Consider the following 57,032-nt stretch of genomic DNA (forward strand, 5'->3'; position numbering starts at 1 on the left):
GCATCGGCCCCGCCCAACCTGACTGAGCCATAGGGCAGAACCACCAGCGCTAAGCAGAACAGAATAAAGAAATCGACCAGAATCATGAAATACCAGTCCAACGTTCCCGTCGAGAAGGCAACAATGGACTGAAAAGCGCTCCCCGCTCGCTCTGGAAACAGCAGGGTGAGGACGATGAAAATGGCCGAGGCAAGCGCGGATACGACAAAGACGCGGTTATGGATGTCGAAACCGATGGGGCCAAGCTGCCCCTTTATATTGTCCTGACCGACGACATAGTCGGTCTGCATGTCGCTCGTTTCTGAAGGCGACTCAGGATCATTGGGATTGTTCATACGCTACTTCTCCTCATTGGAGGATGCTATATCAAACACCCATCATGAGGATAAATAGCGTTGAATCCCATCTTGTGGCCGAAAACAGGCCTGTTGTCGGTTACTTCATTGACGGCTCTGCGGCACCGTTTCTTTGTCGAGCCGCTTGATTTGCCGCCAAAGGTCTTGGCGTAGATCGGCGATTTTAGGCTGCTCATCGGCGGTGAAGGGCACCGGACGGCAGAGCCGCTGGGCACGTAACCCAAGGCGCGCGCTAAGCAGCCCGGTGGCGAGGCCTTGACCCGCACGGGCGGAGAGGCGGCTGGCTAAATCCAGCGAGAGCATATCCATGCTGGCGTCGGTAGCCAGTTCGCTGGCACCGGCAAAAGCCATGTTGTGCAGCACGTTACGAAACAGCCGCAGGCGGCTGGCGTAGCCCAGTTCAAGCCCATAAAGGCGGCAGAGTCGATCCACCATCGCCAGGCTGCGCCAGGCCACCAGCGCCATGTCCACCAGCGTTAGCGGGCTGATCGCGACCATGATGGCGGTTTCACCGGACATGCGGGTGATCAGGCGCTGGGCCTCGCGGTCACGCGGCGTTAGCAGATGGTAGCGCAGCAGTGTCTGGATCTCCTCGCCGCTATGGTGGGGTTGGCAAGCGCGTTGAAAGGCTAGCCAGTGCGGGTCATCGTCGGCGAGTTTGAGCTGACGCCTTAGCTGTTCGGCCATCGCCCGGGCCTGCTTGGGTGAGCGCAGCGGCAGTTCGGCAAGGTCGCCGCGCAGTTTGTCGTGACGCTTGAGACGGCGCAAACGCCCCAATTCTTTCAGCAATGAAACGCCTCCTAGGCCAATCAGGCTGATCCCGAACAGCTGCCAGGCAATGGCGAGCCACTGCGATTGAGCCATCGCATCAGGAATGCCGGTGACCAGCTCAGCGGTGCCTAGCCCGGCACCGCCCACCAGGGCAAATATCAACCCCCAGCGGCGTTTACGCGGCGCACCTAAACTGGCAGCAGGCAGCGCTTTATCTTCGGGAAGGGGCGCCAGTGGATGGTGCTCGCTGGTGCCAGCAAAGGCTTCGCGCTGGCGCAGGAGTGTCTCCGCATCTGCGGCCTCTCCTGGCGTGTCATCCAGCGTAAAGTGGCGCCGTGGCTGTGGGGTGGTCATGTCAGTTTATCTCCAATCAGCCAGTCGATGGCGGCGTCCATGCGAATATGATCCAGCGCTTCTGAACTGGTTGGCATCGGGCGAAAGCCAGGGAAGTCGAAGCCCTGCTGTTGCCAGAAATCGGCAGCGGGCAGCCGGGCGGGCACATCGCCGGGGTAAACCAGCACCTCTTCGCCCTCTAGTGTGGTGCCTCTCAGAGCAGGTGAACGCTTACCCTCATGGGTCACCTCGCGGGCTTCCGTGGCGCGAATCGCTGCCAACGAGAGCGCTTTGACCGGCACATTGGCAAAGCGTAGGTCTTTGAGAGGCTCTGCCAGCAGGGCCTCTAACAGCTGCACCAAGTGGCCGTGTTGATCGGGAGTGACGTGATCGGCTTTGGTGGCGGCAATCGCCAGGCGGTCTATTTTAGGCGCGAACAGGCGCGTAAGTAGACTGCGTTGGCCATAGTCAAAGCTGTGCATTAACTGGCGTAGCGCACTGGAAAGGTCTTCAAAACGCTCCGGCCCGGCATTGAGTGCGCCAAGCACGTCCACCAATACAATCTGGCGGTCAAAGCGGCGGAAGTGGTCGCGATAAAAGGGCTTGACCACCTGCTGCTGGTAGTAGCGAAAGCGCGCCGCCAGGGTGGCGTAAAGGCTATTGGCGGGTAATGCTTCTAGCGTTTCTCTTGAGGTGTTGAGTTGAGTAGCGTCGAGCTGGGGTAGCGGAAAAAACTGCAGCACCGGCGCGCCTTCCAGTTCGCCGGGCAGCAAAAAACGCCCGGGCTGCAGGTCGGAGAAGCCGGCCTTTTTGGCGCGGCGCAGGCCTTGAGCGTACTCCTCGGCAAGAGCCGCAAGCTGGGCTTCATCGGCCTCACCAGCGGGGTCCAGCTGCTCCACTGCAGTCAACCATTCGCTAAACAGGCCGCGGCGCTGTTCGCCCTCGTGTAACGCCTGGGCCTGGCTCCAGCTATAAAAGTCGTGCTGCAACAGCGGTAGGTCGAGCAACCACTCGCCGGGGTAGTCAAATAGATCCAGGGTAAGGTGGGCAATTTCAGGGGTTAACCAGCCGCTGCGGGCAGGGCGGTAGCGCAGTTGCAAGCGTAACTCGCTGATGCCGCGGGTAGGTTCCGGCCAGCGCGGTGGTGTATCGCGCAGGGCGGCCATGCCGGGGTCGTAGGGAAAACGCGGCACGCCTAAGTCGGGCTGGTTAAGCCGCTGGGCGCCGAGTAGGCGGCCTTCCCGGGCAGCGGGCAGCAAATCGAGCCGCGCCTCAACGCCAGCATGACGCAGTTGATTGACCAGCGACGTCAAAAACGCGGTTTTGCCTGCTTGGGAGAGGCCCGTTACCGCTAAGCGCAGCTGGCGATCCCGGCCCCGCTCTAACAAATTGCTCAGTTCGCGACTTAACGGCTGGCGCATCCTTTCGATCCCTTTGTGGCTCTTGCCTAGTCTTTATTGGCTAAACATTAATACCAGTTGTGAAAGCATCGGTAAGGTGGCGATCAAAAAACCAACCCCTGCCAGGGTGTAGCCTGGCCAGCGACGAGTCATCTTCTGCGCTAGAGTAAGGCCGACCAAGCACACCACCATACCGATTAAATTAAAGGCCAGAGTGGCTGCCTCTAGCCATTGTTGCGGATCCATCTAGTCTCCCTGCTCAAACGTTAGTGAGCACATAATAGCAAAGCATTGATGAACCGAAGATTAACCTCGGCTGAGGGTGGTGCCTAACAGGTGCTGTGCGCCGGGCACCAACCAGACCGGGTCTAGGCGTGTATTGGCCGCTTCAACGCAAATAAACTGGCGTGCTACCTCGGCGGGAGTGTCGCTGGGCAGGTCGTGGTTGGGGTGCCACACCACTGTGGAGTCGCTGGACTGTTTGCCGATCCGCAGGCTACGCTCGCCATCGTTGAGCAGCACGGCTTCATTGGTGTGATAAATGCGGTCAACGGCGCCCTGAACGGCCAGCGTGCCTTGCTGTTCGCTCTCCGCAAAGTCGCGCAGTTTGTCGAGATAGCGCGCGCCCGAAAGGCCTTCCAGGCGGCACTGATGGGTATCGGCTACGGCTAAATAGGTGTGCAGTGCACCGCTGGTTTTGATCGGCGTTTCGCCGATGTTTTCGCTAATCAGCTCAACGTTTAAGCGCTGTGCGTTGGCTTGTACCACCAGGCGCGCGGTGAGCATTGTATGTAGGGGCAGCACCGGGGAGAGGTGGAGTTCAATTCCCTCGGCGTGCTCATCAACGGCGTCCAAATGCCATTCAGCGTGGCGGGCAAGGCCATGGAAAGGGCCGTCGTGGTTGGGGCTCTCGTCGGCATAGCGCTCGTCGGCGAACCACGGCCAGCAGAGCGGAATACCTCCCCGGATAGCGCCTGGCAGCGCCTGGGGTGTAGGCGTCAGCCATAACCAGTCGGTGTCGCCTACAGGGCAAAAATGCAGCACTTGCGCGCCCTGGAGGCTAATCACCAACTCGCCCCACGACATATTGAAAAGCACCACGTCGCGGCCTTCCCACTGGGCCGTTTTTTGCCCTTGAGTGCTTTTAACCAGTTGATTGAGCGAGTCGGGAATCATGAATTTTCCTTTAAGAGTTGCCAAGCAGCTATACCGATAGGCGCCGAACACTAACGCTGTGTGCTATGGTAGAACAAGCGTGACTAGTAGGTAAAACGCCTACTAACATACGTAGTTGAAATACGTAGTTGAAATACGTAATTGAAACACGTAGTTGAAACCCGTCATTAAATAGTAAGGAGACTATATGGGCTTTATTGCATGGTTAATCATTGGTGGTTTAGCTGGTTGGATTGCTGGCAACATCATGCGCGGCGGCGGTTTCGGCATCCTGGGTAATATCGGTGTCGGTATCGTTGGTGCGGTCTTGGGTGGCTTTTTGTTCAGCCTTCTTGGCCTCTCGTCCGGTGGCTTTATCGGTTCGCTAGTCACCGCGACCGTGGGTGCTGTGGTACTGCTTTGGGTAATCAGTAAGGTTAAAAAAGCGTAGCGATTGGGTTGCTACCTGAAAAACACCGCCCGGCCTTGTGCCGGGCGGTGTCGTTTTATGGCTACCGATGCCTGGGCTATCGGTGTTCGCACCACTTTCCGTTACACTAGGCAGCTTTACTTCCGGCTATTGGCTGGTGTCATTGTGCTTTTTCGAGGTGCTTCTTGATCGACGCGTTAAATGCCTGGTGGGCCCAACAGCTGGTGCTGTGTGATTGGGCGTTTACTCCTCATCCGTTGGCGGTCGATGCAGGGGCGGCGGAGCAGCGCCTGTTACAACTGGGGATTACCAGCCGGGGTGAGCTGGCCGAACAGCTATTTCACGGGCTGGGTGCGCCCGCAGGCAGTGCTGACCGCCTGCTAGGCGCGCTTGAATGGGCCGCGCTGGCGGGGGCGGCGGGCTGGCTAGAAGCCGATCAGGCCCGCCATTGGGCGCACCATCTAACTCGTCGTATCACCAGCGATTACAGCGATCTGCGTGCCTGGCTGGCGGATCTACGCCGTGCGTTAGGCGCACGGGGCTGGGAAGTAGGGGCCGACGACCGTTTTATCGACGCTTGCCAGGCGTTGGCCAATCTTGAAACCGATGGCGAGGGCATTACCTGGGACGCGCTTGAAAACGCCCTGGCTGAACTGCCAGCTCCGGCGCCACTCTGGCCCCAGCAGCCCGAGGCACAGAGCTGGCGGCTATGCGCGCTGTTCCGGCCGATTATTACCTATCCCGCCAGTCAAACCGATTGGCCTGAAGCCACCGATTGGCTGGCCCACGTGTGGGATGTCCATGACCGTGACGCGCTTATTGGCGTGATGCTTTGGCTAGGCGCACAGGGCGAGCGCCAGCGCTGGGATATCGAAGCACGCGAATTGCTCAGTATGGATAATGCCCAACGCATGGAGTGGCAGCGTAGCGTGGTAGAAGAGTCGCCCTACGCGCCGGTGCTGAATAAGTTCGTCACCCAAGGTGAGCCTCTGGAGTGGGCGGCTTGGGATTGGCTGCGGCTTGTTGAGCTCGCCTGGGCCGGCGCCTGCTGTGGCTTGCTTAGCCAGGAAGAGGCCGATGACTTAGCGGGGCATGCCGCCGATTTGATGAGTCGCCGCTACCATGATTGGTACGCTGTGCTTAACGCCTACGGGCGTGGGCAAAGTCTGTTTGACGGCATCGACCGGCGGGGTAAAACACCCAGCGAGCGGCATCAGTTGTTGCTGCACAGCGCCCATAGCCCCTGGAAACGCCCCCCAGGGGAGCTATTGGATGAGCCCACGCGCAAGGCATCCCAAGCGCGCATTCGGCAATGGCGCAATACGCCTCATCACTGGCTGTTGGCCCTGGCCAGCGTACGCGAGCCGGATGCCATGCTGCGCCAGATAGACCCCTCTGCGGCGCTGCCGGAAGAGCAGCGTGCCGACGCGGCGCTCTATTTGCAGGAGTCACTTGGCTTACATGCCGATGAAGGCGCTCATGCGCTGGCGCGTTACTGGCTGCCCGCCCAGGCGCACCATCTTAATCAGTTGGCGGCCGACGCCGTGCACGGCGTTTTATCCCCCTCGCAAAGCTGGTTTGGTCAGCCGACCCCGGAAGAGCTTAAACAGCGTAATGCGGTTAAAGGGGTAAGTCGCCATGCGGCCACGATCCATATGGCCGAAAAATTCGCCTTTTATCTGCATATGTCCCTCGACAGCGGCTTATTCGATCGCGCGCCGTTAATGGAGTATGCCAGTGCACTACGCAGCTGCCTGTGCCGTTTTTATCCCAATGCCAAGCGCCTGTTAGAAGCGTGGTTTGCTTGGGAAAGCTGTTTGCCTGAGCCAGAGCACACCTCGCTGGTGAATGAAATTATTTGGCACATAGAAGATCCTGGCAGCCTGTTTCACTGGCTGGATTGGCGCCACGACGCCTGGTGCGAGCCGGGTAGTCGCCCCACTTTAAGTCACTTCACCGCCATGTCGTTGGTGGGCCCGCTGAACAGTGCGGTGTGGAGTGAGCCCCAGCCCGAGAGTGCCCGCGAGTGCGCCGAAATTCGCGAGTGGGTAGAGAGCCACTATCACTTGAGCAACGCAGGCGATATGCAGGAGTTTTTGACCTACATGCTCGAATCGGGGGATCGTCAGGAGTATCAGATTAACTATGCGCCCTATACCCTCAACACTGAGCGGTTAAGCGCTGAAATTGCCATTCTTGAATCCGGCGACTGTGCTGAAGATGAGCGCCACCATCTGCTTCGCTTACGCCGCGTGCGCGACAACGAAGATGGCTGTAATGAGTTGGATATGGCGGCTTGGGATATTGCCCAATTGGTCGACCTCGCCATTGCCGCGCGGCAGCTAGGCTGGCTAGATAGTGCTGCTTTCGCCAAGGTGTTGGATCGCGCTTACCAATTGGCAGCGGATCACTATGCCGGGTGGCAGGAGTTCGCCATGGGGATGTATGCAGGCTTCTCGTTTTTTATGGGCGAAACCCCGGAGCGTGAAAGCTTTTTAGCCGGTTTTCGGCAGGCGCTGGTGGCCTGGATATGCGGCGCACCGGTCTTGGCTGGCCCATGGGTAAGCTTGGATTTTCCTGGCAATAAACCACGCCATTTTGCGCCACTGCATATCGATACACTCCCGGGCGATCAGCGCACGTTACATTGATGCTCGCCAAACATATGATAACTAGCTTATAGTCGTGCGTAGAAAAATTAGTTTTGTCATACCGCCCTCTTATCAATGTCACGAGGTTAATCGCATGGTTGCGTTGCCACGCCCCGCTGTGACCGCTGTCCGTGTTGTAAGCGTGTGTTTTTTAGTTACATTGGTCGCTGGCTGCGCAGGTTCTGCGCGACAGAGTAATATGCAGGCCCCCGAGAATTACTTCTCGATGACGTTGCCGGGAATGGGGGCGAATCCGCAAATGTCCCCGGTTGATCCCATCGATGCGCACCTGCGCAGTTTGCAAGTACCGCCGCCAACAGTCATTCGCGAGGCGCTGCTGGCACAACACCAGCGCTGGGCAGGAACGCCGTACCGAATAGGCGGCACCTCAGAGAGAGGAATCGACTGTTCGGCCCTGGTTCGCAATGTTTACCGTGACACTTTCAATTTAGAACTCCCGCGCTCCACCCGTGGCCAAATACACGAGGGACGCTCGATCGACCGCCAAGAGCTGCAGGCGGGCGATCTGGTCTTCTTCCGCCCGCCGGGTCGCTATAACCATGTGGGTATCTACGTGGGCGATGGCTATTTTCTACACGCTTCGACCTCCAAAGGGGTAACCATATCCCGCTTGGACAATAGCTATTGGCAGCGTTACTACTGGCAGTCACGAAGGGCGCTGGAGCCAACGCATCTGGCCCAACTGGGTGGCAGTGTTTTCCAGTAGCCAGACCGACCACGTTTTAGGAACGGCATGATTGAAGCCAAATCGCGCGCCTGGTGGCGCGCCACCTTGGCGCTTTGCCTCGGCTCATTTCTTGTTTTTATCAATTTATACGCACCACAGCCGCTGCTGCCGGGGTTAAAGGAGACCTATCAGGTCTCTACCTTAGGCGTCAGCCTGCTCATGTCGGTGTCGACCCTCTCCCTTGCCATTGCGCTGCTGGTGTTCGGGCCTCTCTCGGATGCCATTGGTCGTGAAGGCATCATGCGCATCACGCTGCTATTAGCAGGCGGCTGTTCCATTGCCTTGGCATTTGCGCCCACCTTTGAAAGCTTGTTGCTGCTGCGCCTCGTGCAGGGCTTTGTGCTGGGCGGGCTGCCGGCGGTGGCGATCGCCTGGATGGGCGATGAGTTTGAGAAGCCTGCGCTGTTAAGCGCCGTAGGACTCTATATTGGTGCTAATTCACTCGGCGGAATCAGTGGGCGTATCGTCGGTGGCGGCGCCGCTGAAATCGGCGGTCCCACGGCGGCATTTTTAGCGGTCGGCATTATGACGCTAATCGGCTGCGTGGTGTTTTGGCGTCTGTTACCCAATAGTCGTGCCTTTACACCCCAGCGCTTCGAGCTGCGCAAAGCAGCAAGCGATTTAGCCAGTCATTTGCGCAACCCAGTGCTGCTCGCCGCTTACTGCCTGGGTGGTATTAACTTCCTGATCTTTATCAATCAATACAGCTATATCACTTTTCGGTTGGCTTCAGCGCCGTATCAATTAGCCGCCAGCGGTTTGGGGCTGATTTTTTTGACCTATCTCGGCGGTACCTTCGGTTCGATGATCTCTGGACGCTTGGCTGGGCGATTTTCTCCCGCGGCATGCATGATGGTGGGGGTAGTGATTTTAATGCTGGGCACGGCAATCACGTTAGCAGATTCGCTGTTGCTGATTATTGTCGGCTTAACCATCAATGCCTTCGGCTTTTTCTTGGCCCATTCGTTGGCCTCCAGTTGGGTAGGGCGCTATGCCCAGGGGGCGCGGGGCAGCGCTTCGGCGCTCTACTTGGTGTTTTACTACGTGGGGGCCAGTTTGGGCGGCTTCTGGCTGGAGCCGTTCTGGCAATGGGCCGGGTGGGCAGGGGTGAGCGTCGGTTCGTGGCTGCTGCTGAGTATCACGCTGATAATTGCCTTCGGCCTGTGGCGTTTTGAGCGTCGCCAAGCGGTTGGATAACTGGCATCAACTACCATGGCTTCAGCTGACCTTCGCTTAAGTGCAAGCGCTGTGGGCAGAGCCTTTCCAGTAGGGCGGTGTCGTGGCTAATCACCAGCACGCCAAGCTGGCGTTGTTCCGCCTCCCGTTTTAGCGCCTGCCAAAGCTCAAGTTGGGTAATCGGGTCGAGCATGGTGGAGATCTCATCGGCGACCAGAAAGCGAACCTCCGGCGCGAGCGCCCGCAATACGCATATCCGCTGCAGCTCCCCCCCTGATAACGATTGTGGAAAGCGTGAGAGCCATTTTGCTTGCACACCGAACGCTTGGCACTGTGCGTCAGAAGGCGTCCACGCTTCACGTAGTATCTTACCTACCCGCCAGCGTGGGTTCACCGCCAGCTCCGGCGACTGCGGTAGCCACTGCACGGGCTGCACGCCGCTTTTCGGTAGCGCCTCGCCATCCAGGGTGACATCACCCGCCTGGGGCGCTAAGTAGCCCGCCAGCAGTTGGCCCAGCGTTGATTTTCCTGCCCCCGAGTCGCCGCTTAACCCTAGCCACTGTCCCGCGCGCAACGTTAGCGAAACGTCCTGAAGTAGCGGTACGCTGGGGGAAAAGTGGAAGCTAAGCTGGCGTGCTTTAAGCAACGTTGACCTCCTGTTCTCGCCTGCTCATTCCGGCTGTTGCAAAAGCGTTGTCCGGCAGCGCTAGCCACAAGGCCTGTGAATAAGCGTTGGTAAGCGAAGCGCCGCTGCCTTGAAAAGCGCAGGCGGGCGCAGTTTCGACCCGCTTGCCGTCCCGCATAATAGTGACGCGGTCGGCAATCGGCAGCGCATGGCGCAGGTCGTGGGTAATCAGAATCACGCTTTTGCCTTGGTCGGCCAGTTCGCGCAGTGCGTTCAGCACCCGCTGACGCTGATGAGGGTCAAGGCCCACGCTGGGCTCGTCGGCAATCACCAGCTTGGCTTGGCTGACGTGGGCCATTGCCGTCAACACGCGGCGGGCCATGCCGCCGGAAAGCTCGTGGGCATAGGCCTGCTGTGCCCGGGCGTCTAGCTGATAGTGATCGAGGGCTTGTTGAGAGGCGTGCCAAGCGTGTGCGGATGCTTGGCCTGCGCGTTGGGCCGCCCAGGCCACCTGACGCTGAGTGCGCACCAGTGGGTCCAAAGCGCTTAGCGATTGGGGAATTAGCGCCAGCTCCTGGCCACGAAGCTGGCGTTGGCGTGACGCATTTAGCGGTTTTTCTTGATAGTACAGCTGCCCGTTTAAGCGTGCAGGTGCTGGCAGTAAACCCATAATCGCATAGGCCAAGAGACTTTTTCCGGCACCTGAGGCGCCTACCACTGCATGTACCTCGCCAGGCGAAACCGTTAGCGAAAATTTATCCAGGCAGGTGGCCCAGTCGCGCTTCCACCAGGAGGTATACAAAGGTAGCTGTAGCGATAACTGATCAATCGTCAACACGATAGGCTCTCCCAACGATAGTTTTTACAGCCAGTGGTTTTTTACAGCTAATGGCTTTCTGAAAAACGTTAAAGCGCACGGCGTAGGTGGCTGGAGAGGCGTTCGAACCCCAGCACCATGAGTAACAGCCCCAAGCCTGGAAATACCCCCAGCCACCAGTAGCCGCCGCTTAAGTAGCGCATGGCGTCGGCCAGTAACACGCCAATAGCGGGCTGGCTGGGGCTTAAGCCAAAGCCCAAAAAGGTCAACGCAGCTTCGTGGAGAATCGCGTGGGGGAACAGCAGTAGGGCGCCAACCAGGCAGTGGGGAATAAGATGGGGAAGCAGGTGGCCGTGGAGCACAAACCAGCGCGATTTACCCAGAGCGCGGGAAATACGCACATAGGGCGCCTGCCGTAACTGCCATAGCTCGGTGCGTAGCACCCGGGCTAGGCTTGGCCAGTGGGTCACGGCCACGGCAATAATCACCGCCTGGGTGCCACCGCCCAGGGCAAAGGCGATCAGCATTAATAAAATCAGGTGGGGCACGCTGAGCAGCGTATCGATCAGCAGACTCACCAGCGCGTCCAGCCGCGCTGACAGAGTGGCTATCGCTGCCAAGCTCAACGCGATCAATGTACTCAGTAGCGCCGCCAAGCAGCCCACCCAGAAGCTTAGCGCCAGCCCCGTCAGGGTACGTGCCCAGAGTTCCCGGCCCAGCGCGTCGGTGCCTAGCCAGTGGTCAACGCTGGGTGGGGCCAGCCGGGCGTTAAATTGCATCTGTTGCGGAGAATCACCCAGCAGCCACTGGCTGGCGATTAGGCCCGCGACCAGCAGGGCGGTGAGGCCCAGGCTAAAGATGGCACGAAGGCGCGGTTGAGCCTGGCTCATAGCCCACCTGGCTGAATGCGCGGATCAATAACACCGTAGAGGCTATCGGCAATCATATTGCCGACGCTGACAAACAGGGCGGTAAATAGCGCTATTCCCAGCAGTAGTGGAACGTCGCTGCGCAGGCCTGCTGCCACCGTGGCTTGGCCCAAACCGGGGTAGGCAAATACCTGCTCGATTAAGATGGAGCCGCCGAAGAGCTCGCCCAGCGAGGCAAACGCCAGCGTAATTGCCGGTAAGCTAGCGTGGCGAAGACCGTGGCGCCAGGCCACATCTGTTCGGCTGGCGCCCTGGGCAAAGGCGTGGGTAGCAACGTCAGAGCGCATGAGTTCAAGCATGCGGGTGCGGGTGTGCAGGGTGATATTGGCGATGCCCAGCAGCGCCAGAGTAGCCAACGGTAGCAGTAAATGGTGTAACCGAGTGGCGAGGGAAACCTCATGGTTCAAGGCCCCGGCGGGCCCTGCGCAACAGGTGGGTGTCCAGCCTAGGGTTACCGAAAACAGCAGCACCGCAATTATCGCCAGCCAAAAAGCAGGCGTGGAAGCGGTCATGAAGGCGTAGGTACTGATGATCTTGTCCAGCTTGGAACCCTCTTTGGCTCCCGCCACAACACCCAGGCTAAATCCCACCAGTGCTGAGATGAGCCAGGCGCTGCCGAGTAGCGCAATGGAGCGTTGAAAGCGCTGGCCGATCACCTCACTAACCGGCTGGTTATACACATGGCTCCAGCCGAGGTCGCCACTCACTAGCTGGCGCAGCCAGTGGCCAAACTGAACGGCAGCTGACTCATCGAACCCCCAGCGCTGGGCAATCAGTGTCCGCTGCTCTGGGCTTACTTGGGCCATTTGCGGGCCTAGGTAGGCATCAACGGGATCAATGGGTGAGGCCATCATCAGCCCATACGACACCAGGGCGACGCAGATTAATACCAGCGCTAAGCGAGCCAAGCGCTTGGCGAAAGGCGCGATCAGTCGCACGTCCAGCGCCACTCAAGCAGATTGGCGGTGATCGGCCAGCCATGACCGTGAGGCGCTACGCCCAGTTCGCCAACCTCTAAGCAAGTGTCAGCAAAGTAGACATGCTCAAGATTGACCAGCCAGGCCCAGCTACTATCGCCGCGTACTCCGTAGCCGGTGGTGCCGTCCCACTGCGCTGCCTGCCACTCGCGGTTGGCCTGCTCAAGGCTAGACGCCGCCTGGGCGGCATCCAAGTGGGCGTCTATCTCTGGATTAGCGTAGAAACCGCTGTTGTAGAAACCGTTGCCCGCATGCCAACTATGGTAAAGGTAGTAAACCTCCTGGGGGCTATGGCTACCAAAGCCGAACATAATTGCGTCCTGGTGCAGCGCTTCGCGCTGGATTTCGTCCCAGTGGCGGCCGGTGGGCTGCATCTCAATTCCCAGTGGACGCACCATCTCGGCGCTGACTTCCGCGAGCAGCTGCCGGGTGGTATCGCTGGAAGGGTAGGTAAGTCGAAAGCTAGCGGGCAGGCCATCTTTATAGAGCAGGCCATCGTCGCCTAGTTGCCAGCCTGCGGCGTCGAGTATCTCCTCTGCCTGGGCAAGGTCGGGCGCGGCAAGGCGTTCATCGTTACTGCTCCAGGGTAGACCGTCCGCCGGACCAAAGGCGGGGCGCCCGTAGCCGTGCAGTGCCACCTCTACTAGCGTATCGCGGTGAACGGCAAGGTTAATCGCCTGACGGATGGCAAGGTCAGCGGTGACGTCGTTGCCAATCGGTGCGCCGGAGGCGGCGTGCTCGCCATTGGCGGGCTGCATGGGGAAAAGAATGCCGCGATTATCGACGCTGTTCATGGTTACCCGCTGCATATGCGCCGGCACATTGGCGGCCAGCGCTGGGGGAACCGAGGCAATATCCACTTGGCCGGCATGGGCGGCACTAAGCGTGGCGTCTTCACCGGTAAACAGAAATACCAGCCGTTCAAAAGCGGGTGTAGGGCCATAGAAGTGAGGGTTACGTTCAACAATCAGCTGCTCGCCTTCCTGCCACTCGACCAGTTGATAGGGTCCAGAACCTAGGGGATGACGGCCATACTGCTCGCTGTAGCCGTTGTCACGCTCAGCGTGGGGCACAATGCCCAGCGTCAACAGCTGGTCGATAAAGGTAATGCGCGGGGCCTTCAGGCGGAGCGAAACGATATGCGTATCAACCGCTGTGGCTACTTCAAGCGCGCTTAAGTCAGCCCGACCTCCCGCCTGCGACGCCGTATTGAAGGTGAAAGCCACATCTTCAGCGGTCAGCGGCGTGCCGTCGGCAAAGCGGGCGTCCTCGCGAAGCATTAGCGTCCAGGTCAGGCGGTCTTCAGAGAGTGACCACTTTGTGGCCAGCTCTGGCTGCGGCGAAAGATCCTGGCCCCGTGAAAGCAGCGTCGACTGAAACAATGGATTGCCATACTGCCCCCAGCCCAGCAGCGGGTCGAAACCCTGTTCAGGTTCACCGCCAATGGCAAGCACTAGCTGCTCTTTTGCCTGCACAGCGGAGGCCATGACTAAACAACTTAGCGCAATACCCAGTAATATGGGCCGAGTTGGTTTAGCCATCGCTTTATCCTTTATGCTGTTAGCGTCACTAGTATGATGTTTTTACAATAACATCATACTAACGGCGGCAGCAGCACAAGAAAAGCGAGTCATTATAAGAGGGGGCGTGAATGCAGCGTGTAACGGTAACGCTTGATGAGGAGCTAGTGGCGGAAGTGGACGCGTTGATGCGCGAGCGTGGCTATCAAAACCGATCGGAAGCGATTCGCGATTTGACCCGCAGTGGCTTAAAGCAGGTGAGAGAAGAGGCTGCACCGGACTCGCCCTGTATGGGCGCACTGGTGTATGTCTATGATCATGCCGCTCGCGAGCTGTCCAAGCGCTTAACGCGCCACTCCCATGACCATCATGACCTCACGCTTTCGACCCTGCATGTGCATATCAACCATGACAGTTGCCTGGAAGTAGCGCTGCTCAAAGGTCAGGGGCGTGCGCTCAAACAGTTTGCCGCCGAAGTCACCTCGTCGCGAAGCGTGCGCCATGGGCAGTTGGTACTGATACCCGATGAATAAGCAGATTTTTCGTTAGCCATAAAAAAAGGTGACCCGAAGGTCACCTTTTCTGAGCGGTAGCGCGAGCGTCTTAGTGCTCAACGCCGCCTTCGCCGTGCACGTGGCCGTGCTCGACTTCTTCAGCGCTTGCTTCACGTACTTCAGCGATCTCAACGTCAAAGTTGAGCTGCTGGCCAGCCAGCGGGTGGTTGCCATCGACAACGACCGTATCGCCTTCGACTTTCTTGACGGTAACCATCAAAGGGCCGCCTTGAGTCTGGGCTTGGAACTGCATGCCCGGCTCAATGCTTTCAACGCCCTGGAACGCATCGCGCGGTACTTCTTGCATCAGCTGCTCTTGCAGCTCGCCGTAACCTTCTTCAGGAGAGACGCTAACATTCAGCTTTTCGCCCGCTGCACGACCTTCCAGCTCTTTCTCAAGACCCGGAATGATGTTACCGGCGCCGTGAAGGTAGGTAAGTGGCTCACGGCCTTCGGAACTGTCTAGCACTTCACCTGCATCGTTGGTCAGGGTGTAGTGAAACGCGACAACCGAGTTTTGCGCAATTTGCATGGAATAACCTTTCGGTGAGTGCATGTCCCAATATGGTAACGCGTGTGGGCTGGCTTGTCAGGGGGTAGCGGCGCTTTTTCCTACTCACCACTTTTGACGGTATTGCGCACCAGGGTGACCAGGGATACCCTACGACCACCACTTTTTCTTTTGCCCTATTACTTCTGGAGCATGCAATGACAATCTTTATTATTTGGCTTATCGCATTTTGCCTGATTGCTTATTTTGCCTATCAGCGCTGGAACAGCGGCGTCAGCCAGGGGTTAGATAAGGTGTTGCCAAGCTTTTTGAAAAGCCATGGTGACAATCGCTATCTATGGGTGATTACGCTGGCAGTGCTGGGCGCAACAACACTGGTACAGCCGGTAGAAATGTTGCTGGTGGTATTACTGCTAGGCTTAATTGGTCTGGGAATCATGGCCCTGGCCAACTGGGCAGGCAACAAAACCCGCCATTAAGTAGAGCACGATATAAAAAGCCCGGCCATCAAAGGAGATGGCCGGGCTTTTTTGATACTTAAACGCGAGATTAACGCTTTCGATTAATAGGGCGCAACGCTCATGCTGGCGCCACTGCCAATCAAGCGCACGCGCTGACCGGCTTGGAACTGGCGATCCGCACGCTGCACAACAACAACGTCGGTACCGTCATCACGACGAATTTCCATCTCCAGCGCATTAACACGGTTGGTCGCATCTTCAGCGGCCGTACCTGCCACTGCACCACCGAGTGCGCCTGCCACAGTCGCCAGCTGACGACCTGAACCACCGCCCACTTGGTTACCTAAAAGACCACCGATAACCGCGCCACCGCCGCTACCTAAAAGGCCTCCGGCACGGCTTTCTGCTTGGATCTGTACCGGGCGAACCGCCACGATAGTGCCGTAAGTAACACTTTGACCGGTTTTGGCTTGGCTGCCGCGATAGACATCACCAGAGTACCCAGATGTGTTGGCACAGCCTGCCAGCGTAAGAATGCTCATTGCGGCAATAGGTAAAAGAAGACGTTTCATTAAAACCTCCAGGGTGTCTATTTTTTTACAACTGTCATCTAAATGCCTGCCATTTGTAAGGAGGGCAAAGGATAGACTGCAGTTATAGAACAGTGTTCGTTAAAGATAGCCGATGCTAATGGCTTTGACCAGCGATCATGTAAAAAGATCAAAGCTGATCGAGTAGTAGCCCAAAAAAGCTTAAACGAGAGTCTAACAGTGTATTAAGAAAACAGTGTGCAAATATCGCTAGGCAAGCAAAAACAGGAGGCCCGAAGGCCTCCTGTCGCAGGGTTCATATAGTCAATTAAAGCGTTAGAGCCTGCTCATTATCAAAACTGGTTCATGGTGTTGTCTTTACCACCGGCTTTGAGCGCGGCATCGCCGTGGAAGAACTCTTTGTGATCATCACCGATATTGGAGCCAGCCATATCCTGGTGGCGCACCGTGGCGATTCCTTGACGAATTTCCTGGCGCTGTACGCCTTTCACGTAAGCCAGCATACCTTCGTCGCCGAAGTAGCCTTTCGCTAGATTGTCGGTGGACAGGGCAGCAGTATGGTAAGTCGGTAGCGTGATTAAGTGGTGGAAGATGCCCGCTTCACGCGACGAGTCGCGCTGGAAATTACGCGTCCACTCATCAGCCAGCTGGCCAAGTTCGGTCTGGTCGTACTCGGCGCTCATCAGCTTGTCGCGCTGGTAAGCTGACACATCTTTACCCTCTTCCTGCCATGCATCGAATACCTGCTGGCGGAAGTTCAGTGTCCAGTTGAACGACGGTGAGTTGTTGTAGACCAGTTTGGCATCCGGCACGACATCGCGAATCCGGTTAACCATGCTGGCGATCTGGCCAACGTGGGGCTTCTCGGTTTCGATCCACAGCAGGTCGGCACCGTTTTGCAGGCTGGTGATACAGTCAAGAATGACGCGATCTTCGCCAGTGCCTGGTTTGAACTGGTAGAGGCCCGAAGCGAGACGCTTGGGTTTCACCAGCTTGCCGTTCTGCTTGATGACCACGTCGCCGTTGTTGATGTCGGCAGCGTTTTCGATCACATCGCCGTCGAGGAAGCTGTTGTACTGATCGCCTAGGTCACCGGGTTCATTGGTGACAGCAATTTTCTGGGTCAAGCCCGCGCCGAGTGAGTCGGTACGCGCAACGATAACGCCATCTTCAATGCCGAGTTCCAAAAAGGCGTAACGTACGGCGTTAATTTTGGCCAGGAAGTCTTCATGGGGCACGGTGACTTTACCGTCTTGGTGACCGCACTGCTTCTCATCAGAGACCTGATTTTCCAACTGGATGCAGCAGGCGCCCGCTTGAATAAACTTCTTGGCTAGCAGGTAGGTGGCTTCTGCGTTACCAAAGCCAGCGTCGATATCAGCAATGATGGGGACGATATGGGTTTCGTAGTTATCGATTTTGCTGATCAGTTCCTGCTCTTTGCCGCTGTTACCAGCCTCTTTGGCTTCGTCCAGGTCGCGGAACAGGTGGTTAAGTTCCCATGCATCGGCTTGCTTCAGGAAGGTGTAGAGCTCTTCGATCAGATCCGCGACCGAGGTTTTTTCGTGCATTGACTGGTCGGGCAGCGGGCCGAATTCGGAGCGCAGCGCGGCAACCATCCAGCCTGACAGGTAGAGGTAGCTACGTTTGGTGGTGCCAAAGTGCTTTTTGATCGAGATAAGCTTCTGCTGACCAATAAAGCCGTGCCAGCAGCCCAGTGACTGGGTGTACTGCGCGGTATCAGCATCGTAAGCGGCCATATCTTCGCGCATGACTTTGGCGGTGTAGCGAGCAATGTCCAGGCCGGTGTGAAAACGGTTTTGAGCACGCATACGGGCAGCATACTCAGGTTTGATGGCTTCCCATTTGCCGCCTTGTGCTTCGCGTAGCTGGGCCATGGCTTTGATATCGTCGAGCAGTCCTGTCATGAGCTTACCCTCTTCGGTTGTGTTAGCAGTTCTTCAATGCTGATGGTGTTTCGCCAATCAGTGCTTGCTAATGCTGCACCTGCGAAGTTGTATTCAGCATCATTGAATTTCGCGTTTTTGTCTTTAAGCCAATCGTCTCTAAGCCAATCGTATTGGGTACTAGAGACATCAGAGCCAAGTGCATCTGATACAGCGTCGTGGGCTTGAAGCATTTACCCCATCGCCATAGCGCTGCAATGCAACAACTATCCACGAGGATGGCTCAATGAACAATTGGCACTTGGGGGCACAGGTCGTTGTAACCCGACTACAGAGAGGGGCGAAAGCGGTGGGTTTGTGTAGTGGTTTTTCGTCGGGAAGGCATAAAAAAGCACTGCCGAGGCAGTGCTAGATGTGGGTAGTAAATAAAATGCGTTGAGAGAGAATCGGAATCGGCCCGTAGCGGGGGTCTTTTGCCATGGATGGCAAAAGTAGCGCCCATGGATGGGTTCACAGCGCCCCCGCCGAGGGTTGATCCGATTCGGTGCCTACTGGTGTTGAAATTCCGTAAGCGAAAGCGTCATTTCTCGATGGGGGATGCCTGCATCCAGAAACTCATCGCCGTGGGCGACGAAGCCTAACCGCTCATAAAACGCCAGCGCATGCACCTGTGAGCTGAGGGCTACCTGTGAGTGGCCCGCGTGGCGAGCCGCTTCAATAGCAGCTTGCATCAGCAGTACGCCAATGCCTGTGCCGCGAGCCTCGGAAAGTACCGCGACACGGCCAATGTGAGCATCGGGTAGTAGCCGTGCGGTGCCTACAGGTTGCCCGTCGAGAAGGGCCAAAAAGTGCTGGCACTCAGGATCCAGACCATCCCACTCCTCATCCTGGGGCACGTTTTGCTCTTCAATAAACACCCTGCGCCGAATCTCGCTGGCAGCCTGGCCAAGCGTTTCCCAGGTGCCAGTAGTAATGTGCGTAATCGCCATTAGTACTCCTCGTCGTCATCACCTTCATCGCTCATAAAGCCGAGGCTGCCGGTATTGACCAATTGGGTGATGAGCGCCGCTGCGCCGTCAAGCTCAAGGTCTTCAGCGTAAAGCGGGGTAGTGTCGGCAAGTCGCTTAGCTAACTCAGCCGAGCAGGTGTGGCCGTCGCCATCGACAAACAGCGTGGTGCCGCTGGCATCACTACGCCAAGCAAAGCGTGAGCCGGGCATATGGTAGAGCGGTTCACCCTCTTGTAGTTGAGCAACAAGCGCCGCTTCGTCCATCGGTGTTTCAAGCGGTACCACTTGATCAACATATTTTGGTTGAGTCATCACCCGGCCAAACCACTGGGCGACTTGGGTCGGGTTATCCAGCGTCGACATAATCAGCTGACGCATACGTTCAACGGCTGCATCGTCCAATTCACCGATCTGCTGCGCAGGCGCCATGCCCGCATCGCTGTAACGCTGTGAGGCGGGAAGCTGCTCGCCTAAATAGTCCGCATAGGAGGTGATCGTCTCATCTGCGGAAGGTGCCCGGAAGCCCACCGAAATGGTCATGCAGTCATCGCTCTGGCTAACGCCGTGATGTGCCCAGCCGGGGGGGAGATACAGCATATCACCGGGGTCAAGCACCCAGTCGGAGTCGGGCTCTACGGTGAATTCTTTCAGGATACGAAGATCGATACCTTGGATGATCGGCGCATCTTCCGTGAGCTTGCCTCCCAGCTGCCAGCGTCGATGTCCGCTGGCCTGGAGCAGAAACACATCGTATTGATCGATATGCGCGCCCACATTGCCGCCAGGAGGCGCGTAGCTGATCATCACGTCATCGAGCCGCCAGCGCGGCAGGAAGTCAAACTCGTCCAACAGCGCTGCCACTGCGGGCACATAGTGATCAACTGCCTGTACCAGCAGACTCCAATTGTTTTCCGGTAGCCGTTCAAAGGTGGCTTCATCGAAGGGGCCGTGGGAGACCTGCCAAGTGCCGTCCGGGCCTTCTTCTTCGACTAGGCGTGCTTCTACGCCAGGCTCGCAGGCGAGACCGGCCAGCTCGTCAGCCTCAATAGGGCTGATGAAATCTGGCATCGCGCCACGGATCAGCAGCGGCTTTTGCTGCCAATAATTGGCCAGAAAGTCTGCGGCGGTAAGGTCGCCCAGCAGGGTTAACGGCTTATCGTGATGGTTCATGGCATGCCCTGGCGTTAGTTAGATGGCGTTATTAAATGTCTTTATAAAATGTGGTTATAAAGAGCTTAGCTGTTGTGTCAGCGCCTCGGCCTGGGCCTGGGCATTACCAATATAGTTGGCCGGTGAGAGCGCCTTCAATTCGGTTTTGACCTCGCTGGGCAGTTCAAGCGTGTCAATAAACGCCGCAAAGCCCGCCTGGTCAATACGTTTGCCCCGGGTCAACTGCTTGAGTTTTTCATAAGGCTTCTCAATGCCGTAGCGGCGCATTACCGTTTGGATGGGCTCGGCGAGCACTTCCCAGCTGTTATCCAGATCAGCGTCTAAACGCTCGGGGTTGGCTTCCAGCTTGCTGATCCCTTTCAGGCTGGCATGGTAAGCAATCAAGCCATACGCCAAGCCCACGCCCAGGTTGCGCAGCACGGTGGAGTCCGTTAGATCGCGCTGCCAGCGCGAGATGGGCAGTTTCTGGGCGAGGTGGCTAAGTACCGCATTGGCCAGGCCCAGATTGCCCTCGGAGTTCTCGAAGTCAATCGGATTCACTTTATGCGGCATGGTGGAAGAGCCAATTTCGCCCTCAACCGTGCGCTGCTTAAAGTAGCCCAGAGAGATATAGCCCCATACGTCGCGATCGAAGTCGATCAGGATGGTATTGAAGCGGCAAATGGCATCAAATAGTTCGGCAATGTAGTCGTGGGGTTCTATCTGGGTAGTGTAGGGGTTAAAGGTCAATCCTAAGCCTTCCACAAAGGTGCGGGCGTTGGCTTCCCAGTCGATCTCTGGGTAGGTGGTCAGGTGGGCGTTATAGTTGCCCACGGCGCCGTTGATCTTACCCAGCACTTCCACCGCTTCAATCTGTTTAAGCTGGCGCTTTAGACGATACGCCACGTTGGCCATCTCTTTGCCCAGCGTGGTTGGGGTAGCCGTTTGACCGTGAGTACGCGACAGCATCGGTTGAGCGGCGTGGGCAATGGCCAGCTTGGCAATGTCGTCGGCGACCTCGTGCATGGTGGGCAGCATGGCATTTAAACCGTCACTGAGCATCACGCCGTATGAGAGGTTGTTGATATCTTCACTGGTGCATGCAAAGTGAATAAATTCGGTCACTGCATGCAGCTCGGCCTGGCCTGCAATCTTCTCTTTTAAGAAATACTCCACCGCTTTGACGTCGTGATTGGTGGTGCGCTCGATCTCTTTGATGCGCTCGGCATCTTCGAGCGAAAACTCACGAATCAACCGCTCTAGAAACGCGGTAGCTTCAGCGGACAGCCTCGGCACTTCGATAATTTGCGCGTGCTCGGCCAAACGCTGTAGCCAGCGAACTTCCACAATCACACGGGCGCGGATCAAGCCAAATTCACTGAAGTGTTCGCGCAGGGCGGCGGCTTTAGTGGCGTAGCGGCCGTCAACGGGAGAGAGGGCGGTCAAAGCGGAGAGTTGCATGGCATCGTTTCCAGGAGGTTCGAAAGAAAATTAGTCGAGAGCAGATTAATCGATTCGATAGTGGCTTAACTGAGGCTGTCCAGCGCCCGGCGTAGCGCTTTGCGCTGGAATACCAGCTTCCAGCGCCGCCCGCCTTGCTGGTGCCACAATAGCCCAAAGCGAATGCCGGCCATTAAACAGGCGCGCACCCGCTCGGGCATCATGCGGCTCTGCAGTAACGAAGGGTCGCCCTGCACCACAATACGGGTTTTAAACGTGGAGATCGTCTCCTGGTAAGCTTCCCCTAGGCTGGCGACCACGTTTTCATGAGTGGGGCCGAAGTGTTCGGCCTGACCCTGAATGCGGGTTAGCTTTTGGCCCAGCGAATCCATCATGTCGTTATTGGTGCGCAGTTTGTTCATCAACATTAGCAGCGAAAAGCCGTAACGCAGCACCACCGGATTCGCCTGCTTACGCCCCACCAGGGCTTCTAAAGTATCCAGGCCGCGGCGAAGATTATTGGGGTGCCCGCCATAGATTGCTTCGAAGTTCTCCGGGTTGGTATCCACGGTGGCTTCAATCAGCGTTTCCCAGGCGCGCGGGTCGACTTGACCGGTGCGGGCGAGTTCGTCAACCAGACTGGCGGCTTGAAACACGCCCGCTAGGGCAAGCGCTTGGCGAGCGGCCGGGGAGTCGGGGGCACGATGAATCGGGGTGATTGGACTCATGCAGCGGCCTCCGCGGTTTTCTTCCAGGTCGCGCGAATAACACCGCCGCCTAAGCAAATATCGCCATCGTAAAGGACCAGTGATTGGCCTGGGGTTACCGCCCACTGTGGGTCATCGAAGGTGACCTCTACACCGCCGTCTGGCAGAGCGCGCATTTCACAGCCGCAGTCGCTTTGCCGATAGCGCGTCTTGGCGGTAAAGCGGCCCTGCTGAACCGGCGGCTCGCCCGCCACCCAATCCATGGCCTCTGTAGCCAACGTGTCGGAGTAGAGTAGCTGATCATGCTTACCCTGCACCGCGACCAGCACGTTGCGATCAAGATCTTTCGCCGCCACGTACCAGGGCTCTTCCGAGTAGTTGGCAAGCCCACCAATGCCTAGGCCCTGACGCTGGCCCAGGGTGTAGTACATCAGCCCCATATGTTTGCCGATCACATCGCCATCCGGCGTTTCAATAGTGCCGGGCTGGGCGGGTAGGTACTGCTGAAGGAAGTCGCGAAAGCGCCGCTCGCCGATAAAGCAGATCCCGGTGGAGTCTTTTTTCTTGGCGGTAATCAGCCCGTGCTGTTCTGCAAGCGCACGCACGGCGGGTTTTTCCAACTCACCCACAGGGAACAGGGTGCGGGCAATAGCGGCTTCCGGCACCGCATGGAGGAAGTAGCTTTGATCTTTATTGCCGTCCAGACCTTTAAGCAGACGCGGGCGGCCATCACGCACCCCCTGGCGTACATAGTGGCCGGTCGCGATTTTGTCGGCACCCAGCATCTCTGCATATTCAAGGAATACCTTAAACTTGATCTCCCGATTACACAGAATATCCGGGTTGGGCGTGCGACCCGCATTGTATTCAGCTAAGAAGTGCTCAAATACATTATCCCAATACTCGGCGGCAAAATTAGCGGTGTGCAGCTTAATGCCCAGTTTGGCGCAAACCGCCTCGGCGTCGGCGAGATCCTCTTTAGCCGTGCAATATTCGGTGCCGTCGTCTTCATCCCAGTTTTTCATAAACAGGCCTTCTACCTCATAGCCTTGCTGCATGAGGAGAAGAGCAGAAACGGACGAGTCGACGCCGCCGGACATACCGACAATCACTTTGCCGTTAGCAGAGGAACCGGTAATGGTTGAGCCAGTGCTGGATGACTCGGTATTGGATGACATAGGCATCCTCAGTAGAAGTGGTGTGCAAAAGAACAGGGTGCAATTGGGCGAGGATTATACACGATGGGGGGTAATGGCTTCGAGTGCTTCACTCGCGAATCACTGCAAGTGGGTAACAAGGGCCGCCGAGCGCGTCCTCAATACGTTTGAGTACTAAAGGGCTGCGCAGGCGTGCCTGTTGATCCAACGTGCGTATTTGCTCAAGTGTGAGCCAGTGAGTGGCGTAAATATCGGGGTCCAGGGCGAGATCGAGCTGATGAAGCGGCTCGGCAACAAAGCCGTGGCTATGAAACGTTTGACCATCGTCGGTATGAAAAACGTACAGGCCCAGATATCCGGTGAGTGATACCTGCCAAGCAGTCTCCTCCAATACCTCGCGCAGGATGGCGGTGATAGGGCCTTCTCCCGGTTCTATATGCCCGGCGGGCTGGTTAAACACGGTCTGGGGGCCGCCGCGCTGCTCTTCCACCAGCAAAAAACGCTCACCCAGCTGAATGACACAGGCTGCCGTGCTGCGAATAAGGCTCATCAGGGTTTCCTGTGTTTTGTGGCGGGCCGCGCTCGCTGATCTTTTTGTGGAGCTTTTCGCCGATTTGGGTGCTTATCGGTAGGCCGGGGGGCGTGTAGGGTTTCTTTGCGCCATTCACCGGGGGCTAATCCATCCAGTTGCCAGGGGCCGATGGCGGTGCGAATCAAGCGCAGCGTGGGAAAGCCAACATGGGCGGTCATACGGCGCACTTGGCGGTTACGACCTTCGCTGATAGTGAGTTCCAGCCAGCTAGTCGACGGATGGCGCTTAGGGTCGATGGGCGGTTGGCGTGGTGCGCTAGCAGGGGGATCTATCCGGCGCGCCTTGGCTGGCTGCGTTGGGCCATCTTTCAGCGTAATTCCCTGACGCAGTGAAGTCAGCGCTGCCTCACTAATATCGCCTTCCACCTGGACCCAGTAGGTTTTGGGCTGCTTATGGCGCGGGTGAGAGATACGGTGAATCAATTCGCCATCATCGCTGAGCAGCAGCAGGCCTTCAGAGTCATAATCTAGCCGCCCTGCGGCATATACGCCCGGCACAGCAATAACATCGGCTAATGTGGCACGCCCTTGTTTATCGGTAAACTGAGAGAGCATACGATAGGGCTTATGCAGTAAATATAAAGTGCTCATAGTCTCTTTAGGGGGTTACCTGGATTTGTCGACAATCTCTCATGTGATTAAAATGCAGCGCTGGTATACTTTTCGAAACTGTTTCAACAACCCGCTCAACAACCGTCTCAATCACCACCGATCGATAATTGAGCAAGCTAAATAAAGCTAGATAAAGCCAAATAAAACGGCCCAGCCTGCTTCGCGGCATGGTCTCTCGTTGAATGAGTCGCGTCGCTCAGGGTCTTTATAATCACAGCGATAGAAAAAGAGGTTAACGCAAAATGTCTAAAACGCCGAAGATCATTTACACGCTCACCGACGAGGCGCCTGCGCTCGCAACATATTCTTTGCTACCGATTATTGACGCCTTCACCGACGCTGCTGGTATCGAAGTGGAAACCCGCGATATCTCCCTTGCGGCTCGCGTTCTCTCTTTATTTCCCGATTACTTGACTGAAGAGCAGCGTATCGAGGACCACCTGGCCGAGCTAGGTGCGCTGGCTAAGGTTCCAGAAGCCAATATCATCAAGTTGCCCAATATCAGCGCCTCCATGCCGCAGCTGCGCGCAGTGATCAAAGAGCTGCAAGAACAGGGCTACCCACTGCCGGAATATCCTAGCGAGCCAAGTAACGACGAAGAGAAAGATATCAAAGCGCGCTATGACAAAGTCAAAGGCAGCGCGGTTAACCCAGTGTTGCGTGAAGGTAACTCTGACCGTCGCGCGCCGAAGGCCGTTAAAGAGTACGCGCGCAAGTATCCTCACTCGATGGGTGAGTGGAGTCAGGCCTCACGCAGCCACGTTTCCCACATGCATAAGGGCGATTTCTACGACGGTGAGAAATCGATAACGCTGGATCGTGCGCACAATGTGAAGATGGAACTGACCACCAAGAGTGGCCAGACCCAGGTGCTCAAGTCGAACATCCCGCTACTCGAAGGCGAGATCATCGACAGCATGTTCATGAGCAAAAAAGCATTGCTCGAATTCTACGAGCGGGAAATAGAAGATGCTCGTGAATCTGGCGTCATGTTCTCGTTGCACGTGAAAGCGACGATGATGAAGGTCTCGCACCCGATTGTGTTTGGCCACTGTATCAAGATTTTTTACAAAGACGCCTTTGAGAAACACGGTGAGTTGTTTAAAGAGCTGGGTGTCGATGTCAACAATGGCATCGCTAATCTTTACGAAAAAATAGAAACGCTGTCAGAATCGCAGCGTGATGAAATCATCAGCGACTTGCATGCCTGCCATGAAAAACGCCCAGAGTTGGCGATGGTCGATTCGGCTCGTGGTATCACCAACTTCCACTCGCCCAGCGATGTGATTGTGGACGCTTCGATGCCGGCGATGATTCGTGCCGGGGGCAAGATGTACGGCGGTGACGGTCGTCTTAAGGACGTCAAGGCCGTTATGCCCGAGTCCACGTTCGCGCGTATTTATCAGGAAATGATCAATTTCTGTAAATGGCACGGTGCGTTTGATCCGGCGACGATGGGCACTGTACCCAACGTTGGCCTGATGGCGCAAAAAGCCGAAGAGTACGGCTCCCACGACAAGACCTTTGAAATTCCGGAAGACGGTGTTGCTAATATCGTCGATCTGGATACGGGCGAAGTGCTGTTGACCCAAAACGTGGAGCAGGGCGATATCTGGCGGATGTGCCAGGTCAAGGACGCGCCGATTCGCGACTGGGTTAGATTGGCAGTGGAGCGCTGCCGTGATTCTGGTATGCCGACGGTGTTCTGGCTCGACCCATACCGCCCGCACGAGAACGAGTTGATCAAAAAGGTCAAAACGTACCTCAAGGATCACGACACTGATGGGCTCGAAATCCATATCATGTCCCAGGTTCGGGCAATGCGTTACACCCTGGAACGTGTGATTCGTGGCCTCGATACTATCTCGGTTACGGGCAATATCCTGCGCGATTACCTGACGGATCTGTTCCCGATTCTTGAGCTGGGCACCAGTGCCAAGATGCTCTCTATTGTCCCGCTGATGGATGGCGGCGGTTTGTTTGAGACCGGTGCTGGTGGCTCCGCGCCTAAGCACGTTCAGCAGTTGCTGGAAGAGAATCACCTGCGTTGGGACAGCCTTGGCGAGTTTCTGGCGCTGGTGGCCTCTTTGGAGCACCTCGCCAAACGCTTTAGCAACGACCGTGCTAAGCTGTTGGCGAAAGCACTGGATGAAGCTAACGGCAAGTTCCTCGAAAGCAACAAGTCACCTTCACGCAAAGTGGGTGAGCTGGATAACCGCGGAAGCCATTTCTACCTGGCGCTCTACTGGGCAGAAGCATTGGCAGCTCAAGATGAAGATGCTGAACTGAAAACACGCTTTGCTCGCCTTGTGGAAACGCTGAAAGCCAACGAAACTACTATTATTGATGAGCTCAACAGTGTTCAAGGGCAGCCGGTTGATCTTAAAGGCTACTATCACCCGAACGGAGAATTGGCTAGTCAAGTCATGCGTCCGAGCAAAACGCTCAACGAAGCGCTTGCAATGGTGGCAAACGACTGAGGTTTTAAAAGCCTAGGTTTTAAAAGGCCAAGCTTTTACCAGCATTCTGTGCGACCACTGCGCATGAAAACGCTGTGATATCCCTCGCCTACCGTAGTGGGCGAGGGTTTTTTGGCTTATGTAATATGTTAATTTTGTAATTTCCATGAACCCTTGCTGATCGGCAGCGTCTTAAATGTAGAAAGCATTCTTTAGACGCCTCTAACGGTCAGTGTCGAGACAACCAACCGTGCTGCTTATGCCCAACCTAGATAGTTCATGCTTGGCCATGTTACCCGTGCAAGCGGGAATGACGCGGCCAAATATGCCCGATGAAGATGGTGATATTGCGGTGCAGTCAGCAGAGCCGGCGCTGGCGCAACCACCGCTTTATAAGGTGGTACTTCATAATGACGATTACACGCCGATGGAATTTGTTATTGAAGTGCTGCAAGATTTTTTCAATTTGGATAGCGAGACGGCCGTTCAGATCATGCTCGCCGTACATACCCAGGGAAAGGGCACTTGTGGCGTGTTTACGCGCGATATAGCCGAAACAAAAAGCTATCAAGTAAACGAATACGCCCGTGAGTGTGAGCATCCGTTGATAAGTGATATTGAGGCCGCCAATTAGAAACGTTGAGAAATAATTGGTGGTGAGGCTTGCAACCATGCCATTTGTACCCGATGTTGAGAGTGCCGGTCGTTTAAACTGATCCGACGCAAGCCCTAGGTGGCGATACGCCCTAGGTAGTAGCGAAAAGGGGACTGCCATGCTGAGCAAAGAACTTGAAATGACCCTGAACACGGCCTTCACCGTGGCGCGTTCAAAGCGCCATGAGTTCATGACCGTTGAGCACCTGCTGCTAGCGTTGCTAGATAATGCCTCAGCGGTAGACGTTCTGAAGGCCTGTGGGGCTAACCTCGACAAGCTGCGGTCCGATCTGCAGGATTTTATTAACTCGACTACGCCACTGATTCCAGAAGGCCAGGGTGATCGCGAGACCCAGCCCACGCTTGGTTTTCAGCGTGTTTTACAGCGGGCGGTCTTCCACGTTCAGTCATCTGGTAAAAGCGAAGTCTCCGGCGCTAATGTGCTGGTAGCGATATTCTCCGAGCAAGAAAGCCAGGCGGTTTATTTCCTTAAGCAGCAGAGCGTTGCGCGGGTCGATGCGGTTAACTATATCGCCCATGGTATCTCCAAAGTGGCTGGTCACGGGCCATCTCCCTCGCCCTCTTCATCAGAGAGTGAAGACGCGGAAGAGGGTGGAAGTGAGGGCGCTGCGCATCCGCTCACTGGTTACGCTACCAACCTGAACGAGCAAGCACGGCTGGGCAAAATTGATCCACTGATTGGTCGTGATCAAGAGCTTGAGCGCGTGGTGCAGATTCTTGCCCGGCGGCGCAAAAATAACCCGCTGTTAGTCGGTGAAGCGGGCGTGGGTAAAACCGCAGTGGCCGAAGGCCTCGCCAAGCGTATCGTTGAAGAAGACGTTCCCGATGTTATTGCCGATGCAGTGGTCTACTCACTGGACATGGGCGCGCTACTGGCCGGAACCAAGTACCGCGGTGACTTTGAAAAACGCCTTAAAAGTCTGCTGAGCGAACTGCGCAAGCAGCCTAACGCTGTACTCTTTATCGATGAAATTCACACCGTCATTGGTGCCGGTGCGGCGTCAGGCGGCGTGATGGATGCGTCTAACCTGCTCAAACCGCTGCTCTCCTCCGGTGAGTTGCGCTGCATAGGTTCGACCACGTTCCAAGAGTTCCGCGGCATCTTCGAGAAAGATCGTGCCCTGGCGCGGCGCTTCCAAAAAGTCGATGTGATGGCGCCGTCGGTGGACGACACCATCAAGATCCTCAAAGGGTTGCGTTCACGCTTTGAAGAGCACCACGAACTGAAGTACACCGATGGGGCGCTTGAAAGCGCAGCACGCTTAGCGGATCGCTACATCAATGACCGCTTCCTGCCCGACAAAGCGATTGATGTCATCGACGAGGCAGGGGCGCACCAGCGTCTGTTGCCGCCGGAAGTGCGTGCCAAGACGATCGATGTCGAACAAGTTGAAGCCGTGGTGGCCTCCATCGCACGTATTCCGCCGAAGAGCGTTTCAAGCTCCGACCGCAAGCTGCTCGAAAAGCTGGATCGTGACCTGAAAATGCTGGTGTTCGGTCAGGATGAGGCGATTGATAGTCTCTCTGCAGCCATTAAGCTGTCTCGGGCTGGGCTTAAATCCCCTGACAAGCCCGTCGGTAGCTTCCTGTTTGCAGGCCCCACCGGTGTGGGTAAAACCGAAGTGGCCAAACAGCTTGCGCATATCATGGGCATCGAGCTGGTGCGCTTTGATATGTCTGAGTACATGGAGCGCCACACCGTATCGCGCTTGATTGGTGCCCCGCCGGGTTACGTCGGTTACGACCAGGGTGGTCTGCTGACCGAAGCGGTGACTAAGCAGCCGCACTGTGTGCTGCTGTTGGATGAGATTGAGAAAGCGCACCCGGAAGTCTTTAACCTGCTACTGCAGGTCATGGATCACGGACGCTTAACGGATAACAATGGCCGCGAAGCGGACTTCCGCCACGTTATCCTGATCATGACCTCTAACGCAGGTGCAGAGCAGGCGTCGCGCCGTTCGATTGGCTTCCAGCATCAAGACCACTCCACCGATGCCATGGAAGTGATTCGTCGCACCTTCTCGCCGGAATTCCGCAACCGCCTGGATGGCATCATTCAGTTCCACGCGCTGCCGGTTTCGGTGGTACGCAATGTCGTCGACAAGTTCTTGATCGAGCTGCAGGCGCAACTGGACGAGAAACGTGTCCAGCTGGATGTGGACGACATGGCGCGGGATTGGCTGGCTGATAAAGGCTATGATCCTGACATGGGCGCACGCCCAATGGCGCGCCTCATCCAGGAGAAACTGAAGAAGCCATTGGCCGAGATGATTCTGTTTGGCGAATTGGCGGACCAGGGCGGTATTGTTCACGTCAGCCTGGAAGAGGGCGAGTTGCACCTTTCCACAGAGACTGAAATGGCAGATGCGCCCTAAAAAGGGCGCTAAGCCGCGCTAAAAGCCATCTCTTTAAAGCTCATGCTATATGCATAAAAACGCAGCGCCCTGTCATTGACGGGGCGTTGTCGTTTTTAGTGAACCGCCATGGACGCTGAACGGCGCTGTAGTTGTAAACTAAGCTGTAGAAACTGAGTTGTAGTAACAGTTGAGGTCAGCCGAACGCGTTAACGGTGCAACGACTTAGCGCGAACGGTAAACGATACGGCCTTTGGACAGGTCGTAAGGTGTCAGCTCTACTTTTACCTTGTCGCCGGTCAGAATGCGGATATAGTTTTTGCGCATTTTGCCGGAGATGTGAGCGGTAACAACGTGACCGTTTTCCAGCTCAACCCGAAACATGGTGTTCGGAAGGGTATCGACGATAACGCCTTCCATTTCAATATGATCTTCGCGTGCCATATAGGCATGTCCTCACTGATGAGTTAGTAATGTAATAATCGGTCAGAAATTGAGTGCCGCAAGGTGGGCGCTCAAGAAACAGCGCTATATTGTGCCGTAAGCCCGCCGTCAAGGCAAAAAAGCTGGCATGTTTAGCGAATCAACGGCCGCCAATGGCGCCCATCGAGTATTTCCAATGGTGTGAAAGCCTGTTTGTAGCGCATCTTACGGCACTCTTCGATCCAATACCCTAAATAAAGGTGCGGCAGCGCTTTTTCTCGGCTGAGCTCAATGAGCTGAAGAATAGCAAAGGTGCCTAGCGAACGCTTGTCCAGGTCCTCGCTAACGGCAAAGAAAGTGTAGATTGCCGAGAGTCCATGCTCCAGTTGGTCAAAGGCAGCTACACCGATCAATTCGTCGTCAAGGTACATCTCCATCAGATGGGCATAGGGCTCATCGAGGGTGAGAAAGGTACGGTACTGCTCGCGACTGGGAGGGTACATATCGCCGTCGGCATGGCGCTGGCGAATGTAATTGGCGTAAAGAGTGTAGTGGGTTGATGCAAAGTGAGCGGGCACAACACGCACATTAATATCGGCGTTGCGGCGCCAAATTTTACGCTGGGTGCGGTTAGCCGCAAACTGTTCAACCGGAATGCGCACCGAGCGGCAGGCATTGCAACCCTCACAGTGAGGGCGGTATAGATGACGCCCACTACGACGAAACCCTAGCAGCGCCAGCGAGTCATATACGCCAGGGACGGGCGACTCCTGAGGGTCGAGAAACAGCGTTGTCGCTTCCCTGCCAGGCAAATAGCTACAGGCGTGCGGCACGGTAAGGAAAAAGCGCAAATCCCGCACCGGCCGACGCGGAGTGTTACTACTCACAGCTTGCCTCCTGGGTAAAACAGAATAAATTCAACACTATGCATTACCCTCGGCGGCAATCGCGTTAAGCCAGAGGGATGCGGGAACAGTGGGTGCCTCAGTAGGTGATGTGGTCAACGTAAACGCCTTATCGGGTAACCAGTTTTTAAGATAGTTGATGAATGCCTCGCGAGCGACTGTAATAGCGCCCAGGCTTGCCAGATGGGGCGTGTGCATTTGGCAGTCAATGAGTTTACCGCCATGTTCACGCATGGCCCGGACGAGATGGGCCAGCGCCACCTTCGAGGCATCTGGGGCGCGGGAGAACATCGACTCGCCAAAAAATACCGGTCCCATGGCGACGCCATACAGCCCGCCCACCAATTGGCCGTGTTGATGGACTTCGATGCTATGGGCAATGCCGAGGGCGTGTAGCAGGCCGTAGGCATCGCGCATTTCCTCTGTGATCCAGGTGCCCGCTTCTTCACCACGTGGAGCGGCGCAGGCCTGAATCACCTGGTCGAAGTGTTGATCCAGGGTGATATGAAAGCCACCATGGCGTAATCGTTTAGTAAGGCTACGATGCTGCTTAAATTGCTCAGGTAGGAGTATCATGCGCGGGTCTGGACTCCACCACAAAATGGGGTCGTCGTCGCTGAACCAGGGAAATATGCCCTGCCGATAGGCTTCTACCAGCCAAACGGGCGAGAGCTCCCCACCGGCGGCCAGCAGGCCGTTGGGGGAGGCCAGGGCCCTAGAGGTAGTTGGAAAGTTAGGATGTGGCGAGGAAAGCCAAGGTAGCATTACTTGCTCCTGTTACGACGTTCTTGTACTGAACGCTTTACGATAGCCTCTGTGACGGCGGAAGGATGCTCGGTATCATGCAAACTCGCAAGTGGATTAAAGACGCCATTGAGGTGTAAAGGGAGAGTCGCTTGAAAGTGAATAAAGCAGTAAACAAGCGAACGCAGCGTAGCGCGCGTCAAACACCATCATCGGCTTCATCTGCGCGCGTTAACGCCGCAAAGGATAAGGCTCGTCGTTTTGGCCTGCGCTTACAAGGCTCCGTGCGCGAAGGCGTAGTGGTGATTCTGCTGGCGCTGTGTGTTTTCTTATTATTAGCGCTATTTAGTTACCAACCCTCTGATCCAGGCTGGTCTTATCAGGGCCCAGAGACAGATGTGGGTAACTGGATGGGGCAAGTAGGCGCGTGGCTGGCCGATGTTCTCTATTCACTGCTTGGCGCCAGTGCGTTGTGGTGGCCGGGTATGTTCGGCTTTGCCGCCTGGTGGCTGATTCGCTCACGCCAGGTGCGTTTTGAGCTCGACCCGGTGGCTATTGCTGTCCATGCGGGTGGTTTAGTGCTACTTATTTTTGGCACCACCATGTTAGGCGCGCTGCACTTTTATCACCCTGAGAGCATGCTGCCCTATGCCTCCGGCGGTATTTTGGGCGAAGGGTTGGTCGGTGCGTTAAGGCCTTTAGTGGGTAGTGGTGGCGTTGGATTAATCGCCGCAGCGTTAATTTTAAGCGGCTTTCCGCTGTTTAGCGGTATGTCCTGGTTGCAAGTGGCAGATGAGCTCGGCAAGCGACTATGTCGCCTGGGTGGCTGGTTATCGGCACGGCGTCAAGCGAACCGTATGCGCGCTGCTCAGCGAGCAGCTGCCAAACCGGCGCCCAAGCCTCAAGCACCTGAAGCTAAGTCCTCAGTAGCTTCGACTCCACTAGCTACGTCTCCAGTAGCTCCCGAAGCTGCACCGGCAGAGGTGAAGCCCGCTGCAGAGCCAGTAGGCAAAAGCCCCAGTGGCCGCGAACGCCGTGAGCCAGGCTTCTCTGTGCCACTTTCCAGCAGTGAGACGACGGATACATCAATTCCCTGGGAAGCCGCGGCGTTTTCAAGCAATAAGCATGTGCCTGCTAAAACACCCGCACCCATCTCATCAACACCTATCTCAACGACACCTACGGAGCCAACGGTCACAGCGCCTGCAACAGTGACGCCGGAGGCTAAAACCGCAGAAGAGACGGAAGCGGCGGCCACCCCGGCGCCGCGAGAAAATGCCTTTGTCCAGTCACAGCCACCGTCGGCAGCGCCTGAGGTTCAAGAGCCTGAGACCGATGATGAACCCAATGAAGCCGACACCTCCTTCCCGCTGCGTGCAACTCGCCAAGAAGAGCCTGCGCCTGCCGCCAGTAGCTTCTTTGCCAGCGATGAAGCGGCCGTTGAGCGTCGCAGTGAGCCATCACTCACCGCTGACCCCAGCAACAATGAGGCCGAGCCGCGTGTTGGTGAGCCCCGTATCGGCGCAACTGCGGAGCCCACACGTAAACCTGAACGTGTAGCAGAGGTAGTGCCAGAGCCGGTGTGGGACGATGAAGAGATGGATGATGAGCTGTATGCGCAAGACCGCGATAGCGAAGCGCACGCAATGGCCACTCCGCCGCCCACTCCAGCCCCAGCACGCCAGGAACCGAGCTTCGAGCCCGATGCAAGCACGCCAGAATCGGATGAGGGCCCCGCCCTGTGGACCGTGGAGCATTTGCAGAGCCAGCGGCCTGCTTTTGAAACGATGGATGAGCCAGAAGGCGATGTACCAAGCCTGCAGCTGCTGACACCCGCAGAGCCTCATCAGCCCAATTATAGCGACGAGCAGTTGGCCGATATGGCCGAGTTGCTTGAAGTGCGGCTGCGCGAATACGGCGTTAAAGCGGAAGTGGTGGATACTTGGCCTGGGCCGGTAATCACCCGCTTTGAGATCAAGCCCGCTGCGGGCGTCAAAGTGTCCAAAATCAGTAACCTTGCCAAAGACCTGGCGCGCTCACTGATGGTGAAAAGCGTGCGTGTGGTCGAGGTTATTCCGGGGCGTCCCACGGTGGGGATTGAAATACCCAATCCCAACCGCGCGATGATCCGCCTGCGCGAAGTGATTGACTCCGACCGTTACCAGCAGGAGACCTCGCCGCTGACCATGGCGTTAGGCCAAGATATTGGCGGCAGCCCAGTGGTGGCCAACCTGGGCAAGATGCCCCACCTGTTAGTAGCCGGTACCACCGGGTCGGGTAAGTCGGTGGGCGTCAACGCCATGCTGATCTCGATGCTGCTGAAAGCCAAGCCCAGCGAGCTAAAGCTGATCATGGTCGACCCGAAAATGCTGGAGCTGTCGGTGTATGACGGCATTCCCCATCTGCTGGCGCCCGTGGTCACCGATATGAAAGAGGCGGCCAACAGCCTGCGCTGGTGTGTGGCCGAGATGGAGCGCCGCTACAAGCTGATGGCGGCCATGGGGGTGCGTAACATCGCAGGCTTCAATGGTCGCTTGGATGAAGCGGAGCGCGCCGGTGCCCAAGTGGCCGACCCGCTCTGGGAACCGCAGCCCTGGGAAGTGCATCAACCGCATCCGGTGTTGGAGAAGCTGCCCTACATCGTCGTGGTGATCGACGAGTTTGCCGATATGTTTATGATCGTCGGCAAAAAGGTCGAAGAGTTGATTGCCCGTCTAGCGCAAAAGGCGCGCGCCGCGGGTATCCATTTGATTCTGGCTACCCAGCGCCCCTCGGTGGACGTTGTGACTGGCTTGATCAAAGCTAACATCCCTTCGCGGATGGCGTTTCAGGTCTCCTCCAGAATTGATTCGCGCACCATTCTTGACCAGGGCGGCGCTGAAAGCCTGTTGGGACACGGTGATATGCTCTACCTGCCCGCTGGTTCTGGGCCACCTAACCGTATCCACGGTGCCTTCGTGGATGATGACGAAGTACACCGGGTGGTCGATGACTGGAAGCGCCGCGGCGCACCTGAATATATCGAGGAGATTCTTTCTGGTGGCGTATCTGCCGATGCCTTAACCGGCCTTGAGGCTGAAGGGGGCGATGGCGACGATGCGGAGCAGGACGCGCTCTACGATGAAGCCGTGCAGTTTGTCACTGAAACCCGCAAGGCCTCGATTTCTGCCGTGCAGCGTCGTTTTAAGATCGGCTATAACCGAGCCGCCCGCCTGGTTGAGGCCATGGAGGGCGCCGGAGTGGTGACGTCTATGGGCTCTAACGGTGCGCGGGAAGTGCTTGCGCCGCCCCCGGTGGGCCACTAACCGCTTGGTATAGAGCGCAATTATGCAATAAGCGTGAAAGTAGCGCCGCAGGTGAAACCCTGCGGCGCTTTGCACGTCTTAGTGACACATGGACGGTTAAACCGACCTCACTGCTTAATTTTTAAGCAACAGTTTTGAGCAACAGTTATTGGCAACGGTTGCCTAGGGAGAACATATGCGCGATACGCAAACAAAACGCACTTCACAACTGGCATTTGCGGCCAGCGCTTTGGGTTTAACATTTGGTGCTCCCGCTTGGGCGGAGGACGCTGCCGAACGCTTGACCGAGCGCCTCGACCCACTTGAGCGCTATCAAGCGGCTTTTGAGCAGCAGATTCTTGATGGCAGCGGCGAGCGTCTACAAAGCGCGCGCGGCGAGATGTGGTTATCCCGCCCCGGTATGCTGCGTTGGGAAGTGGAAGCGCCGTACTCTCAAACCGTGGTTTCCGACGGCGAAGATGTGTATATGTACGATCCCGACCTTGAACAAGTCACCGTTCAAGAGATGGATGATCGGGTAACCCATACCCCTGCGTTATTGCTGTCGGGAAGCGTTGACGATTTAACCGAAAGTTATGAGGTTTTCTACGAGCAGGATGGGGGAGAAGATGTCTTTACCCTGGTGCCTATCTCTGCCGATACGCTGTTCGAAGAGTTAAGCATGGTGTTTGATGCTGACACGTTAACCGAGCTGTGGATGAAGGACAGCACCGGCCAGCGCACCGCGATTACCTTTAGTAATATTACCCTCAATGGCAATATTGAGCGGGGCATGTTCGACTTCGAGATCCCCGAAGGTACCGATGTTATCCGCGAAGAGCTCTAATTAAGGACTCTAAATAAGCACTGTAACCAAGCGGTAGAGTGAACCATCAGATCAGGCGCCTTAGGGCGCCTGATCTGCTTCCTGGTCAAGTTTTTCCCGCCACGCCATTATTTCCCCAAAGCGTTTCTCCTGACCCAACGAACTCGGCTTGAAGAAGGTGGCTTTAGGCAGCTCTTCAGGCCAGCAGTCGTGGGCGCTACCCGCCGGGTAGCCGTCTGGCTCGCTGTGCGCATAGCGATACCCCTCGCCATGACCCAACTGCTCCATCAGCTTAGTGGGGGCATTGCGCAGGTATGTCGGTACCTCTACCTGGGGTTGCTGGCGCACGTACTGCTTGGCTTCACTCCAGGCGCGGTCGACGCGATTGCTCTTGGGTGCCACGGCTAAATGAATTGCCGCATGAGCAATCGCTCGCTGACCTTCGTAATCGCCCAGGCGTAAATAGGCATCCCAGGCGGCAATCACCAGCGGTAGCGCGCGAGGGTCGGCATTGCCGACATCTTCTGAGGCAATCGCGGTCAGCCTGCGCACCACGTCCAACGGGTCACCGCCGCCCTGCATAAAGCGGGCCATATACAGTAGCGCAGCATTGGGGCGTGAAGAGCGTATCGATTTATGAATCGCCGAAAGCAGGTCGTAATAGGCGTCACCCTGCTTATCGAAAGCGCTGGCCTGATGGCCGATCACATCGGCGAGTACCTCTTTATGCAGCACTTCGCGGCCCGCTTCCTGGGTGGCGAAATCACAGGCGGTTTCCAGTAGCCCCAGCGCCCGGCGGGCATCGCCAGCACTGGCGTGTGCCAGGGCGGTTAACACCTCGTCATCCACCTGAATGTCACGCTTGCCCAGCCCGCGCTCAACATCGCTGAGGGCCTGGCGCATCACCGTGATGAGTTCCTCTTGGCTGAGCGACTTCAGCACGTAAACCCGTGCGCGAGAGAGCAGCGCCGAATTGACTTCAAAGGAGGGATTTTCGGTGGTAGCACCAATCAGGGTTAACAGCCCCGACTCGACATGGGGCAATAGAGCGTCCTGCTGACTCTTGTTGAGTCGATGAATCTCATCTAAAAAGAGGATAACCGTGGATGACATCTGTTGGGCGCGTTCCACCACGGCGCGAATCTCTTTCACCCCGGCCATTACCGCGCTGAGGTGCTCCAGATGGGCCTGGGAAGCTCTGGCTAATAGCTCTGCCAGCGTGGTTTTGCCAACCCCTGGCGGTCCCCAAAGAATCATGGAGCGGACGACGCCTGATTCCGCCATGCGGCGTAGGGGTTTGTCGGGTCCCACCAGCGCCTGCTGTCCCACGTAATCGTCCAACTGGCGTGGACGCATACGAAAGGCTAACGGGGCGTCTTCAGCAGGTGTCGCCTGGGCGCTATCAAAAAGATCCATGTGAGCTTCCGTTGCAAATCAGTGCGTTGAACTAAAAATCGCCAACAAGTGTTAGTGGTAAACCGCGCCTTAGCGAACTACCTTTGGCGTAACCTATCAGAAAGATACACTTGCTAGGATAACGCTAGAGGGGCATTGTCTATGATAACCCCACGCGCTTATTATCGCATGCCGTCAACTATTAAGGCTTGACGGTAGGCATGACAAAATAAAGGAGACAGTTCGATGTTAAACCAACTGCGTCTAGATCATGCCAACATGGCGAGAATGCTTCATGTGCTGCAGCTCAAGCAGAAAACCCTTGCCCAGGGTGAGCGGCCCAATTTTCAGCTCATGCGCGAGGTGGTTGACTACATATTGTCCTATATGGATGGCTTTGCAGCACCCCTTGAGCGCGTCTGCGTCGAACGGCTGCAAACCAAAGCGCCAGAGCATCTTGAATTCACTGAGCAGATGGCGAGTGACTACCGTGAGCTAAAGCCTCGCCTGCAGCGCCTCTCCAACGACATTGACATGGTGTTAATGGATAACATCATACCGATGGACCGCTTCGCTGACGATTTGAAAAACTATCTGGAAGCGCATCGTGCCTATCTTCGCCATGAGCGCGAGGGCCTGTTCCCGCTGATCGACGAGCACTTCAGCCAGGAAGATATGGAAGAGCTGCGTCAGGCGCTCCCCGAAGGCGCTGAGCATGAGTTAGAGCGCCTACAGCAAGCCTACCCTGAACTCTACGCCGAGCTGCGTGGGGCTGATGTGCCCGCGGTGTAGTGCGGTAGAAGACAACGGGCCCTAACGGTCATCAATAAAAATCACGGAGCATGCTAAACTAGCGGCTCCGTTTTTTTCAGGCAGAGTCATGAAAGGCCCCGTGTTAATTTTTGATTCCGGCGTCGGCGGCCTGTCGGTGGCGCAGTCGTTGCGCCAACACTATCCTGATGCTGCCCTGTGCTATGCCTGCGACAACGCTTGGCTACCCTATGGGCTACGCGAAGACGCAGCCCTGAGCGAACGCATCGTGGCAGTGTGTCGCGCCGCTGTGGCAGCGTGCCAGCCGAGTGTTTTAGTTGTCGCCTGTAATACCGCAAGCACCCTGGCGTTGGAAAATTTGCGTGAGCAATTAGCGATTCCTGTCGTGGGCACCGTGCCTGCTATCAAACCTGCTGCGGCGATTAGCCGGACACGCCATATTGGGCTATTGGCCACCAAAGCCACGGTAGGGCGGCCCTACACCCAACGCTTGATTGATAGCTTTGCCAGCGATTGTGTGATTACCCGTGTCGCCGCCGATGCCTTGGTCGTCGAGGCGGAAGCGTACCTGGCAGGTGTCACCCCCAATATTGATCGCATGCAGGCTGCCCTGGCGCCGTTATGGCATGCCGTTGCGCCTTCATCGCCGGTCTATTCTTCATCTGCTGGTTATCAGGCGCTGGTTACCCCAGAGCTAGATACAGTGGTACTGGGCTGCACCCATTTTCCACTGCTAAAGCCCTGGCTGACGCAGCTTGCCCCCGTGCCGCTGCATTGGGTCGACTCCGGCGATGCGATTGCCCGCCGGGTTGCGCAAGTAGTCGATGAGCTAAATAGCGAGCAGCAGAACGGCCGCTGCTTTACCACCGCTTCAGCAGCTAATCTGACCGCTGGCTTGGCCCGCTACGGATTTGATGCGCCCCAGTTGCTTAACGTGGGCGCCTGAACACTATTGACCGCTACTATTTCTGATCGAATTTAAGAGGAGCAGCTTTGGCTATCCCCGTTGTAGAACCCGAACGCTACGCTGAGCAGCTAGCCGCCAAGCGCGACTATCTTGAGAGCACCTTTGCCGCTTTTAAACCACCGACGCTGGAGGTGTTTGAATCGCCGCCGGGCTACTACCGTCAGCGCTGTGAGTTTCGCATATGGCACGAACAGGATGACCTTTTCTACGCCATGTTCGAGGTTGATCCCGAGAACCCGAAAAATAAGCGTGTGATTCGATTAGATCAGTACGCAGTCGCCAGTGAACGAATCAATCAGCTAATGCCGCAGCTGCGTGAGGCCTGCCTTCGCTGTGATGAGCTGCGTCGGCGGCTGTTTCAGGTAGAGTTTCTCACCACCCTGTCAGGCGAGGCGCTAGTAACGCTGATTTACCATCGACCGTTAGGCGATGAGTGGGAGCGCGAAGCTCGCGCTCTCGAGGCTGAGCTAGGCATTATGATTATTGGCCGCTCCCGCAAGCAGCGCATCGTACTTACCCGCGACCACGTATGGGAGCGGCTAGAGGTGGATGGCCGCACGCTTCACTACCAGCAGGTCGAAAACAGCTTTACCCAGCCCAACGCGCATATCTGCCAGGAAATGCTCAGCTGGGCGCGAGAAGTCACCACTGGTCAGCAGGGGAGCGATGCCAAGAGAGATCTGGTCGAGCTTTACTGTGGGAACGGTAATTTTACCATTGCCCTGGCGGATAACTTCCGCCGCGTGCTCGCCACAGAGATTTCCCGCACATCGGTGGCCAGTGCCAACGTTAACCTGGAAGCCAATGGGGTAACGAACGCGCAAATTGGTCGTATGTCAGCAGAGGAGTTTTCGCTGGCGCTGAAGGGCGAAAAAGCCGGACGCCGCGTGGCAGAAATGGCGCTGGAAGAGTACGATTTTTCTACCGTATTGGTAGACCCTCCCCGTGCCGGTTTAGACGAGCAGAGCTGTGAACAACTCAGCGAGTACGCTCAGATCGTCTATATTTCATGCAACCCAGCCACGTTAGCTGAAAATTTGGCCATACTGACCAACACCCATCAGATAGAAAGATTTGCGCTATTTGACCAGTTTCCGTTTACCGACCACTGTGAGTGTGGGGTGTTGTTAAAGCGGCGCACGGTTTAACAAGCACCAGAACCAGGCTTGTACGAATAGTCGGTGAACGCAGGCAGTTTTCGTGCAAAGTCTAATGCATAAACGGTATGCGTCATGAACAACACGCCAGGTGATTAGGGACGCGACGACAGGTAGCGTAAGCTAGCCGTTATGTTGGCTTAAAGGCCTGTTGTCCTTTGTTTTTTGGCCGTTTAATGGCCTAGGCAGTCGAGGTGATGGATGCACTACGTTGCGATTGAAGAGAGTCGGCAAGATCTTTTGAAGCAGCTCCAGGAGCGGCTACACGCGCGGTTAGACCCCGCACGTGCCGCCACAGTGGACGCTTTCGCTCGACACTTTTATGCCACCGTGCCGGTGGAAGACCTTGTGGATCGTCGTCTGGACGATCTGTATGGCGCAACGCTGTCCATCTGGCAGTTTTTGCAGCACCACAACTCGCAAAGTCCCAAGGTACGGGTGTTTAACCCGGATTTTGAAGAGCACGGCTGGCAGTCGACGCATACCTTTGTAGCCGTTCTCCACGAAGATATGCCGTTTTTGGTCGATTCGGTGCGTATCGAGCTCAACCGCCGCGGTTTGACGGTGCACGCCATTCAAAACGCTGTACTGGCGGTCACCCGTGACGAGCGCCATCAGCTGCAGGCGCTGGCTTCGCCCAGAGAGGAAAACGCGCCTGAAGGCCGCGAGTCGCTGATCGTGATTGAGGTAGACCGGCACACCGACGTGGCGTTACTTGAGAAAATTGAAAGCAATCTAAATGATGTGCTGCGCGATGTACGTACCGCCGTCGGCGATTTCGACGCCATGTGTTCGCAAATTACCGCTTCAATTCAAGAGCTCGAGAAAAACTGTCCACCCCAGATCGACCCGGATGACCACGAAGAGGCGATTGCCTTTTTAGAGTGGATGCTCAAAGATAACTTCACTTTCCTGGGCTACGACGAGTACCTGTTGGAAGGTGGCGAGTTACAGCGCGACACGGATAGCGTGCTGGGCGTATTCCGCCTGGATCAGCCGCGCTACTGCGAGCGGATTCGTACCGAAGAGGGCGTGGATGAGCACAATGATTATGTGCTGGTGCCGCAGCTACTGTCGTTTGCCAAAAGCGCCCATCACTCCCGGGTGCACCGTCCTACCTACCCTGACTACATCACCGTGGACCGTTACGACGACGACGGTAATGTGATTGGCGAGCGGCGCTTCTTTGGTCTGTTCACCTCCACGGTATATAACGAATCGCCGCGCAATATTCCGCTGCTGCGCCGCAAACTCAAAGCCGTAATGGATATCGCTGGATTCAATCCCCAGGGCCATAACGGCAAGCAGCTGTTACAGGTGTTGGAAGTCTACCCTCGCGATGACCTGTTCCAGATCGATACCGAGTCACTGGCCAGCACTGCGCTGGGCATTCTCAATATTCGCGAGCGCCGCCAGGTGCGGTTATTTATCCGCGCCGATATCAGCGGTAAGTTTTACTCTTGCTTGGTGTTTGTACCCCGCGACGTATTCTCAACGGATCTGCGTCAGCGGATTCAAAACGTGCTGTGCGACGAGTTAGACGCCCACTTTGGCGACTTCAATACCTATTTATCCGAGTCGGTGCTGGCGCGTATCCAGTTGATTCTGCGCTTTAACGGCGACGCGCCCAGCGACTACGATCTCAAGCGTTTGGAGAGCAAAGTGGCACGGCTGGCGCGCAGTTGGCGCGATGAGCTGCAGAACGCCATGATCGAAGGCTTTGGTGAAGAGCGCGCCAACAGCCTGATGGATCAGTTCCGCGAGGCGTTCTCGGCCAGCTATCGGGAAGACTTCTCCGCGCGTACCGCGGTGTTCGATGTTCAGCACCTGCTGACGTTGAATAATGGCGACGATTTATCGCTGTCGCTCTACCGCCCGCTGGAAGAGCAGGGCGGCGGCGTTAACCTGAAATTGTTCCATCGCGGCACCCAGATACCACTCTCCGACGTGCTGCCGATGATGGAAAATCTCGGCCTGCGCGTGATTGGCGAACGACCCTACGATATCAATGCTCCTGAACAGCGTTATTGGATTCACGATTTCGAGCTTGAACACAGCGGTGCGGATGTCAGCCTGGGCGATATGCGCGACGTATTCACGGAAGCCTTTAAGCGCATCTGGACCGGCGAAGCTGACAACGATGCCTTTAACCGCCTGATTATCGGCGCAGGGCTGGATTGGCGAGAAGTGGCGATGCTGCGCGGCTATGCCCGCTATCTTAAGCAGATCCGCTTCGGCATGTCCCAGGATTACATTGCCGCCACGCTGGCCAACTATCCGGGCATTACCCGTGAGCTGGTTGAGCTATTCCGTCTGCGCTTTGATCCTGAGCAGCAGAACCACGCCACCGACGAGTGCATCGCGAGCTTAAATGAGCGCTTGGAAGGGGTCGCTAGTCTTAATGATGATCAACTGCTGCGCCGCTTTATGGAGCTGATCCTCGCCACGCTGCGTACCAACTACTACCAACTGGCTGAGGGTGGACGCTTTAAGGATTACATCGCCTATAAGCTTGAACCCTCCAAGGTCACCGGTATGCCCAAGCCGCGGCCGATGTTTGAGATTTTTGTCTGCTCGCCGCGGGTGGAAGGTGTTCACCTACGTGGTGGCAAAGTGGCCCGTGGTGGCCTGCGCTGGTCGGACCGGTTCGAAGATTACCGCACTGAAGTGCTGGGGCTGGTGAAAGCGCAACAGGTTAAGAACGCCGTCATCGTCCCGGTGGGCGCTAAAGGCGGTTTTGTGTGTAAACGTATGCCTGAAAATGCCAGCCGCGATATCGTCCAGAAAGAAGGCATAGCCTGCTACCAAATCTTTATCCGTGCGCTGCTGGATGTTACTGACAACCTGGTGGGTGGCGACGTCGTGCCGCCGGCAAATGTGGTTCGCCACGATGAAGATGACGCCTACCTCGTCGTAGCCGCCGACAAAGGCACCGCCACCTTCTCAGATATCGCCAACGAAATTTCCATTGAGTACGGGCACTGGCTGGGCGATGCTTTTGCCTCCGGCGGAGCAAACGGCTACGACCATAAGAAAATGGGCATCACCGCGCGGGGCGCTTGGGAGTCGGTTAAACGCCATTTCAAAAATCTCGATGTAGATACCCAGCGCGACCTGTTTAACGTGGTGGGGGTCGGCGATATGGCCGGCGATGTGTTTGGTAATGGCATGCTGCTCTCCGACAAGATTCAGCTAGTGGGCGCCTTTAACCACCTGCATATTTTTGTCGACCCCAACCCAGATGCCGAGGCCTCCTTTGCCGAGCGTAAGCGGCTTTTCGCACTGCCACGCTCCAGCTGGGAGGACTACAGTCAGGAGTTGATCTCCGCCGGTGGCGGCATCTTCAACCGTAGCGCCAAGTCGATTACCATCACGCCGGAGATGCAGCAGGTCTTTGGTATCAAAGAAGAGCGCCTGTCGCCCAATGAACTGATCCGCGCCATGCTCAAATCCAAGGTTGATCTGATCTGGAACGGCGGTATCGGTACCTACGTGAAGGGCTCCGAAGAAACCGACAGCGACGTAGGCGACAAAGCCAACGATACCCTGCGCATCAACGGCAACGACTTGAATTGCCGTGTGGTCGGCGAGGGCGGCAACCTCGGCTTGACCCAGCGCGGGCGTATGGAAGCTGCCGCCAAAGGCGTGCGGGTGTATACCGACTTTATTGACAATGCCGGTGGGGTGAACTGCTCCGACCACGAGGTCAATATCAAGATCCTGATCGATGAAGTGGTTAAGCGCGGCGACATGACCGACAAGCAGCGTAATCAGCTGCTGGCGGAAATGACCGATGAGGTGGGCGATCTGGTGATCCTGGATAACTACCGCCAAAGCCAGGCGCTGGATCTGTCGGCTATCCTGTCCAATCAGGCCATGGGCCCTTACCGCCGCTTTATTAGCGAGCTGGAGGCCGCAGGGCAAATTGATCGCGAACTGGAGTTCCTGCCCACCGATGATGTGCTCAAAGAGCGGGCCAGCAACGATCAAGGGATGCGCCTACCGGAGCTATCGGTACTGATCTCCTACGCCAAGAGTACTTTGAAAGGCGACTTGATCACCTCTGATGTGCCGGACGATCACTATATTCATCGGCATCTTGAGCGGCTGTTCCCATCGGTGCTGGTGGAGCGCTTCAAAGATGAGATGTACGAGCACCGTCTTAAGCGTGAAATCGTCGCTACCCAGGTAGCCAACGATCTGGTTGATCACATGGGTATCGTCTTTGTACGCCGCCTGATGGACTCCACTGGCGCAGGGCGTGCCGACATCGCTCGCGCTTATATTGTGGCCCGCGATAGCTTTAACTTGCCCGGTCTATGGGCGCAAATTGAAGCCCTCGACAATCAGGTGCCCAACCGCATTCAGTACTCGATGATGCTCGATCTGATGCGCTTGATCCGCCGTGCCACGCGCTGGTTTGTGCGCCAGCACTTGGGGCTCTCGACCCACGATACTATCGAGTACTTCGCTCCCCGCTTGGCGCAACTGCAGGAAGGTATTGGTGAACTGCTCAGCGGTGAAGAGCTTAGCGCTTGGAATAGCCGCCGTGACGAACTGCTGGAAGCGGGTGTGCCGGAAGCCTTGGCGTCCACTGTCGCGGCGTCATCCAGCCTTTACGCCGGGCTGGGTATCATCCAAGCGGCACGCCTGACCAATGAAAAACCGCAGCGGGTGGCGGAGGTGCTGTATGAAATTGGCAGCCGCCTGGAACTGCCGTGGATGATTCAGCAGGTAACCCAGTTGGAAGTGCGCGACGCCTGGCAGGCTCAAGCGCGGGAAACCTTCCGTGACGACATCGAACGTCAGCAGCTTGCGCTGACCACCAGCGTGCTGAAACTCGAAGCCGGCAGCCGCGATACCCAAGAGCGGGTGGCGCAGTGGCTGGATCAGCACGCTGATCTGCATCGCCGCTGGTGTCGTCTTATCGAAGAGGTGCGTGGCGGCAGTGAAGTGGGCTTTGCGCTCTTCGCCGTCGCGGTACGCGAGCTGGTAGATCTCGCCGAGAGCGATAGCGAAGCATAAACGTACCTCGTCCGCTTAATTAAAGTGTGTCTATCTAATTAAAGAGGATTATGAAAGCGCGCCCTGGTTCTCCACCAGGGCGCGCTTTATTGCGTTATACTGATGCCCGTTTTCAGTCCCCGCTTCAAGAGATTCGCTATGTACAACCTCGCCCGCTCACTGTTCTTTCGCGTTGACCCAGAAACCTCTCACGGTATGGCGCTGGGTGCGTTAGATGCACTGCATCGGGTAGGGGGCGTTCCACGGCTATTTGGTAAGCCGGTAAACGATCCCGTCGAGCTGATGGGGCTGCGGTTTGCCAATCGAGTAGGCTTAGCTGCCGGGCTGGACAAGAACGCCGACCACCTCGATGCGCTTGGTGCGTTGGGCTTTGGCTTTGTCGAAGTGGGAACGGTGACGCCTAAGCCGCAGCCAGGCAATCCTAAGCCCCGGCTGTTTCGCTTAGCGCAGCATGAGGCGATCATCAACCGCTTTGGCTTTAACAACAAAGGGGTTGCGCATCTGATCCAGCAGGTTAAGCAGCGCCATTACGGCGGTATTGTGGGCATCAATATCGGTAAAAACCTGACTACTTCGGTAGAGCAGGCGCTGGATGACTACCTGGTGTGTTTAGACGCGGTGCACCCTTATGCGGATTACATTGCCGTTAATGTCTCTTCGCCGAATACGCCAGGGCTGCGCAGCCTACAGTTTGGTGAACAGCTGGATGCGCTATTGGGGCCGATTCGCGCGCGAGCCACGGAACTCAATGCCCAGGCGGACCGCAACGTGCCGCTACTAATTAAGATCGCCCCGGATATGAGTGCTGAAGAGGTAGCGCTGATGGCGGGAAGTATTGAGCGCAACGCCCTTGATGGCGTGATTGCTACCAATACCACGGTTTCCCGTGAAGCCGTGCAGGGCGATCCTCAAGCGGATGAGGCTGGCGGGCTCTCTGGGAAGCCAGTCTTTGAGGCATCCAATCGTGTTATTCGACAACTGCGTGAGCATCTACCTGCATTGCCGATTATTGGCGTGGGCGGTATCGATAGTGCCGCTGCTGCCCGAGCCAAGATCGCCGCTGGAGCAGATTTAGTACAGCTCTATTCAGGCTTGATCTACCAAGGGCCTAAACTAGTCGGTGAATGCGCAAGGGCACTGAAAGCTAGAAGTTGAGTGAGCAGCGGAGCAGTGTTGGCATAAACGCGCACTAAAAAGCCCACTTTCAAAGTGGGCTCACTGAAAACCTTGCGTTTAAAATTTTTCTTTTCAAACTTTGAAAAATAAAACGTTAGGCCATGACTAAGGGATTTTTGTGGATGCCCGAGATGCCGGTCATCCCATCCCACTGGTCGCCGCGACCCTCACGCCAACCGCTCATCCAGTATTCGCGTAAATTGATATCTTGACTGGGACAGTCATCACGAGAACGACCCGATACACCCGCTTTGTAGCCGTGGACATAAGCCCGCTGGAAGCGATCACGTTTTTGCCGTTTCATTGGCTAACCTCTTTTCTCGAAAGTCTTTGTTTCACGAAAGCCTTTGATAAGAAATAGGATGTCGTCTAAGCAATTGCACTAGAGATGCTCATACACATCACTACTCCGAGAGCTTGCTTCAAGAGCGAGACGCCGCCTCAACGCAAATGTCTAGCACTCACGGGCTGAACGGGTCGAACGGCTATCTCATACAGAGAACTCTTGCAAAGAACACTTATATGCCATAGGTCTAATCAAGCTAAAGCTCTAGTCTTGAACCGACTCTGACAGGAAACGCATGCGTTTTTCAGTAGCTACTCTCTTATTGTTAGACCATGATGGTGTCATCTGTCGACTACCAAATTGTCATAAAACGTAAACTCATATGCTATATACAGGAATTTCGCGCCTTTACGCGCCGCTATTATCATGACCGAGTCGAATCAAAACGCCCCCTTGAGTCTGCTAGCCACTTGCCCGAAAGGCATTGAAGGTTTGCTCCACGATGAACTAGTGGCACTGGGCGCCACGCCGGGCAAAACCACGGTGGCGGGGGTTTACTTCACCGCCAGCCAAGCGATCGCCTACCGCGTATGCCTTTGGTCGCGATTGGCCAACCGGGTTATCTTAACCTTAGTGCGCGAGTCGATGATCGACACCGCCGAGCAGGTGCGGGATGTGGTTGCCCGCATTGCCTGGACTCAGCACTTAGCACCGGGCAACACGCTGGCAGTCGATTTTCACGGCCGCAGTGAACATATTCGCCACACCCGCTTTGGCGCGCAAACCGTTAAAGACGGCGTGGTTGATGCACTCCAACTGGCTGGGCAGGAACGCCCCAACGTGGATACCAAAACGCCCCATTTGCGCATCTACGCCCACTTGCACCGCATGAACTTAACCATTGGCCTGGATCTCTCTGGTGAAAGCCTGCACCGTCGCGGCTACCGCCGGGATGTAGGCCATGCGCCGCTAAAAGAGAATTTGGCCGCAGCGCTGTTGGTACGCGCGGGTTGGCCCGAGCGCTTAAAAGCGGGAGAGCCGTTGATTGACCCGCTGTGCGGTGCAGGAACGCTGCTGATCGAAGCCGCCATGATGGCCGCCGACCAGGCACCGAACCTGAACCGTGAGCGGTTCGGCTTTCACGGCTGGGCAGGGCACGATGACGAAGCGTGGCGGGAACAGAAACGCGAAGCCGAAGCGCGCGCGTCGATAGGCCGCAAGCGCTGCAAGGCCCAGCTATTAGGCTTTGACCAGAGCCCTGCAGCACTGACTGCAGCGAAATCCAATGCCATGCGTGCGGGCATACCAGCCTTGATTACCCTGCATGGGCAGAGCCTGGCCCAGCTTACCCGACCGGAAACGCTCACCGCCGAACGCGGCCTGTTGATCACCAATCCTCCTTACGGCGAGCGCCTGGGCGAGTTGCCTGAACTGGTGCGTCTCTACGCCCAACTGGGTGAGAAAGCCAAAGCGCTATTCCCCGGCTGGACGCTGGCGGTGTTTACCGGCAACCCTGATCTCGGCCACCGACTGGGGATGCGGGCGCACAAACAGTACGCGCTCAAAAACGGTGCCTTGGATGCCAAGCTGCTGCTCATGGAGATTGGTGGCGCCGAGCACCTGCCTGCCGTTAGCGACACAAAGCCGGTTCAGAGTGAGAGTGCTGCAGTGGCGACGCCTAGTGAAGAGGCGAGCGAAGAGCAAACGGCTCATAAAAACCAAGACAATGCGCAGATGTTTGCCAATCGGCTGATCAAAAATCAGAAGCGCTTGAAGAAATGGCTGAAGCAGAGCGGCGAAACCAGCTATCGCGTCTATGACGCCGATATGCCCGAGTACGCTTTGGCGGTGGATCGTTACGGTGACCGCGTACACGTGCAAGAGTACGCGGCGCCCAGTTCGATCAACCCGGCGCAAGCGCAGAAGCGCTTGTACGATGCCTTGGAAGTCATGCCCGAAGCGCTTAACGTTGACGCCAGCAAAATCTATATCAAGCGCCGGGAGCGCCAAACAGGTAGCGCCCAGTACCAGAAGCGTGCTGCCAGCGGCGAACGTTTTGAGGTGCAGGAGGGCGAGGCACGGCTATGGGTGAATCTGCGCGACTATCTCGATACTGGACTGTTTCTTGATCACCGCCCGGTACGACGCATGTTGGGCGAAATGGCCAGCGGCAAGCGCTTTTTAAACCTGTTCTGTTACACCGCCACGGCGACGGTGCAGGCCGCCTTAGGCGGCGCCAGCGACAGCGTGAGCGTGGATATGTCCAACACCTACCTGGAGTGGGCCAAGGACAATTTTGCCCTGAACAAGCTCGATACTCGGCTGCACCGTGTAGTGCGCGACGACTGTTTCCGCTGGCTGGAAACCGCCAACGCCGAATTTGATCTGATCTTTATGGATCCGCCGACGTTCTCCAACTCCAAGAAGATGCGCGATACCCTCGACGTGCAGCGAGATCATCCGCGGTTAGTTGAGCTCGCCATGGCGCGCTTGGCACCCGGCGGCACCTTGGTGTTTTCTAATAACCAGCGGCGCTTTAAACTCGACGAAGCGCTTAGCGAGCACTACGCGGTTGAGGATATTACCGGGCGCAGCTTCGACCCCGATTTCCAGCGGCGCACCAACCTGCACCATGTGTTTTTACTTCGTCATAAGGTGTCATAAGAGAGCTAGTATGAGAGAGCTAGTATGAAGAGAGCTTCAGCATGATTCAGCTATCGCTTTACACGACCATGGGCTGCCACCTATGCAGCCAATTAGAGGCGCTGGTGGCCGCACTGGCGAATCAAAAGGTGTGGCTGCACCACATCGAGATTAGCGAAGACGACGCACTAGTAGAGCGCTACGGCGTTCGCATACCGGTGTTGATGGATGGTGACGGCAATGAGCTGGATCGTGGCTTTGAGCTGGAGCGATTAAGTGCGTGGTTGCGCGAACGCGGCTGGCTGGATGAAGCGGCGCTGGCGGCGTTTACCGCACCGCCAGATACCACGCCGCCTAAAGGCGCCCATAAGCGTGATGGTCGGCGTTTCTTAAGTTAATTAGCAAAAAGCATGGAGCTAGCGCGCTAGGCTCAAAGCACATCCAGTAACGATAGCTGGCGCATCGCTTCCTGGCCTTCCGGGGTATGGTCGGCCACTTCCAGCACCTTGCGAAAGCCCCGCGAGGACTGGATGGTGGTTTCATCTTCCAGCCACATATGGGCTTGATCCAGCGTATCGGCTAGCTGATGTTTCAGGCCGCCAAATTGGGTGCCGATTTGGCCCCAGGCGCGGCTGAAAATCCAGTCACCAAACATATCCTGGTGAATATGAACCAACACATAGTCATGGTTGGTTTCCCAGCGTACGATCACAACTCTCTCCTTACTTAGCCTTTAAAAGATAGCCTTTAAACACGCCTGCCCATCAAGCCGTCGCTGGCGTATTGTAAAGCCCGGATACCCAAACGCCTATGAAACTTGTCGTCGACGCCAATATCCCAGCTGCCGAACGCTGCTTCGGCCATTTTGGTTCGCTCACCCGCGTGCCAGGGCGGGAGATAAACGCCGCCCACCTGCAAGAAGCCGATGCACTCATCGTGCGCTCGATTACCCAGGTCAACGATAAGCTGCTTGCCGATAGCCCCGTGCGCTTTATTGGCACCTGCACCATCGGCACCGATCATATCGACCAAGTAGCGCTTGCCCAGCGCGATATCGCCTTCGCCAGCGCGCCAGGCTGCAACGCAGAGGCGGTGGTTGATTATGTGTTGAGCAGCCTGCTAACACTGGCGGAGCGCGATGGCTGGTCGCTTAGCGAGCGTACCGTGGGGATAGTGGGGGTGGGCAATGTGGGCAGCCGACTGCAGGCGCGGCTAGCCGCCATGGGCGTTACAACGTTGGCCTGTGATCCGCCCAAGGCAGCTGTAGAGAGGGCAGAAGAGGAGCCGGAGGAAGGCTTTCACTCCTTAGACGCCCTGATCGAGCGCTGTGACGTGCTCTGTGTGCATACACCGCTAACCCGCGAAGGCCCACACGCGACGTATCAGCTACTCAACGCTCAACGTATCGAGGAGCTGGCACTGGGGTGCGTGCTGCTCAATGCCGGGCGCGGTGACTGTGTGGATGGTTTAGCGCTGCGTAGTCGCCTTGCGGGCAAGGGCGATATCAGTGCCATACTGGATGTGTGGGAGGAAGAACCCGATATCGATGCTGGCCTGCGTGATCTGGTCTCTCTGGCAACACCGCATATTGCCGGGCATAGCCTGGATGGCAAGCTGCGCGGCACCTGGATGATTCAGCAGGCGCTGGCTCACCACTGCGGTCAGCCAAGCGTGCTAACATTCGCCGATATTTGCCCACCGCCCGCGCTGGCGTCGCTGCATTTGCAGCACGCACTGCCTCCTGACGATGCGCTAAGGCTCTGCATGAGGGCGGTGTATGACGTGCGCCGCGACCACGATGCGCTTCAGCGCCAAACGCAGCACCACGGTATGCACCAAGGCTTTGATGACTGCCGCGCCAACTACCCGCTGCGGCGCGAATTCGCCACGCTCAACGTGCAGCTGTCAGGGGAGGCGGTAGCACTAGAGGGCATACTGCGTGGGGCAGGGTTTTCCGTGCGTTCATAGAGGATCTCTGACTATTGTCATTGGAGGCGCCCCATCTCTTGCCATTGCGAAGCACCCCCCTCTTGTCATTGCGAGGAGCGCAGCGACGCGGCAATCTAAACCTGTGGCGGCACCATCCCCAGATTGCTTCGCTGCGCTCGCAATGACATGAAAAAGCCACCGACTCGCGGTGGCTCAAGCGTTGTCATTGCGAGGAGCGCAGCGACGCGGCAATCTAAACCTGCGGCAGCACCATCCCCGAGATTGCTTCGCTACGCTCGCAATGACATAAGCAACTTACTGACGATAAGCCGCTTCTTTTAACGCACGGATGCGCTCATCCAGCGGCGGGTGGCTAGCAAATAGCTTTTCCACCAGCGAGCGCGTTTGGCCTTTGGTGATGGCCATGGCGCGCAGCGTGTCTGGCATTTGATCGGGCATTTCAGTTTCGGTTTTCAAGCGCGCCAGCGCGCTGACCATGGCATTAGTGCCCGCTAGGCGTGCACCGGCTTCATCGGCGCGGTATTCGCGGTAGCGCGAGAACCAGGCGACGATAGCCGAGGCCAAAATACCAAACACAATTTCAGCAACCATCACCACTGCAAAGTAGCCCATAAAGCCTAGACCGCCGCCGCCATCGCTGCGACTGCGTAGGAAGTTATCGACCAAGTGCGCCACTACACGGGCAAAGAACATCACGAAGGTGTTCACCACGCCCTGGATCAGCGCCAGGGTGACCATGTCGCCGTTAGCGACGTGACCAATTTCGTGGGCCAGTACCGCGCGAACTTCCTCCGGGCGCATACGGTTGAGTAGGCCTGCCGAAACGGCTACCAGCGCATCGTCTTTGTTCCAGCCCGTAGCAAAGGCGTTGGACTGCTGGGCCGGAAATATACCCACTTCCGGGGTTTTGATGCCTGCCTCGCGAGAGAGCTCCGCGACCGTATCCAGCAACCACTGTTCGGTGGAGTTGGAGGGCGTTTCGATAATCACCGTGCCGGTGCTGCGCTTAGCCATCCATTTGGAAATGAACAGCGAAATCATTGAGCCAACCATGCCGAAAATAAAGCAGAAAATCAGCAGGCTGGTGAAGTTGATGCCCTGGCCGCGCAGATAGCCCTCTACGCCTAGCAGGCGCAGAGTAATACTGGCGACCAGCAAAACCGCTATGTTGGTGCCTAAAAACAGCAGAATTCGCATCATGGTGCAGGTTCTCCCCTAAAGTTCATCGAAGCATTACTAGATTAATGGCTTAGATACGTGCTGTTCATGGCAGTTTCAAGTCATGGTGGTGTCAATGAGTTGATTTAATTACCGGACTCACTGGCGATAGCGCGACAAGAAATTGGCAAAGCGATCGAGTGCATCGCCTAACTGGTCGGCCCAGGGCAGCGTCACGATGCGCACATGGTCCGGCTCGGGCCAGTTAAAGGCCGTGCCCTGTACCAGTAATATTTTTTCCTGCAGCAGCAGATCCAGCACCATCTGCTGGTCGTCTTTGATATTAAAGACCTTGGGGTCGAGCCGCGGAAAGGCGTACAGCGCGCCTTTCGGCTTCACGCAGGAAACCCCGGGGATCGCATTCAACTTCTCCACGGTAATATCGCGCTGGGCCAGCAGCCGTCCGCCGGGAAGGATTAAATCATTGATCGATTGATAGCCCCCCAGCGCGGTTTGAATCGCGTGTTGTGCGGGCACGTTGGCACATAGCCGCATAGAGGCCAGCATATTCAGCCCTTGGATATAGTCCTGGGCGTTTAGCTTGGCCAGGTTGCCGGAGATAATCATCCAGCCCGAGCGGAAGCCGGCGCAGCGATAGCTTTTGGAGAGCCCGTTCATGGTGATGACCAACTGGTCATCGTCAGCCAGCGCGCCCGTGGCGGTGTGCTCGACGCCGTCATACAAGATCTTGTCGTAGATCTCGTCAGAGAACACCACCAGGTTATGCTGCTTGGCGATCGCCAATACCTCTTTCACCACGGCAGGCGGATACACCGCGCCGGTCGGGTTGTTGGGGTTGATCAGCACAATGGCCCGCGTATGGCTGGTGATTTTAGCGCGAATATCGGCCATGTCGGGCGTCCAGTCGGCCTGCTCGTCGCACAGGTAGTGCACCGCGTGGCCACCGGAAAGGTGGGCAGCCGCCGTCCATAGTGGGTAGTCCGGCGCGGGAATCAGCACTTCATCGCCGTCGTTGAGCAGCGCCTGCATGGCCATGACGATCAGCTCAGACACACCGTTGCCGATGAAGATGTCTTCAATACCCACACCGGGAATCTGCTTGCGCTGGCACTCCTGCATAATCGCTTTACGGGCAGAGTAGAGGCCTTTGGAGTCGCAGTAGCCTTGGGCTGTTGGCAGGTTACGCATCACATCCTGCAAAATCTCTTCCGGCGCCTCAAAACCAAATGGCGCGGGGTTGCCAATGTTTAGCTTGAGAATTCGCTGGCCTTCCTCTTCCAAGCGCTTGGCGTGGTCGAGCACCGGGCCACGAATGTCGTAGCAAACATTGTGCAGCTTATGAGATTTCTTTAACGGTTGTGATTCCTGCGACTGCGGGGTATCCATGAGGTTTCTGTCCAAAAAAAGTGGCTAGCGGGCCAAAAGTGTCCAAAAACATGCGTATCTAAAACATGCGCATCTAAAACATGAGTATTAAATTAGCGCCTACAAGCCTTCGTCGGCTAAAGAGCACTTAGTCCATTATGCGTCGGAAAGACCTTGATTGTCTTCGTCGTTTTGCACGGGCGGCGGCGGAATATCCGCAGGAGTTTCAAGCGTTAGCCTGCCCAGCTTGCCATCGCGCAGTTCGTGAAGCAGTACTTCCGCGCCGCGGTGCAGATCCACCGTGCCACCGGGGCGCAGGCCGCCTCGGCGCGCAGCAATATCTTTCAAAATGGCATTACCATCGAAGCCTGCAATGGCGAGGAAATCGGGCTTTTTCGGGCCGTCCGCATCAATGTCGTGGGGAATGTCCGGCGCGGCGTAAGGCGCCAGCTCTTTGAGCTTATAACGCTCGGTGAGCGCTTCGGGGTAGCGCTTGGCCAGCTCTGCGCTGGTGACAATCGCCACATCGGTGTACTCGATAGCGGTATCGCGAATGGCGCCGGTGGCTGCGAGGCGATAGGCGCTAGCCTGATCCTCAATTTTCGGCCACAGCACTCCAGGGGTATCGGTAAGCGCCACGCGCCCATCAATACGCACCTTTTGTTGGCGCTTAGTGACCGCAGGCTCGTTGCCGGTTTTGGCGATTTTTCGCCCGGCCAGACCGTTAATCAGCGTGGATTTACCCACGTTAGGAATGCCCATCACCATCACCCGCACATCCCTGTCGGCGCGAACGGCACCGGCCAGCTCATGGCACAGCTTGGGAATCTTCTTTAGCTCGCGGGTGTTGGTGGTGGTGACCGCCAGGGCGCGCATGTTCTCTTGGGCATCGAAATAAGCGACCCACTCGGCCGTCCGCTCGGGATCAGCGAGATCGGCGCGGGAGAGAATTTTCAGCACTGGCTTATGGCGCGTTAGCTCGGCCAGCATCGGATTGGCGCTGGAGTAGGGCAGACGCGCGTCGAGTACCTCGATCACGACATCGATCTCTGGCAGCACCTCCGCAATCTGGCGGCGGGCCTTGTTCATATGTCCGGGGAACCAGCCGAGCATGGGTCTCTCCTGCAAGTACAAAATAGCGGCACAAAAAAGCGGGCGATCATTCTAGCAGATGACGCCCGCCTTGCCGGGTTTCCTTGCGAGGATTTAGCGCTGATTACTCGTCGGGGTGAAATTCCAGTGACACGGAGTTAATGCAGTAGCGCAAACCGGTGGTGTCAGGAGGCCCATCGGGGAATACATGACCCAGGTGAGCATCGCAATGGGAACAGACCACCTCGGTGCGCTGCATACCATGAGTGGTATCGGTATGTTCTTCAACGCAGCGGCTACCTAACGGCCGATCAAAGCTTGGCCAGCCGCAGCCAGCGTCAAACTTATGCTCATTCTCAAACAGCGGCGCATGACAGCAAACGCAGTGGTAAATACCCTGCGCATCGCGCACCTGATAATCGCCGGTGAACGGGCGCTCGGTGCCTTTCTCACGTGCCACGCGGTACTGCTCTGGCGTGAGCTGCTGTTGCCACTCGTCAGGGGATTTTTCGATTTTCGCCATGCTCTGTTCCTCTCCCTTATACATTGCTCTATACATCGCTGAGACCAAGCGTTGTTTGGGCTCACTAGCCTAGTGACACCACTTGGTCATCATGAGTTTCAGCATGGGCGATTATAGTGCGTGATGCCAGTCTAAGCGCTATACGCTAGCCGCACCGCCGTTACTGCGCGGGTCGTGGGCGCTCTCTATTAACCCATCTGGGTGGTGCACAATGCCGCCTGCATGGCCCATGGTGTCACTGAACGCCTCGGGCAGCACTTCCACATCATGGCCTGCTGTCGCCAGGGCGGTGACGAGAGCGTCGTCGAATCGTGCTTCAAGTTTCAAGTTAGTGCTGGTTTCACCCCAGGTGCGCCCCAGCAGCCAGCGGGGCGCCGTAATCGCTTGCTGCAGCGGCATGCCGTGTAGCGCATAGCGCGAAAATACCGCCGCCTGGGTTTGCGGCTGGCCTTCACCGCCCATAGTGCCGTAAACCATGGTGCGGCCATCGTTAAATTTGGCCAGTGCCGGGTTCAACGTGTGGAAGGGTTTGCGGCCAGGGGCTAAACCGCGCAGGTCGTCGGGGTTGAGCGAAAAGCTGATGCCGCGGTTTTGCCATAGCACGCCGCTTTCTGGCAGCACCACGCCGCTGCCAAACTCCCAGTAGATGCTCTGAATAAAGCTCACCGCACGCCCTTCGCTATCCACGGTGCCCATCCAAATGGTGTCGCCAGGGGCTGGTTCATGTGGCCAGGGCAGGGCGTGTTGCGGGTCGATTTGAGCGGCCTCTCGGACAATACTCTCTTCGCTGAGTAGCTCCTGCAGCGGTGTGAGTACACGGCCGGGGTCAGTCACGTTTTGGTCGCGCAGGATAAAGGCGCGCTTGGTGGCTTCAATCAGACCATGCAGGTGGTCAAAACCGTTGGGCTCGGCGGCTTTTAGGCGCTCGTAGATACCTAAAATCATCAGCGACGCCATGCCCTGGGTCGGTGCGGGCAGGTTATACAGCGTGGCATCTTGCAGCGTTACTTCCAGTGGCGTGACGCGCTGGGCGCGGTAATCATGAAAGTCAGCCAAACGCAGTGGGCTGCCCACTGTTTCCAAGTCTTTCGCCATGCTGGCGGCCAGTTCGCCGCGATAGAAATCATCTAATCCGGCTTCCGCCAATCGCTTGAGGGTCGCGGCCAAGCGCGGCTGACGCAGCCGTTCGCCTTCACGGGGCACCTGGCCGTTAAGCAGCAGGGCGTCACTAAAGCCAGGACTTTGAGACAGGCGCTCAACGTGTTTTGCGGTGAGTGCTTCCTGGCTTTGCGTGAC

50 protein-coding genes and 1 pseudogene (2 of these 51 cut by a window edge) are annotated in these 57,032 nt (G+C 56.7%); 19 read left to right on the forward strand and 32 right to left on the reverse strand.

Translation table 11 applies throughout. The annotated features are described in order from the left end of the window. The 5 genes and pseudogenes from QHL1GM_RS18215 to QHL1GM_RS18235 all read right to left on the reverse strand — a co-directional run. A pseudogene (locus QHL1GM_RS18215) lies at nt 1–335 on the reverse strand (BCCT family transporter) (it extends 1,307 nt beyond the left edge of the window). Nucleotides 336–440: 105 nt separating this feature from the next. Further along, on the reverse strand, nt 441–1,481 hold the full coding sequence (locus QHL1GM_RS18220) for a YcjF family protein (protein WP_071695739.1): 1,041 nt from the start codon (nt 1,479–1,481) through the stop codon (nt 441–443). Then, the gene (locus tag QHL1GM_RS18225) at nt 1,478–2,881 is read right to left on the reverse strand and encodes a YcjX family protein (RefSeq protein WP_071695740.1); all 1,404 of its coding nucleotides are present in this window, start codon (nt 2,879–2,881) and stop codon (nt 1,478–1,480) included. The genes QHL1GM_RS18220 and QHL1GM_RS18225 overlap by 4 nt, the downstream gene beginning before the upstream one ends. Nucleotides 2,882–2,914: 33 nt before the next feature. Next, nucleotides 2,915–3,106, reverse strand: coding sequence for a hypothetical protein (locus QHL1GM_RS18230; RefSeq protein WP_022520445.1), 192 nt, complete (start codon nt 3,104–3,106; stop codon nt 2,915–2,917). 60 nt (nt 3,107–3,166) lie between these two features. Continuing rightward, nucleotides 3,167–4,036, reverse strand: coding sequence for a D-hexose-6-phosphate mutarotase (locus QHL1GM_RS18235; RefSeq protein WP_071695741.1), 870 nt, complete (start codon nt 4,034–4,036; stop codon nt 3,167–3,169). 187 nt (nt 4,037–4,223) lie between these two features. Between QHL1GM_RS18235 and QHL1GM_RS18240 the strand changes: the two genes are divergently transcribed. The 4 genes from QHL1GM_RS18240 to QHL1GM_RS18255 all read left to right on the forward strand — a co-directional run bounded on the left by QHL1GM_RS18240 (nt 4,224) and on the right by QHL1GM_RS18255 (nt 9,041). Then, complete coding sequence (locus QHL1GM_RS18240; protein WP_071695742.1) at nt 4,224–4,466, forward strand: GlsB/YeaQ/YmgE family stress response membrane protein; 243 nt, start codon at nt 4,224–4,226, stop codon at nt 4,464–4,466. 164 nt (nt 4,467–4,630) lie between these two features. Beyond that, nucleotides 4,631–7,096 carry a YbeU/YbeR family protein gene (locus QHL1GM_RS18245; RefSeq protein WP_071695743.1) on the forward strand — a complete coding sequence of 822 codons (2,466 nt, stop codon included), beginning with the start codon at nt 4,631–4,633 and terminating at the stop codon, nt 7,094–7,096. Nucleotides 7,097–7,295: 199 nt separating this feature from the next. Continuing rightward, nucleotides 7,296–7,823 (forward strand): C40 family peptidase, encoded by a 528-nt coding sequence (locus QHL1GM_RS18250; RefSeq protein ID WP_071695744.1) that lies wholly within the window; start codon nt 7,296–7,298, stop codon nt 7,821–7,823. A 27-nt stretch (nt 7,824–7,850) separates the two neighbouring features. Continuing rightward, complete coding sequence (locus QHL1GM_RS18255; RefSeq protein WP_071695745.1) at nt 7,851–9,041, forward strand: MFS transporter; 1,191 nt, start codon at nt 7,851–7,853, stop codon at nt 9,039–9,041. A gap of 10 nt (nt 9,042–9,051) precedes the next feature. Here QHL1GM_RS18255 and QHL1GM_RS18260 read toward each other — a convergent pair whose 3' ends face one another. From QHL1GM_RS18260 to QHL1GM_RS18280, 5 genes are all read right to left on the reverse strand, one after another. Further along, nucleotides 9,052–9,666, reverse strand: a complete 615-nt coding sequence (locus tag QHL1GM_RS18260; protein WP_071695746.1) for an ABC transporter ATP-binding protein — start codon at nt 9,664–9,666, stop codon at nt 9,052–9,054. Then, nucleotides 9,659–10,483: an ATP-binding cassette domain-containing protein gene (locus QHL1GM_RS18265; protein ID WP_071695747.1), complete on the reverse strand. Its 825-nt coding sequence runs from the start codon at nt 10,481–10,483 to the stop codon at nt 9,659–9,661. The genes QHL1GM_RS18260 and QHL1GM_RS18265 overlap by 8 nt, the downstream gene beginning before the upstream one ends. Before the next feature lie 68 nt (nt 10,484–10,551). Then, entirely contained in the window at nt 10,552–11,352 is an 801-nt protein-coding gene (locus tag QHL1GM_RS18270) for an ABC transporter permease (protein ID WP_071695748.1), read from the reverse strand. Continuing rightward, on the reverse strand, nt 11,349–12,329 hold the full coding sequence (locus QHL1GM_RS18275) for an ABC transporter permease (protein ID WP_071695749.1): 981 nt from the start codon (nt 12,327–12,329) through the stop codon (nt 11,349–11,351). The genes QHL1GM_RS18270 and QHL1GM_RS18275 overlap by 4 nt, the downstream gene beginning before the upstream one ends. Beyond that, nucleotides 12,320–13,909, reverse strand: a complete 1,590-nt coding sequence (locus tag QHL1GM_RS18280) for an ABC transporter substrate-binding protein (RefSeq protein WP_071695750.1) — start codon at nt 13,907–13,909, stop codon at nt 12,320–12,322. The genes QHL1GM_RS18275 and QHL1GM_RS18280 overlap by 10 nt, the downstream gene beginning before the upstream one ends. Before the next feature lie 110 nt (nt 13,910–14,019). Here QHL1GM_RS18280 and nikR point away from each other — a divergent pair, with 110 nt between their 5' ends. Further along, entirely contained in the window at nt 14,020–14,421 is a 402-nt protein-coding gene (gene nikR, locus QHL1GM_RS18285) for a nickel-responsive transcriptional regulator NikR (protein WP_007111085.1), read from the forward strand. Nucleotides 14,422–14,491: 70 nt separating this feature from the next. Here the strand turns inward: nikR and QHL1GM_RS18290 are convergent, their stop codons facing one another. Next, entirely contained in the window at nt 14,492–14,974 is a 483-nt protein-coding gene (locus QHL1GM_RS18290; RefSeq protein WP_071695751.1) for a peptidylprolyl isomerase, read from the reverse strand. Between the two features lie 176 nt (nt 14,975–15,150). Here QHL1GM_RS18290 and QHL1GM_RS18295 point away from each other — a divergent pair, with 176 nt between their 5' ends. Further along, the gene (locus QHL1GM_RS18295) at nt 15,151–15,432 is read left to right on the forward strand and encodes a hypothetical protein (RefSeq protein WP_071695752.1); all 282 of its coding nucleotides are present in this window, start codon (nt 15,151–15,153) and stop codon (nt 15,430–15,432) included. A gap of 83 nt (nt 15,433–15,515) precedes the next feature. Here the strand turns inward: QHL1GM_RS18295 and QHL1GM_RS18300 are convergent, their stop codons facing one another. The 10 genes from QHL1GM_RS18300 to QHL1GM_RS18345 form a co-directional block, all read right to left on the reverse strand. Beyond that, nucleotides 15,516–15,986: a glycine zipper 2TM domain-containing protein gene (locus QHL1GM_RS18300; RefSeq protein WP_071695753.1), complete on the reverse strand. Its 471-nt coding sequence runs from the start codon at nt 15,984–15,986 to the stop codon at nt 15,516–15,518. A 311-nt stretch (nt 15,987–16,297) separates the two neighbouring features. Further along, a complete protein-coding gene (locus tag QHL1GM_RS18305; RefSeq protein ID WP_071695754.1) occupies nt 16,298–17,893 on the reverse strand; it encodes an isocitrate lyase in 1,596 nt (531 codons plus the stop codon). Beyond that, nucleotides 17,890–18,105 carry a hypothetical protein gene (locus tag QHL1GM_RS18310; protein ID WP_071695755.1) on the reverse strand — a complete coding sequence of 72 codons (216 nt, stop codon included), beginning with the start codon at nt 18,103–18,105 and terminating at the stop codon, nt 17,890–17,892. Before QHL1GM_RS18310 ends, QHL1GM_RS18305 begins: the two co-directional genes overlap by 4 nt. Nucleotides 18,106–18,420: 315 nt before the next feature. Then, nucleotides 18,421–18,861 carry a GNAT family N-acetyltransferase gene (locus tag QHL1GM_RS18315; protein WP_071695756.1) on the reverse strand — a complete coding sequence of 147 codons (441 nt, stop codon included), beginning with the start codon at nt 18,859–18,861 and terminating at the stop codon, nt 18,421–18,423. Further along, nucleotides 18,861–20,051, reverse strand: a complete 1,191-nt coding sequence (locus tag QHL1GM_RS18320; RefSeq protein ID WP_071695757.1) for a cupin domain-containing protein — start codon at nt 20,049–20,051, stop codon at nt 18,861–18,863. Before QHL1GM_RS18320 ends, QHL1GM_RS18315 begins: the two co-directional genes overlap by 1 nt. Nucleotides 20,052–20,105: 54 nt before the next feature. Then, the gene (purB, locus tag QHL1GM_RS18325) at nt 20,106–21,491 is read right to left on the reverse strand and encodes an adenylosuccinate lyase (RefSeq protein ID WP_071695758.1); all 1,386 of its coding nucleotides are present in this window, start codon (nt 21,489–21,491) and stop codon (nt 20,106–20,108) included. 65 nt (nt 21,492–21,556) lie between these two features. Continuing rightward, entirely contained in the window at nt 21,557–22,198 is a 642-nt protein-coding gene (gene hflD, locus QHL1GM_RS18330; protein WP_007111075.1) for a high frequency lysogenization protein HflD, read from the reverse strand. After that, nucleotides 22,195–23,355 (reverse strand): tRNA 2-thiouridine(34) synthase MnmA, encoded by a 1,161-nt coding sequence (gene mnmA / locus QHL1GM_RS18335; RefSeq protein ID WP_139245627.1) that lies wholly within the window; start codon nt 23,353–23,355, stop codon nt 22,195–22,197. Before mnmA ends, hflD begins: the two co-directional genes overlap by 4 nt. Before the next feature lie 88 nt (nt 23,356–23,443). Further along, the gene (locus QHL1GM_RS18340) at nt 23,444–23,884 is read right to left on the reverse strand and encodes an NUDIX domain-containing protein (protein ID WP_071695760.1); all 441 of its coding nucleotides are present in this window, start codon (nt 23,882–23,884) and stop codon (nt 23,444–23,446) included. After that, entirely contained in the window at nt 23,884–24,516 is a 633-nt protein-coding gene (locus tag QHL1GM_RS18345; RefSeq protein WP_071695761.1) for a pseudouridine synthase, read from the reverse strand. The genes QHL1GM_RS18340 and QHL1GM_RS18345 overlap by 1 nt, the downstream gene beginning before the upstream one ends. 263 nt (nt 24,517–24,779) lie before the next feature. On the opposite strand from QHL1GM_RS18345, the gene QHL1GM_RS18350 reads away from it, so the two are divergent. The 3 genes from QHL1GM_RS18350 (at nt 24,780) to clpA (ending at nt 30,046) form a co-directional block, all read left to right on the forward strand. Then, entirely contained in the window at nt 24,780–27,017 is a 2,238-nt protein-coding gene (locus tag QHL1GM_RS18350; RefSeq protein WP_071695762.1) for an NADP-dependent isocitrate dehydrogenase, read from the forward strand. Between the two features lie 304 nt (nt 27,018–27,321). Continuing rightward, the gene (gene clpS, locus QHL1GM_RS18355; RefSeq protein WP_007111070.1) at nt 27,322–27,630 is read left to right on the forward strand and encodes an ATP-dependent Clp protease adapter ClpS; all 309 of its coding nucleotides are present in this window, start codon (nt 27,322–27,324) and stop codon (nt 27,628–27,630) included. A 139-nt stretch (nt 27,631–27,769) separates the two neighbouring features. Beyond that, the gene (clpA, locus tag QHL1GM_RS18360; protein WP_007111069.1) at nt 27,770–30,046 is read left to right on the forward strand and encodes an ATP-dependent Clp protease ATP-binding subunit ClpA; all 2,277 of its coding nucleotides are present in this window, start codon (nt 27,770–27,772) and stop codon (nt 30,044–30,046) included. 204 nt (nt 30,047–30,250) lie between these two features. On the opposite strand, the gene infA is transcribed toward clpA, so the two are convergent. The 3 genes from infA to aat form a co-directional block, all read right to left on the reverse strand. Further along, nucleotides 30,251–30,469, reverse strand: a complete 219-nt coding sequence (gene infA, locus QHL1GM_RS18365; RefSeq protein ID WP_007111068.1) for a translation initiation factor IF-1 — start codon at nt 30,467–30,469, stop codon at nt 30,251–30,253. Between the two features lie 131 nt (nt 30,470–30,600). After that, a complete protein-coding gene (locus QHL1GM_RS18370) occupies nt 30,601–31,335 on the reverse strand; it encodes an arginyltransferase (protein WP_071695763.1) in 735 nt (244 codons plus the stop codon). 36 nt (nt 31,336–31,371) lie between these two features. Further along, complete coding sequence (gene aat, locus QHL1GM_RS18375) at nt 31,372–32,118, reverse strand: leucyl/phenylalanyl-tRNA--protein transferase (protein WP_071695764.1); 747 nt, start codon at nt 32,116–32,118, stop codon at nt 31,372–31,374. A 131-nt stretch (nt 32,119–32,249) separates the two neighbouring features. Between aat and QHL1GM_RS18380 the strand changes: the two genes are divergently transcribed. Then, nucleotides 32,250–35,402: a DNA translocase FtsK 4TM domain-containing protein gene (locus QHL1GM_RS18380; RefSeq protein WP_071695765.1), complete on the forward strand. Its 3,153-nt coding sequence runs from the start codon at nt 32,250–32,252 to the stop codon at nt 35,400–35,402. 175 nt (nt 35,403–35,577) lie between these two features. After that, nucleotides 35,578–36,228, forward strand: coding sequence for an outer membrane lipoprotein chaperone LolA (lolA, locus tag QHL1GM_RS18385; RefSeq protein WP_071695766.1), 651 nt, complete (start codon nt 35,578–35,580; stop codon nt 36,226–36,228). 60 nt (nt 36,229–36,288) lie between these two features. Here lolA and QHL1GM_RS18390 read toward each other — a convergent pair whose 3' ends face one another. Further along, complete coding sequence (locus tag QHL1GM_RS18390; protein ID WP_071695767.1) at nt 36,289–37,623, reverse strand: replication-associated recombination protein A; 1,335 nt, start codon at nt 37,621–37,623, stop codon at nt 36,289–36,291. A 225-nt stretch (nt 37,624–37,848) separates the two neighbouring features. Here QHL1GM_RS18390 and QHL1GM_RS18395 point away from each other — a divergent pair, with 225 nt between their 5' ends. The 5 genes from QHL1GM_RS18395 (at nt 37,849) to QHL1GM_RS18415 (ending at nt 46,677) form a co-directional block, all read left to right on the forward strand. Further along, nucleotides 37,849–38,394 (forward strand): hemerythrin domain-containing protein, encoded by a 546-nt coding sequence (locus QHL1GM_RS18395; protein ID WP_071695768.1) that lies wholly within the window; start codon nt 37,849–37,851, stop codon nt 38,392–38,394. A gap of 88 nt (nt 38,395–38,482) precedes the next feature. Beyond that, nucleotides 38,483–39,319, forward strand: a complete 837-nt coding sequence (locus QHL1GM_RS18400; protein ID WP_071695769.1) for a glutamate racemase — start codon at nt 38,483–38,485, stop codon at nt 39,317–39,319. A 47-nt stretch (nt 39,320–39,366) separates the two neighbouring features. Beyond that, complete coding sequence (gene trmA / locus QHL1GM_RS18405; RefSeq protein WP_071695770.1) at nt 39,367–40,488, forward strand: tRNA (uridine(54)-C5)-methyltransferase TrmA; 1,122 nt, start codon at nt 39,367–39,369, stop codon at nt 40,486–40,488. A 210-nt stretch (nt 40,489–40,698) separates the two neighbouring features. Then, nucleotides 40,699–45,522: an NAD-glutamate dehydrogenase gene (locus QHL1GM_RS18410; RefSeq protein WP_071695771.1), complete on the forward strand. Its 4,824-nt coding sequence runs from the start codon at nt 40,699–40,701 to the stop codon at nt 45,520–45,522. 138 nt (nt 45,523–45,660) lie between these two features. Then, nucleotides 45,661–46,677 (forward strand): quinone-dependent dihydroorotate dehydrogenase, encoded by a 1,017-nt coding sequence (locus QHL1GM_RS18415; RefSeq protein WP_071695772.1) that lies wholly within the window; start codon nt 45,661–45,663, stop codon nt 46,675–46,677. Between the two features lie 115 nt (nt 46,678–46,792). Here QHL1GM_RS18415 and rmf read toward each other — a convergent pair whose 3' ends face one another. After that, nucleotides 46,793–47,002, reverse strand: a complete 210-nt coding sequence (gene rmf, locus QHL1GM_RS18420) for a ribosome modulation factor (RefSeq protein WP_007111057.1) — start codon at nt 47,000–47,002, stop codon at nt 46,793–46,795. Between the two features lie 408 nt (nt 47,003–47,410). Here rmf and rlmKL point away from each other — a divergent pair, with 408 nt between their 5' ends. Further along, on the forward strand, nt 47,411–49,648 hold the full coding sequence (gene rlmKL, locus QHL1GM_RS18425; protein WP_071695773.1) for a bifunctional 23S rRNA (guanine(2069)-N(7))-methyltransferase RlmK/23S rRNA (guanine(2445)-N(2))-methyltransferase RlmL: 2,238 nt from the start codon (nt 47,411–47,413) through the stop codon (nt 49,646–49,648). 41 nt (nt 49,649–49,689) lie between these two features. Further along, nucleotides 49,690–50,025, forward strand: coding sequence for a glutaredoxin family protein (locus QHL1GM_RS18430; protein ID WP_071695774.1), 336 nt, complete (start codon nt 49,690–49,692; stop codon nt 50,023–50,025). A gap of 32 nt (nt 50,026–50,057) precedes the next feature. On the opposite strand, the gene QHL1GM_RS18435 is transcribed toward QHL1GM_RS18430, so the two are convergent. Continuing rightward, a complete protein-coding gene (locus QHL1GM_RS18435) occupies nt 50,058–50,339 on the reverse strand; it encodes a hypothetical protein (RefSeq protein WP_071695775.1) in 282 nt (93 codons plus the stop codon). 98 nt (nt 50,340–50,437) lie between these two features. Here QHL1GM_RS18435 and pdxB point away from each other — a divergent pair, with 98 nt between their 5' ends. Next, nucleotides 50,438–51,595 (forward strand): 4-phosphoerythronate dehydrogenase PdxB, encoded by a 1,158-nt coding sequence (gene pdxB / locus QHL1GM_RS18440; RefSeq protein ID WP_071695776.1) that lies wholly within the window; start codon nt 50,438–50,440, stop codon nt 51,593–51,595. 276 nt (nt 51,596–51,871) lie between these two features. On the opposite strand, the gene htpX is transcribed toward pdxB, so the two are convergent. The 5 genes from htpX to QHL1GM_RS18465 form a co-directional block, all read right to left on the reverse strand. Beyond that, on the reverse strand, nt 51,872–52,777 hold the full coding sequence (htpX, locus tag QHL1GM_RS18445; protein ID WP_071695777.1) for a protease HtpX: 906 nt from the start codon (nt 52,775–52,777) through the stop codon (nt 51,872–51,874). Between the two features lie 117 nt (nt 52,778–52,894). Further along, nucleotides 52,895–54,142: a pyridoxal phosphate-dependent aminotransferase gene (locus QHL1GM_RS18450; protein ID WP_071695778.1), complete on the reverse strand. Its 1,248-nt coding sequence runs from the start codon at nt 54,140–54,142 to the stop codon at nt 52,895–52,897. A 135-nt stretch (nt 54,143–54,277) separates the two neighbouring features. Continuing rightward, nucleotides 54,278–55,234: a ribosome biogenesis GTPase YlqF gene (ylqF, locus tag QHL1GM_RS18455; protein WP_071695779.1), complete on the reverse strand. Its 957-nt coding sequence runs from the start codon at nt 55,232–55,234 to the stop codon at nt 54,278–54,280. 103 nt (nt 55,235–55,337) lie between these two features. After that, the gene (gene msrB, locus QHL1GM_RS18460) at nt 55,338–55,736 is read right to left on the reverse strand and encodes a peptide-methionine (R)-S-oxide reductase MsrB (RefSeq protein ID WP_071695780.1); all 399 of its coding nucleotides are present in this window, start codon (nt 55,734–55,736) and stop codon (nt 55,338–55,340) included. A gap of 138 nt (nt 55,737–55,874) precedes the next feature. Continuing rightward, on the reverse strand, nt 55,875–57,032 hold the 3' portion of the coding sequence (locus QHL1GM_RS18465; RefSeq protein ID WP_071695781.1) for a gamma-glutamyltransferase family protein. Its footprint extends 429 nt past the window's final position; only the last 1,158 of its 1,587 coding nucleotides appear in the window; its start codon lies beyond the right edge, outside the window — the gene reads right to left on this strand; it ends in the stop codon at nt 55,875–55,877.

Origin of the sequence: Halomonas sp. QHL1 (assembly GCF_001882345.1) — a bacterium.
GTDB lineage: Bacteria > Pseudomonadota > Gammaproteobacteria > Pseudomonadales > Halomonadaceae > Vreelandella.

What these genes read in the sequence shown, in the direction of transcription:
- QHL1GM_RS18220 (WP_071695739.1), bottom strand. Translation starts at nt 1,481, where the DNA reads ATGACCACCCCACAGCCACGGCGCCACTTTACGCTGGATGACACGCCA.
- QHL1GM_RS18225 (WP_071695740.1), bottom strand. Translation starts at nt 2,881, where the DNA reads ATGCGCCAGCCGTTAAGTCGCGAACTGAGCAATTTGTTAGAGCGGGGC.
- QHL1GM_RS18230 (WP_022520445.1), bottom strand. Translation starts at nt 3,106, where the DNA reads ATGGATCCGCAACAATGGCTAGAGGCAGCCACTCTGGCCTTTAATTTA.
- QHL1GM_RS18235 (WP_071695741.1), bottom strand. Translation starts at nt 4,036, where the DNA reads ATGATTCCCGACTCGCTCAATCAACTGGTTAAAAGCACTCAAGGGCAA.
- QHL1GM_RS18240 (WP_071695742.1), top strand. Translation starts at nt 4,224, where the DNA reads ATGGGCTTTATTGCATGGTTAATCATTGGTGGTTTAGCTGGTTGGATT.
- QHL1GM_RS18250 (WP_071695744.1), top strand. Translation starts at nt 7,296, where the DNA reads ATGCAGGCCCCCGAGAATTACTTCTCGATGACGTTGCCGGGAATGGGG.
- QHL1GM_RS18255 (WP_071695745.1), top strand. Translation starts at nt 7,851, where the DNA reads ATGATTGAAGCCAAATCGCGCGCCTGGTGGCGCGCCACCTTGGCGCTT.
- QHL1GM_RS18270 (WP_071695748.1), bottom strand. Translation starts at nt 11,352, where the DNA reads ATGAGCCAGGCTCAACCGCGCCTTCGTGCCATCTTTAGCCTGGGCCTC.
- QHL1GM_RS18280 (WP_071695750.1), bottom strand. Translation starts at nt 13,909, where the DNA reads ATGGCTAAACCAACTCGGCCCATATTACTGGGTATTGCGCTAAGTTGT.
- nikR (WP_007111085.1), top strand. Translation starts at nt 14,020, where the DNA reads ATGCAGCGTGTAACGGTAACGCTTGATGAGGAGCTAGTGGCGGAAGTG.
- QHL1GM_RS18290 (WP_071695751.1), bottom strand. Translation starts at nt 14,974, where the DNA reads ATGCAAATTGCGCAAAACTCGGTTGTCGCGTTTCACTACACCCTGACC.
- QHL1GM_RS18295 (WP_071695752.1), top strand. Translation starts at nt 15,151, where the DNA reads ATGACAATCTTTATTATTTGGCTTATCGCATTTTGCCTGATTGCTTAT.
- QHL1GM_RS18300 (WP_071695753.1), bottom strand. Translation starts at nt 15,986, where the DNA reads ATGAAACGTCTTCTTTTACCTATTGCCGCAATGAGCATTCTTACGCTG.
- QHL1GM_RS18305 (WP_071695754.1), bottom strand. Translation starts at nt 17,893, where the DNA reads ATGACAGGACTGCTCGACGATATCAAAGCCATGGCCCAGCTACGCGAA.
- QHL1GM_RS18310 (WP_071695755.1), bottom strand. Translation starts at nt 18,105, where the DNA reads ATGCTTCAAGCCCACGACGCTGTATCAGATGCACTTGGCTCTGATGTC.
- QHL1GM_RS18315 (WP_071695756.1), bottom strand. Translation starts at nt 18,861, where the DNA reads ATGGCGATTACGCACATTACTACTGGCACCTGGGAAACGCTTGGCCAG.
- QHL1GM_RS18320 (WP_071695757.1), bottom strand. Translation starts at nt 20,051, where the DNA reads ATGAACCATCACGATAAGCCGTTAACCCTGCTGGGCGACCTTACCGCC.
- purB (WP_071695758.1), bottom strand. Translation starts at nt 21,491, where the DNA reads ATGCAACTCTCCGCTTTGACCGCCCTCTCTCCCGTTGACGGCCGCTAC.
- hflD (WP_007111075.1), bottom strand. Translation starts at nt 22,198, where the DNA reads ATGAGTCCAATCACCCCGATTCATCGTGCCCCCGACTCCCCGGCCGCT.
- mnmA (WP_139245627.1), bottom strand. Translation starts at nt 23,355, where the DNA reads ATGTCATCCAATACCGAGTCATCCAGCACTGGCTCAACCATTACCGGT.
- QHL1GM_RS18340 (WP_071695760.1), bottom strand. Translation starts at nt 23,884, where the DNA reads ATGAGCCTTATTCGCAGCACGGCAGCCTGTGTCATTCAGCTGGGTGAG.
- QHL1GM_RS18345 (WP_071695761.1), bottom strand. Translation starts at nt 24,516, where the DNA reads ATGAGCACTTTATATTTACTGCATAAGCCCTATCGTATGCTCTCTCAG.
- QHL1GM_RS18350 (WP_071695762.1), top strand. Translation starts at nt 24,780, where the DNA reads ATGTCTAAAACGCCGAAGATCATTTACACGCTCACCGACGAGGCGCCT.
- clpS (WP_007111070.1), top strand. Translation starts at nt 27,322, where the DNA reads ATGCCCGATGAAGATGGTGATATTGCGGTGCAGTCAGCAGAGCCGGCG.
- clpA (WP_007111069.1), top strand. Translation starts at nt 27,770, where the DNA reads ATGCTGAGCAAAGAACTTGAAATGACCCTGAACACGGCCTTCACCGTG.
- infA (WP_007111068.1), bottom strand. Translation starts at nt 30,469, where the DNA reads ATGGCACGCGAAGATCATATTGAAATGGAAGGCGTTATCGTCGATACC.
- aat (WP_071695764.1), bottom strand. Translation starts at nt 32,118, where the DNA reads ATGCTACCTTGGCTTTCCTCGCCACATCCTAACTTTCCAACTACCTCT.
- lolA (WP_071695766.1), top strand. Translation starts at nt 35,578, where the DNA reads ATGCGCGATACGCAAACAAAACGCACTTCACAACTGGCATTTGCGGCC.
- QHL1GM_RS18390 (WP_071695767.1), bottom strand. Translation starts at nt 37,623, where the DNA reads ATGGATCTTTTTGATAGCGCCCAGGCGACACCTGCTGAAGACGCCCCG.
- QHL1GM_RS18395 (WP_071695768.1), top strand. Translation starts at nt 37,849, where the DNA reads ATGTTAAACCAACTGCGTCTAGATCATGCCAACATGGCGAGAATGCTT.
- QHL1GM_RS18400 (WP_071695769.1), top strand. Translation starts at nt 38,483, where the DNA reads ATGAAAGGCCCCGTGTTAATTTTTGATTCCGGCGTCGGCGGCCTGTCG.
- QHL1GM_RS18410 (WP_071695771.1), top strand. Translation starts at nt 40,699, where the DNA reads ATGCACTACGTTGCGATTGAAGAGAGTCGGCAAGATCTTTTGAAGCAG.
- QHL1GM_RS18415 (WP_071695772.1), top strand. Translation starts at nt 45,661, where the DNA reads ATGTACAACCTCGCCCGCTCACTGTTCTTTCGCGTTGACCCAGAAACC.
- rmf (WP_007111057.1), bottom strand. Translation starts at nt 47,002, where the DNA reads ATGAAACGGCAAAAACGTGATCGCTTCCAGCGGGCTTATGTCCACGGC.
- rlmKL (WP_071695773.1), top strand. Translation starts at nt 47,411, where the DNA reads ATGACCGAGTCGAATCAAAACGCCCCCTTGAGTCTGCTAGCCACTTGC.
- QHL1GM_RS18430 (WP_071695774.1), top strand. Translation starts at nt 49,690, where the DNA reads ATGATTCAGCTATCGCTTTACACGACCATGGGCTGCCACCTATGCAGC.
- pdxB (WP_071695776.1), top strand. Translation starts at nt 50,438, where the DNA reads ATGAAACTTGTCGTCGACGCCAATATCCCAGCTGCCGAACGCTGCTTC.
- htpX (WP_071695777.1), bottom strand. Translation starts at nt 52,777, where the DNA reads ATGATGCGAATTCTGCTGTTTTTAGGCACCAACATAGCGGTTTTGCTG.
- QHL1GM_RS18450 (WP_071695778.1), bottom strand. Translation starts at nt 54,142, where the DNA reads ATGGATACCCCGCAGTCGCAGGAATCACAACCGTTAAAGAAATCTCAT.
- ylqF (WP_071695779.1), bottom strand. Translation starts at nt 55,234, where the DNA reads ATGCTCGGCTGGTTCCCCGGACATATGAACAAGGCCCGCCGCCAGATT.
- msrB (WP_071695780.1), bottom strand. Translation starts at nt 55,736, where the DNA reads ATGGCGAAAATCGAAAAATCCCCTGACGAGTGGCAACAGCAGCTCACG.